A 55137-nucleotide genomic window follows, 5' to 3' on the forward strand; every position below is an offset into this window, starting at 1 on the left:
CGCCTGCACAGCACTTTGGGTTACCAAACCCCAGAGGAGTTTGAGAAGGTAGCTGCTTAACCCGGTGTCCACGATTGCTGGGTCAGATCAGTCTGTGGGCATCGACTAGCGGATCCACTCCTGGGAGAGGCGGGTGAGCCGCTCGGCGACGGTCGCCAGTTCGCGCAGCTGCTCGCGCTGGAAGGTCAGCCCCTCGTCTGCCAGGGTGCTGCGTCCCAACTGGGTCAACAGGGGGGTGGCCGCGGCGGCAAAGTGGCGCATCTCGCCGGCAAAGCCCGCTACCTCCTGCAAGGTGGTGGCCGCATGGGCCGCGATCATGCTGCGGTGAACGGCCGTATCCTGATCCGAGCCAAACTTCACGACCGGGCGAATGCTATCGAAACGCTGCAGCGCCTGACGGGCGTCGCCGGCCCAGGCGGTGGCAGCACGCATCAGGGTAGACAGCTCGCCGTGCGCCCTCTGCTGCTGCCCCTTGAGGTCATCGAGCCGTGCGCCGAGAGAGCCCTTGACCTCGGCCACCCGGTTGAGGAAGTCATACGCCTCGGGCGACACCTTCTCCTGGGGGGAAGAGGGGACCAGCACCGTCAGCAGGGTCTCCAGATGGTGGTGGGAGCGCTCCAGGGTGGCGATATCAACGAGGCCGTGGCGCTGGGCCAACTGCCCCTGGATCTGCTTGAGCGTGGGCTCGGCAACCGACTTCATGATATTGCCGCGCAGCTGGGGCGAAGGCTCCCCCTGAGGGGTCTTGCTCTCACCCAGCTCCCCTTTCACATAGCGGGCGATCACCCCGTATCCCTTCAGAATGAGGCTGTTGAAACTCTTGAGCTGACCCTGATCGGCAAACTCCTGACGCTCGGCCTTGTCGAGCACCGCCGACATGGCGGCGAGATCCGACAGGGCCATGCCCACATTGAGCTGCCGGGTCGAGGCGCTGCTCAGATGTAGCCGCAGGGTGTCGGAGAGCTCGCGGATCTTCCTCGGCGTCACCCGCCGCGCATCGGCAGGAGAGGCGGCCAGCTCGCCCGAGAGGGTCTCTTTGAGGATCTGCCTGGCCCGCCCCTCGTCAATGGCGCCGTCGCTCAGGAACTCGTGCAGCCTGGCCTCTGCGGAGTCGGGTCGCAGCTCGGCCGGGGCACCGATAATCTGGTCGACGAAGCGGGTGTAGGCGGTCTCGACGCCGGCCACACCGGGCCGATGCACCGGATTGCCCCGCTCATCGAGCCCATAAGCCGCCCCCCTGGTGAGACTCAACCCCTGGTTGGGCTTTCTCTCCAGATCCCGCTCGAAGCCTTCGATGCCGTGCAGCAGGGTCGAGACCACGAGGAAGACGTCGCTCTTCTCTGACGCCGAGGGGCTGCCGACCGCCAGCTCCGGCGCCTTGAAGGAGTCGGTAAACCCCTTGGGCTGCTCCCCGGGGCGTGAGTGCAGCCCCAGATCGATGACCACAGGCTCGCCGCTGTGCTTGTCGAAGACCACGTTACCCGGCTTGATGTCGTTGTGGACTATCCCGGCCTTGGCGAGGTGGCCGGTCACATCGAGCAGCCGGTGGGCGATAAACTTGACCGTTCCCCAATACTCCTCGCTGCTCACCTTCCCCTGCTTCCAGTTGTCGGTGAGGGTCCGCATGGTGTCGGAGCCGCGCCAGCCATCCACCTCGTCCATCAGCAGCGCCTCCTCCTTGCGGCTGCCATAGGGCACCACGGCCATGCCGTGCACGTTGCCGAGGTTGGGATGCTTGCCCGCACTCTGGTAGATGTGCTGATAGGCCTCCAGCTCCCCCTGCAGGTGCCCCTCGGCGACCGAGCGTTCAATCTTGGCCACCAGCCGCTGCTTGTCGCGGGTCTCCACTATGCTGATGTGGCTCTCCCCTTCGGCAAACTTGTCGGTCTCGGCCACCCGCATCCCCTCCAGACTCGGGGCCCCGGGCAGGGGCTCCCCCTTCCAGCCGAGCGGCAACCTGGTCTGCGGCTTGAGGCCAAACAGGCCGCCGATCCCCTGGGGGGCCTCCCCCCCCGGGCTCTTTGACGCTGCCTTGCGGGCGGCATGGAGCGTCTCGGTGAGGGCGCGAGCATACGAGGTGTCCGGTGCCAGCCCCGAGAAGAGCTTGCCCACCCCCTCCCGAAAGCGGGCGATGCCGCCGTGGGGATTGAGGCGCAGCACCTGGTTATCGACGATCCTGTATCGCTTTCCCTCTATGTTGAGCTCGCCGACGGGATGCTGGCCGTGGTTGGCCACTCGCTCGTGAGCCTGGGAGAGGGTGATGGAGGGGGTGGCGGTTCCGATGATCTTCATGATGAATTACACCCAGCTTGCCGATGTTACCTGGGCTTGTTGCCCATCCAGTGCGCGCTCCTCGCCGGCAGCCTGACTCAGCCACTCGAACAGGCCGGCCAGGGCCTGGCAGACCCGTTCGGCATTGAGGCCGTGAAGCGCAAGGTGGCAAAAGGCGATCAGCCCCTGCTCCTCACTCCAGGCGAGATGGGGGGCGTCATGGGTCAGGGCGGCGATGCTGTGACCCATCCACAGACGGCAGGCGGCCTCTTTCGCCTCGGGACCGCTCATTCCCGAGACAGGCCCGAGCAGCGTCAGCCGCTGCAATGACTCATCCGCCCTTAGCATGATGACGATGCGATCGTTGAGGATCAGCTCGCACAGGCCGTGCTCATCCTGGCTTAGCGCCTCCAGCCCCAGCTGGTGCGCTATCTCTTGAAACAGGCCGGTGACGGCGGTAGTGGTCATGCAGGGTCCCTTCAATCTGGTGGTCGGTTGGGTGATTAACGCCGCCCATGATTGATGAAATCCGGCGCCGCATATATCACTGAGAGCCGCGAATTTTGGGACCAGGGGTCGCCGGGGCGGCCGTGCCCGGCCAGCGTGGCACCCGGCGTCGCCCCCACCTGCCCCAGCACTGCCCTCTCGCCAGAGGTCGCAGAGCCCCTTGGCCCGCTCCCGCCACGGGGGTAGCATAGCCGCGCCACCACAGAGGAGAAGAAGATGGAGTACCCAAGAGTCGGGGTCGGGGTGATCCTGGAGAGCCCGTCCGGGCAGATCCTGATGGGGCGGCGCAAGGGAAGCCACGCCCCCTACTGGTCGATTCCCGGCGGTCATCTGGAGTGCGGCGAGACCTTCGAGACGGCGGCAGCGCGCGAAATAGAAGAAGAGACCGGGTTGCGCATCGAGGCCCCCCGGGTGGTGGCGCTGACCAACAACCTGGATACCTGGCGCGAGAGCGGCCTGCACTATATCTCGGTGATCCTGCATGCCAGGGTGGACGGTGAGCCCGAGCTGCGCGAGCCGGACAAGTGCGAGGGGTGGTGCTGGTGCGATCCGCGCGCCCTGCCCGAGCCCCTGTTCGACGCCTGCCGTCAGGGGGTGGCCGCCTGGCTGGCCGGAGCCCACTACCTGCCGGGGGCGTAATCGAACTGTCATCGAACTGTCATAGGATGGGCCCCCATCCTCAGGAGGCCCCATGCTGACCCTCTTTATCCGTTTTCTCACCCTGGGCTGTCTCGGCTTCGGCGGGCCGGCCGCCCACATCGGCCTGTTTCGCCAGACCTTCGTCGAGCGCCTGGGCTGGCTGAGCCAGGGCGAGTTTGCCGAGCGCCTGGCCCTGTGCCAATTCCTGCCCGGCCCGGCCTCGAGCCAGCTTGGCTTTGCCATCGGCTACCACAGGGCGGGACTGCCGGGGGCCCTGGCCGCCTTTGTCGGCTTCACCCTCCCCTCGTTTGCCCTGATGACGGCCCTGGCCCTGCTCGGTGGCCACCTGCTGGATCGGGCCTGGTTTCCACTCTTGCTGCAGGGGCTCAAGCTGCTGGCCCTGGTGGTGGTGGCCGACGCCGTGCTCGCCATGGGACGCCAGTTCTGCACCACGACCCTGCGTCAGGGGCTGATGGTGGGCAGTGCCGCCGCCCTCTGGCTGCTGCCCCATCTGGCCACCCAGTTCGCCGTGCTGCTGCTGGCCGCCGCCATCGCCGCCTGGCGCGAGGAGCCGACTCAAGGGCGCGCCCCCCTGGCCCGGCCGGGCTGGGGCTGGCTGACCGCCTTCTTGCTGCTGCTGATCGCCCCTCCCCTGCTCGGCATGCAACACTTCGCCGACTTCTATCTGGCCGGATCCCTGGTGTTTGGTGGCGGTCATGTGGTGCTGCCCCTGCTGCAACAGACGGTGGGGGCGAGCCTGGGGGAGAGCCAGTTCCTCGGCGGCTATGCCCTGGCCCAGCTGGTACCCGGCCCCATGTTTACCCTGGCCAGCTATCTCGGCGCGTTAAGCATGCCCGAGGCGCCGCTGCCGGGAGCCCTGCTCGCCACCCTGGGCATCTTCCTGCCCGGCTTCTTGCTGCTGCTGGCCCTCACCCCCCTGTGGCAGGCCCTGCTGGCCCGCCCCCGCTGGCAGGCGGCCGCGGCCGGCCTCAACGCCGCCGTGGTGGGACTGCTGCTGGCGGCCCTCTACCAGCCGGTCTTCACCAGCGCGGTGCAGGGGCTGGCCCAGCTCGCCCTGGCCACCATGGGACTGTTTGCCCTGCGGGTGCTCAAGTTGCCCATCTTGCCGCTGGCGACCCTGATGGTAGGGCTCAACGCCCTGATTTAGCCTTGCTGTCGGGAGGCGCTCGGCCAGGCTCCTTGCCTATGGCTGGCACTTTGATGCGGCGCAGCCATATGAGACGCGAGGGCGCGGCCCTCGAAGGGGGTCTCCGCTTGGCCAAGCGCCGAGCCTGCTGTGACGGCGATGTTGATGCGGCTAAGCCGCATAGGGGTTTCGCCCGCCCACTTGGGGGAGCTCAGCCCAGCTCCTTCACCTGTGTCAGGCATCTTGATGCGGCTACGCCGCATAGGGGTTTCGCCCGCCCACTTGGGGGAGCTCAGCCAAGCTCCTTCACCTGTGTCAGGCATCTTGATGCGGCGCTGCCGCATAAGGGTTTCGTCCGCCCACTTGGGGGAGCTCAGCCAAGCGCCTTGCCTATGCCTGGCATCTTGATGCGGCTGCGCCGCATAGGGGTTTCGCCCGCCCACTTGGGGGAGCTCAGCCAAGCTCCTTCGCCTGTGTCAGGCATCTTGATGCGGCTGCGCCGCATAGGGGTTTCGCCCGCCCACTTGGGGGAGCTCAGCCAAGCTCCTTGCCTATGGCAAGCTCTTTGATGCGGCTGCGCCGCATAGGGGTTTCGCCCGCCCTGCGGGCTGTGGCGAGTGACTTCTTGCTGGCCCAAGAAGTCACCAAGAAGGCCTTCCCCCGCCAATCCGACCGCGATGCGGTTTCCCTCGGCTCAGTCGCAAGGTCGGACGGAGCGCCGCAGATGGGGCATCCATGCCCCGCTGCGGCTGCGCCATCATCCCTGATGGCGCTCCTGACCTTGCACCCTCCCCTCGGCGGATTGAAGGGGGAGCCAATACCCTGCCCCTCTGATGCTTTTGCCGAACTTGCTGCATTCGTAGGCTCGAATAGCGCAACGTATTCGAGCGTTCGCGGTCCGAGTCGACCGATAAAACTTGTAGCAAGGGTGAATTGAAGAGGAGCCAATACCCTGCCCCTCTGATGATCTATCGATGTTGTGCTACCCCACACTATGCGTTGGCGATTAATTTATTGATCTTGCTCAGGAAACCATCATCCTCCTCTTCCCTCCCCAGCCCCACTCGCTAACATAGCCGTTTGGCAACCGTCTCGTCGGAGTCACCCATGGGCCAAGCCAGTGCAACCTCGCCGGTAAAAAGCAGCAGACTGGAGGCTGAAATTCAGGGGCGGTAGCCATGCCGGATGGCATGGATAAGCAAGTGGAGTAATCACTCAACATGGTGACGGCCTCATTTTAATTTCTGACCTGTTCACGCAGGCGTGCTTTGGCGACTCTTTCCAAGAGTGACTGCGCACTGTTTTCTCACACAGTAGTAACAGTGGCGCAAAAAGAGGACGTCAAGCGAATACGCTCGGACACCTGATGTAATCTGTAATGTTATGATTTCATAGTAATTTTTACTTGACGGCGATTGAAATGTTACGGAGTTAGATGGAATTCTCTGCTAACGGATTAGTACCGCCTTCCATCTAATCACTGTTAGCTACCTATAACTAAACCATGGAGGATAAAATGTCAGAATTAGTAGAAATTGATGGTTATGAAGATGATGGAGAAAAGCTTGTCGTTGTTGGCGACGAAAGAGCTACTAATAAAATAAGCTTCCAACTAGCGCAAGATTTTTACAATGAAATAACAGGAAAGTCAGAACGGCTTAGAGAGTTAAATAGCGATCCTTTCATATTAAAGTTGAATGATATTGAGCAACTGTATCATAGGCTCATACAATCAACCGAGCAGTACAACATTGTATCATTCCATGAAACATATACTGTAAATTATGTTGATGATTCTTCAGAAAGACACAGTAGTTTAGAGCGCTTAAAGCTACACAATGGCGCTAAAGGAGCTGCGGTAGAAGAGTTTATTGCTTCATACAATATTTTGATAATTCTACCAAAAACAAACCGACCACAAGAATATAAAATAACGATTAAGCTCGCATCTCGGGTTGCAAAAATTGAAGAAATGAGAAAGCAATTTGGTTCAATGCCATTTGAAATACCATTATTTCAAATGGAAAATGCTAATGCAGCTTCATTCTCAATAGACTATGTAGATAGCACTGTGGCAAATGCATTAATGAGTGTTTTGAAAAGCTGGTTTAATACGGTAGAAAAAAATTCAATTTCTTCTTCCGTAAAAACAATTAGAAAGTTTTCTCACTTTGTGCCAAAGCTTACAAAATATGGTCTTTTATCTCTAATTTGCTACTTAACCTGGAAGTTATCCGACGTTTACCTTGTTGCAAATGTAGACGCCAAAACTACCACTCTATTCGCACTGCTTTCTGTTCTATGTACATACTTATCAATGCGTTTTGGAATGTTTGCAGGTAGAAAAGTGGAAGTGGCGCTTGATAGTATTTATGAGCAATCTTATATCAACTTTTCTGGTGCAGATGATAATTTCGTGAAAAATTCATCAAGTAAGATTAGAACAAGTAAAATTAAAGCTTTGCTTAGTTTAGGTGGAACAGTAGTCGTTGGCGTTGGTTGTTCTTTGTTCGCAAACTGGCTAGGTAGCTAACAAATTGCTCAAGTAGGACGTAAAAAAGCTTGGCTTACGCTCCTGCGTCGCTAATTATAGCCAAGCATTTTACGCCTCTTAGCAAGGCGTTATACGACTTGATGAACACTAAAACCAAATTCAGCGATTTATACAGCGCATTCAGTGGTTACCCTCTTAAATCGAAAATTGAAGGGTGCCCCCACTGTGAGCTGCAAAGTGCAGAAGATTTATTGCAAAAAAATGATTTGACCCAGCTAGCATGGGATGATCTTCAGCTCTTCATTGCTAAGACCATGACAACATTTGGTGACGTAGACGATTTCAAACACTTTTTACCCCGTATCTTTGAGCTTTACATCACGGATTATTGGAATGCGCCATATGATTTTGGATTGTTTCTCTCAAAGCTAGAGTATGGTGGTTGGACTACATGGCCTCAGAGTGAAAGAGAATCTGTGTTAAGACTGTATGACTGTTGGGTAATGGGACTAAAGGAATCTAGCCTAGAGGAAGATAGAGAGTTGCTAGAGGATATTGTTGCAGACATAAAATGCTATGAGGTTAAGTTTGTCGTATAACCAAGCCAGCCAGCACCGCTCCCTTCGGTCGCTGGACCTCGTTTCACTCGGCCGCTGCTGGCGGCGTTAGCCTAGGCGTTTATCCGCTATGAAAAACTGGATAGCCAATACAAAACTCAATGCTCTACTAGATGATGATTCTCATAATTTGGATTACGCGCAAGCCAGACGAGTCTTAATAGAGTACTGCGAAAAGTATCAAGAAACTTATCCTTTTGAAATTTTAGAAAAACCGCTTGCGTATTTAGTCCAGCACAAAAAATCAGAAACCAACCATGAGATGGCCCACGCAGAACTAAGCATTGCCGCCGCAGAATATTGCTTCAGTCTTAATGAAATTGCCGAAGCTCTTCTTGAATTAATCGATACAGAGCATCTTACTTTGGAGCAGGTAAAAAACGTCATTAACCATATTTTCGAAGCATATTCTTGCAATGAAAGCCCTGAGGAGTTCATCGAAAGAGAAGTTGCGTATTTATGCGAAAAGCTACCCTTCATCATCACCGGCTAACAACTGGTTCAAATTGCTCGCTTCGCTCACTGGGACGGGCTAAAGCCCGCCCCTTAACCAAACGTTATAGGAGGGAAGGATGATTCCTACGAATGTTGAATCAACGCAAGAAAGAAAAAGGATAGTAATAGCTAAGGAAACGTCAGTCGAGGCGTACAAAGCGTATACTTGGGGGGATTACTATCCCAAGCGTTGGAAGTCGCTAATGAAAAATGAGAGCAGCAATGCAGGTTTCAACTTCTACGCATTCTTGCTTACGTATAAATGGTTCTTTTTCAGGAAAATGCCTGTGTTTGGTGTTGTTCTTATGTTGTTAGAAATTGCTGCGACAGTTGGCGGCAATTTAGCAGTGAGCCACTTTAGAGTTAGTCATGAATATGCTTTAATCATTGTAGCAGGAAGCCTTGTAATATTAATGCTTTTTAGCGGTTTGGTTGCAAATCGAGTTTATTTCAATCAAGCAAGAAAGGTTATAGAAAGCTACATCTCTTCAAGAGTTCCGGATGAATACTTTGGAGAGGCCTTGCGGTCTGATGGTGGCACTAGTTTAGGTAACTTTCTGCTCTCAGTCTTTGTTAGTGGTGTAGTTTACTCAATGTTGAACGCTGGCTAGTTATCCTATAACAATCGCATTAAACATCGCCCCCAGTGGGGGCTGGACTCGCAAAAATCGCTCTCCATTTATGCGGGACGTTAAGTTTCTTGGAGAGATCATGCCTTTACAGATAACAACGCAGAAAGTTGATACTTGGAAAAAGAGAATCCAAAAAACAGGATTGAAGGGATCAACATACTTTTGCCAGCAATCTGGCAAAGTTTGGGTATCAGCATCTCAAGACCATCAGGCTATCTGTCAAAATGTCCTTGGCCAAGATTCTGGAACTAGTTCACTATCAAGTTACCTGCGCTGGGATGATGTAAAATCAGTAGATCTAGTCGAGTTATTGTATCAAATAGAAAAGTCCTAATATTATGCAAAGCGCAAAATTAGGACACCCACCATTTCGAGCACTGCGTAGCGAGCCCACTTAGCCACTGCCGGGCACGGTATTGTTGACCCCCTGCAAGCCGCCGAGGTGAGTGGAGCGGGTCAGTAGCGCCGTCAGGGAGGACGGCGCAGCCGCAGCGGGGCATGGGCCAAATCGGATTAGGGCGAGCACTGCTCGACCCCGATTTGGCGCGAGAACAAGGATGTTCGAAGCGGGCTTTGGCCGAAGCCATGGATGGCGTAGACCAAAGTGCCGTGTGCCAAAATGGTGGGCGTCCCAATATCTCTCTCAAGACGCTGAAACGAACCTATCGGCGCGCCAAGAGCATCACGCTGATTTTAGACAACTACATCATCCACAAGAGCAAGAAAGCGCAGCGCTGGCTGGCAAGCAATCCGAAGTTCATCGTGCTGTTCCAGCCGGTATATTCACCATGGGTAAACCGGATTGAGCGCTTGTGGCATGCCCTCCATGAAACCATCACCCGAAACCACCAATACCGAACATTGGATGAGCTGTTACATCGCGTGCGCTACTTTCTGGATAATGCCGCGCCGTTCCCTGGCAACGGACATGGGCTTATGCAACTGGATCGGAATTAGGATCAGTTATTTAACAAAGTGCGATCCCGCCCTGCAGTTTTACTTGACCACTGCATTCATCCCTTTGAATGAAATGGAGACAGGATCATGCTCCACCACTTTTTGTGCTTGGTGCTTATATTCAACTCACCATTATATTCGTCATCAAAAACAACGAAGCTATCAACATCGGAGGTAAATTCTTCCCCAGGAAATCGATATGGAACATCTCGCCATTCCCCATAGCATACAAAGGGAGATGATTGGCCTACATAATCTCCCTTGGCATCATACAATTCAAAAAATATTGGCGATTCTGTAGTGAACTGACAATATATGCCAATTGGATTTACTGGATATACTGCTTTTAAGAACACTTTGTACTTGCCATCTTTTGACACCACACTAACAGATGGAGTCTTGTCAAAGATGTCCCATGATACGTGTGCAAGCAGCAACCAATATGCCACGAACAGCACCGCTAAAAACATAGCCAGCTTCTTCATAAATATATAATCCTCTGATTTGGCAGAGGATGTAACCAAAGCACATCTGAAAACACTATAAAATCTCCTCCCGAATTATGTTTATCTTGCCAATCGCGGAAGTCACGATTAAAAACAGGAACAAACCCACTCCACTTTCGAGCTAACACCCCATATAAACCTGCACCATATGATGATATGTAAGTAGCACTTTCTGCTTTAGTTAACACACGATTTTGACTCCATATCCCCAATGGCTCAGTTGTTATCTTATTGCCATCGACAAAATCATATGTATCTTTAAGAGCAAAATTGGGACACCCACCATTTTGAGCGCCGCGTAGCGAGCCCACTTAGCCACCGATGGGCACGGTATTGTTGTGCCCCCTCTGATTCGCCGAGACGAAGCCACAGCACCAGGTCGCGAGACAGGGATGTCGAGCGAGTGGCGGCGGGCCAGGGAAGGCCCGTCGGCACGTGCCGTCGGTGCGGTGGCGGAGGCGAGGGAACTCGACGAAGGAGAGCGAATCGGCGGGGGGTGGCCGCTCGATGGGTGACTTTTCTTTGGCCACGCAAAGAAAAGTCACTCGCCACAGCCCGCAGGGCGGGCGAAACCCCGCATAGCGGCAATCCCGCAGGGATTGTGACGCTTGCCATAGGCCAAGGAGCTTGGCTGAGCGCCCTCGGAAGGGCGGACGAAACCACGCATAGCGGCAATCCCGCAGGGATTGTGATGCTTGCCATAGGCCAGGAGCTTGGCTGAGCTCCCCCAGAATGGTGGGCCTTCGAGGACAAAGTCCTCGCTGCCCCCCCTCGTTGCCCGTCACGGGTCAACGCACATCGCCCCCAAACCAGACATAAAAAAACCGGAACCCAAGGGTTCCGGTTTTCGTCACGCCAGTCTGGCTGGCAGAACGAGGCGATTAGGCCTGGTTCTTCACTTCTTTCAGACCGCGGAACGGAGCCTTCTCACCCAGCGCTTCCTCGATACGGATCAGCTGGTTGTACTTGGCAACACGGTCAGAACGGCTCATGGAGCCGGTCTTGATCTGGCCAGCGGCGGTACCCACGGCCAGGTCGGCGATGGTCGCGTCTTCGGTCTCACCGGAGCGGTGGGAGATGACGGCGGTGTAGCCGGCGTCTTTGGCCATCTTGATGGCAGCCAGGGTCTCGGTCAGGGAACCGATCTGGTTGAACTTGATCAGGATGGAGTTGGCGATGCCGTTGTCGATACCGCGCTTGAGGATCTTGGTGTTGGTTACGAACAGGTCGTCACCCACGATCTGGATCTTCTTGCCCAGCTTCTGGGTCTGGTAGGCGAAGCCTTCCCAGTCAGATTCGTCCAGGCCATCTTCGATGGAGACGATCGGGAACTTCTCGGTCAGCTCTTCCAGGAAGTCGGAGAAACCGTTGGAGGAGAAGATACGACCTTCGCCCTTCAGGTTGTACTCTTTCTTCTCGGCGTCGTAGAACTCGGAAGCGGCGCAGTCCATGGCCAGGGTGATGTCGGTGCCCAGCTTGTAACCGGCAGCGGCAACGGCCTCGGCGATCACTTCCAGCGCTTCGGCATTGGACTTCAGGTTCGGAGCGAAACCACCTTCGTCACCCACGGCGGTGTTGTAGCCCTTGGACTTCAGCACCTTGGCCAGGTTGTGGAACACTTCGGCGCCCATGCGGACGGCTTCTTTCAGGGTCTTGGCGCCAACCGGCTGGATCATGAACTCCTGGATGTCGACGTTGTTGTCGGCGTGCTCACCACCGTTGATGATGTTCATCATGGGCAGCGGCATGGAGTAGACACCGGCGGTGCCGTTCAGCTCGGCGATGTGAGCGTACAGGGGCATGCCCTTGGCAGCAGCGGCAGCCTTGGCGTTGGCCAGGGAAACAGCCAGGATGGCGTTGGCGCCGAACTTGGACTTGTTCTCGGTACCGTCCAGATCGATCATGATCTGGTCAACGGTGGCCTGGTCCTTGGCGTCTTTGCCCAGCAGAGCTTGAGCGATCGGGCCGTTAACGGCTTCCAGCGCCTTCAGCACACCCTTGCCCAGGAAACGGCTCTTGTCGCCGTCACGCAGTTCCAGGGCTTCGCGGGAGCCGGTGGAGGCGCCGGACGGAGCGGCAGCCATACCCACAAAACCACCTTCCAGATGAACTTCGGCCTCAACGGTCGGGTTACCACGGGAGTCGATGATTTCACGACCGATCACTTTAACGATCTTGGACATGTTTCTTTCCTCAGGTTTCGTAAAAAAACAACAGAAATTATTAAGGAAAAGCGGCTGAGGCACAATGCCCCAACCGCTACCGATTTACTTCAAATTACGCTTCTGGTACTCACCCGCCGCCTTGACAAAGCCGGCAAACAGGGCGTGCCCGTCACGGGGAGTCGAGGTGAACTCCGGGTGGAACTGGGCGGCCACAAACCAGGGGTGATCCGGGATCTCGATGATTTCCACCAGCTTCTTGTCGGCGGAGAGACCGGTCACCTTCAGACCCGCCGCCTCGATCTTCGGCAGCAGGGTGTTGTTCACTTCATAGCGGTGGCGGTGACGCTCATAGATGGTAGCAGAGCCGTACAGCTCACGGACCTTGGAGCCGTCGATCAGGTGGCAGAGCTGGGAGCCCAGACGCATGGTGCCGCCGAGATCAGATTTCTCGGTACGGGTCTCGACCTTGCCCTCTTCGTCGACCCATTCGGTGATGAGACCGACCACGGGGAACGGGCTGTCTTTCTTGAACTCGGAGGAGTGCGCCCCTTCCATGCCCGCCACGTTACGGGCGTACTCGATCAGGGCGACCTGCATGCCGAGGCAGATACCCAGATAGGGGATCTTCTGCTCACGGGCATACTTGGCGGCCAGGATCTTGCCTTCCACGCCGCGCTCGCCGAAGCCGCCCGGCACCAGGATGGCGTCCAGACCTTCCAGCATCTCGATGCCGCGGGTCTCGATGTCCTGAGAGTCGATGTACTTGATGTGTACGGAGAGACGGTTCTTCAGGCCGCCGTGCTTGAGCGCCTCGTTGACGGACTTGTAGGCGTCCGGCAGGGAGACGTACTTGCCCACCATGCCGATGGTCACTTCGGCGGTCGGGTTGGCCTCTTCATAGATCACCTGCTCCCACTCGGAGAGGTCGGCGTCCTTGCACTCGATGCCGAAGCGCTCGGTGATGTAGCCGTCGAGGCCCTGGGATTTGAGCAGTGCCGGGATCTTGTAGATGGAGTCGACGTCCTTCATGGAGATGACGGCGCGCTCGGGAACGTTACAGAACAGGGCGATCTTGGCACGCTCGTTGGCCGGAATGGCGCGGTCGGAGCGGCAGATCAGCACATCCGGCTGAATACCGATGGAGAGCAGCTCCTTGACGGAGTGCTGGGTCGGCTTGGTCTTCACTTCGCCGGCGGCAGCCAGGTAAGGCACCAGGGTCAGGTGCATGAACATGGCGTTGTTGCGGCCAACGATGGCGGCCAGCTGGCGGATCGCCTCGAGGAACGGCAGGGATTCGATATCGCCCACGGTGCCACCGATCTCGACGATGGCGACCTGGTGGCCTTCGCCGCCGGCGATGACGCGCTCCTTGATGGCGTTGGTGATGTGCGGGATCACCTGGATGGTGGCACCCAGGTAGTCACCACGGCGCTCTTTGCGCAGCACGTCGGCATAGATACGGCCGGTGGTGAAGTTGTTGCGGCGGGTCATCTTGGTGCGGATGAAGCGCTCGTAGTGGCCCAGGTCCAGATCGGTCTCAGCCCCGTCCTCGGTGACGAACACTTCACCGTGCTGAGTCGGGCTCATGGTACCCGGGTCGACGTTGATGTACGGGTCCAGTTTCATGATGGTCACATCCAGACCACGGGCTTCCAGAATGGCTGCCAGGGAAGCTGCGGCAATGCCTTTGCCGAGGGATGAAACAACACCACCAGTAACAAAAATATATTTGGTCGTCATGCTGAACCTGAAAGAAAGTTTAGGGAATGTTTAAGGGTGCTTCGGGGAGATGAAGCAGGACGGGGACACAGTATACCAAACCCCCCACTCCCAAACAATGCGCAAAAATCTAACAGCCTGTGGAAGAGGCTGTCTTGCGCCAAATCAACTTTCGTAAGTTTCTTTCACTCGGTTCCAGGCGGCATCGAGTTTTTCCAGGGTGCAATCCTTCACCGCCAGCCCCTCTTGCTCGATCAGATCCTCGACTTTGCGAAAGCGTCGCTCGAACTTGGCATTGGCACCGCGCAGCACCTGCTCGGGATCGTGCCCCAGATGGCGCACCAGATTGACGGTGGCAAACAGCAGATCGCCGAGCTCGTCGGCCACCCGCTCCGGGTTCACGTCGGCCATCAGGGCCTCTTCCATCACCTCGTCGATCTCCTCGTGTACCTTGTCCACCACCGGGCCCAGGGTCTTCCAGTCGAAGCCGACGCTGGCGCAGCGCTTCTGGATCTTGGCGGCCCGGGTCAGGGCCGGCAGCGAGAGGGGAATGTCGTCGAGCACGCTCGGTTTGTCCTTCTGCGCCCGCTCTTTGGCCTTCTCGGCCTCCCAGTTGGCCTTGACCGCCTGCTCGTCACCGAGAGTGGCGTCGGAGAAGACGTGGGGGTGACGGCGAATCAGCTTCTCGCACACCGTATCGACGATGGCATCGAAGTCGAACAGCGCCTGCTCCTTGCCCATCTGGGCGTAGAAGATCACCTGGAACAGCAGATCCCCGAGCTCCCCTTGCAGCCCCTGCCAATCCCGGGTCTCGATGGCATCGGCCACCTCGTAGGCCTCCTCCAGGGTGTAGGGCACTATGGTGGCGAAGCTCTGCTGCCTGTCCCAGGGGCAACCCAGTTCCGGGTCGCGCAGGCGGGCCATGATGGCGAGCAGGTCGGCAAGTTGGTAAGGCGGTTTCATGGGATCCTCGACGGCTATCCGATAGAGAGTGACCGGCGCTTGGCCGGTCACTGGGGGTTACAGGCGCTTGACGCTGATCATGTCCGGTAGCTGGCTCAGCTTGGCCAGGGCCCGGTTGAAGGCGTCGATGTTGTAGATCTCCAGCTCCATGTCGATCTGGGCGGTCTGCAGCTTGACGTTGGAGCGCGAGCGCACCCCCATCACGTTGATCTTCTCGTTGGCCAGCACTGTGGTGATGTCGCGCAGCAGGCCGGAGCGATCGTTGGACTCGATGCGGATGGTGAGCCCGTAGCCGCCCGAGTAGTTCTCGCCCCAGATGGCGTCGATGATCCGCTCCGGGTTGCGCCGCGACAGCTCCTTGAGCTGCTCGCAATCCTCCCGGTGGATGGAGACGCCGCGCCCCTGGGTGATGAAGCCGACGATGCTGTCCCCCGGTATGGGCTGGCAGCAGCGGGCGATATGGGTCATCAGGTTGCCGACCCCTTCCACCACTATGTGGTCACGCGCCTTGGGCCGGAACGGGGTGTTGGCCTTCTGCTCGAGCTTCTCGAGCAGGCGCCGCTCCTCCTCCTCGACGCTGGGCTTGTTGTAGCGGGTATCGAGGTAGTTGAGCAGCTGGTTGATGCGCACGTCACCGCTGCCCACCCCCGCCAGCAGATCGTCGAGCTCTTCGGCATTGAAGCGCTCCAGGGTCACCTTGTCGATCTTGGAGAGGGTGAGGTTGTGGCGGTCGAGCTCCTTGTCGAGCAGCTCGCGGCCGGCGGCGATGTTCTTGTCGCGATCCAGCTTTCTAAACCAGGTGGCGACCTTGGCCCGGGCCCGGCTCGAGCGCAGGAAACCGGCGTTGGGGTTCATCCAGTCGCGGCTCGGGTTGGGCTCTTTTTGGGTGATCACCTCCACCTGATCCCCGGTCTGCAGGGCATAGGTGAAGGGGACGATACGCCCGTCGATCTTGGCCCCGATGCAGCGGTGGCCGATCATGCTGTGGACGTGATAGGCAAAGTCGAGCGGCGTGGCCCCGGCCGGCAGGTCGATGACATCCCCCTTGGGGGTGAAGACGTAGACCCTGTCCTCGAACACCTGGCTGCGCAGATCCTCGAGCAGGGAGCCGCTCTCGGACATGTCCTCCTGCCAGGCGAGCAGCTTGCGCAGCCACTCGATCTTGTCTTCGAAGTTGTTGGTCTTGCCCCCCGCCTGGGCCCCTTCCTTGTAGCGCCAGTGGGCGGCGACCCCGAGTTCGGCATCCTGGTGCATCTGATCGGTGCGGATCTGGATCTCCACCGTCTTGCCCTCTGGCCCCACCACCACGGTGTGGATGGATTGATAGCCGTTGGGCTTGGGATTGGCCACGTAGTCGTCGAACTCGCGGGGAATGTGGTGGAAGTGGGTATGCACTATGCCCAGCGCCGCATAGCAATCCTGCAGTCGCTTGGTCACCACCCGTACCGCACGCACGTCGAACAGCTCGGTGAAGTCCAGGTGTTTTTTTTGCATCTTGCGCCAGATGCTGTAGATGTGTTTCGGGCGACCGTACACCTCGGCATCGATCCCCGCCTCTTGCAGGGAGGTGCGCAGCCTGGTCACAAACTCGCGAATATAGCGCTCCCGATCGAGACGCTTCTCGTCGAGCTGCTTGGCAATCTGCTTGTAGGTCTCCGGATGGAGGTAGCGAAAGGCGAGATCCTCGAGCTCCCACTTGAGCTGGCCGATGCCGAGACGGTTGGCGAGCGGCGCATAAATGTTGGAGATCTCCTGGGCCATCAGCACCCGGGTCTCCTCGTCCGCCTTCTTCGCCTCGCGCAGGCAGGCGATGCGCTCGGCCAGCTTGATGACCACGGCGCGCACATCCTCGACCATGGCGAGCAGCATGCGACGCACGTTGTCCACCTGCTCCGGCGAGGTCTCGGTGCGTTGGGCAGTCTGCAGGGAGCGGATGGCCTCCATCTCCAGCACCCCTTCCACCAGGCGGGCTATCTTGGGGCCAAACTCCTCGTCGAGCTTGTTGCGCGCCAGCAGCCCGGCCTCGGCGAAGGGATAGAGGATGGCCGCCTTGAGGGTGGCGATGTCCATGCTGAGCATCATCAGGATGCCCACCATCTCGACCCCGCGCACCAGCAGGCGTTCGCTCACCGCCTCATCGCCCAGCCCCAGACAGTATTGGTAGAGGGTTCGCAACTGGTCACGCTCGGGCTCCTTCAGGGAGAGGGAGGAGAGCCACTCTTCCAGAGTGAAGTTCTCTTTGAGGTGTATATCGCGAACCGAAACCATCTTTTGCATCCTTCTTGAGGGGGCCTGAGCGACCCCTTTCTAACGACACTCCCCTCTCTGGGGACGAGGTGGCCCTGTTTCAAGGCTTGCCTTGCGGCATCAGGGCCGCCCCCGCTACTCCCTGACGAACAGGGCAATCGACTCCAGGTGGCCGGTATGGGGGAACATGTCCAGCATACCGAGCCGCTCCAGTCGATAGCCGGCCTGGGTCAACACCTTGCTGTCCCGGGCCAGGGAGACGGGGTTACAGGAGACATAGACAACGCGGCGGGGCGCAAGTTTCGCCACATGAGGCATCACCTCGAGGGCGCCCGGACGCGCCGGGTCGAGCAGCACCAGGTCGAAACCTTCGCGGGCCCAGGGGAGATCCGTGATATCCGCCGCCAGATCCGCCTTGAAGATTCGCACATTGTCGATGCCATTGCCCGTTGCATTGTGCTGGGCACGCTGCACCATGGCCATCTCCCCTTCCACCCCCACGACCTCGCGGGCCAGGGCAGCCAGTGGCAGGGTAAAGTTACCCACACCGCAGAAGAGATCCAGCACCTTCTCTGTGGGCCGCACATCGAGCCACTCCATGGCCCGCGCCACCATGGCGTCGTTGATGGTGCGGTTGACCTGGATGAAGTCCCCCGGAGCAAAGGTCAACGAGAGCTCACCCAGGCGGTAGCCCGGGGTCATGGTCTGACGCAGGGGCTCGCACCGGTCGCTACCGTCTTGCAAATAGAGATCCAGCTTGTGCTGCTCGGCAAATGCCATCAGCAGGGTGCGATCCTGCTCATTGGGCTTGCCGGTGTGGCGCAGCAGCATCAGCAGGCCATCGTCGGCCTGCAGCAGCTCCACGTGCCCCAGCTCCCTTTGGTTTTTGAGGCGACCAAACAGCTCGCGCAAGGGGGCGATAAGGGCCGAGAGCGGCGCCTCCAGCACGGGGCAAGCGCTGATCTCGACCAACTCACTGGACTGGCGACGACGAAAACCCAAGCGCAGGCGGCGGGCGTTCTTGTCAAACTTGATGGCCAGCCGGCAGACCCGGCGATAGGCGCGATCCGGCCCGGTCATCACGGGCTCGAGATCCGGGATGGCGATCCCGCCCAACCGGCTGAAGAGGGAGCGCAGCCCCTGCTGCTTGGTCTCGTGCTGCCGGGCCAGGCTCATGTGCTGGGTACTGCAGCCGCCACACTCCCGATAGTGGGGGCAGAAGGGCTCGATCCGCTCGGGGGCCGGGGTGATCAGCTTTTGCAACTGACCGTGGGCGTACTGCTTCTTCTGCTCGGTCAGCAGCACCTTGACCCGCTCACCGGGCAGGGTGCCCTCGACAAACACGGCCTTGCCCTCATGACGGCCCACCCCCACGCAGTGGTGGTCGAGCGTATCTATAGTGCATTCAATGTGTTGGGGTTGCTTGTGGGTCTTCTTGGGGGTGAAAAACTGGGCCATAAAACTTGGTGCCTATAGGTGGCTATGTCATCATGTGGGAACCTGCAGCCGGGCATTGTCCCACAAGTACCATTGTATGACCAAATACGGCCTGAGAGCGCGCGTTCTGGCATTCACCATCCTGCCTACCCTGCTGATCGGGGGCATGATGGCCGGTTATTTCTCCTTCCACCGCTACCAGCAGCTGGAGAACAACCTCATCAATCAGGGCATCAACATCATCGAGCCCCTGGCCATCGCCAGCGAATATGGCATGACCCAGCACAGCCGCGAATCCCTCAAGCGGCTGATCGGGCTGACCCATCGCAAGAACTCTCCCCTCATCAAGTCCATCGCCGTCTTCACCCAGGACAACCAGCTGTTCGTCACCTCCAATTACCACAGAGACTTCGCCCTGCTGCGCCTGCCCAAGGGAGAGGCGATTCCGTCACTGGCCAGCGTGGAGCGACAAGGGGATGACATCATATTGCGCGCCCCAATCCAGGCCGAAACCAGTCTCGATGGCTTCCCCCTGCCGAGCGAGAGCGATCCCCCGGTCATCGGCTATATCGCCATGCAGATCACCACCGACGGCGCCCTGGTGCTCCAGTATCGGGATACCTTCTTCGCCGTCATGATGCTGGTCTGCGGCCTAGCGGTGAGCGTGCTGTTTGGCTTTCGGCTGGTCAAGAGTGTGACCCAACCCATCACCGAGATGGTGCAGGCGGTGCACCGGATCCGGGAGGGACGCCTCGACACCCGGGTCAGTGGCCAGCTCACCGGCGAGCTGGAGATGCTGAAAAACGGCATCAACGCCATGGCCAAGGCGCTCTCCGAATACCATGAGGAGATGCAGCAGAACATCGATCAGGCCACCTCTGACCTGCGCGAAACCCTGGAGCAGATCGAGATCCAGAACGTCGAGCTCGACATGGCCAAGAAGCGGGCCCAGGAGGCGGCGCGGGTCAAGTCCGAGTTCCTCGCCAACATGTCCCACGAGCTGCGCACCCCCCTCAACGGTGTCATCGGCTTCACCCGCCAACTGCTCAAGACCAGCCTGACCCCGAACCAGACCGACTACATGCAGACCATCGAGAAGTCGGCCCGCAACCTGCTTGGTATCATCAACGACATCCTCGACTTCTCGAAGCTCGAGGCGGGCAAGCTGCAACTCGAGCACATACCCTTCAGCCTGCGCGACACCGTGGCCGAGGTGATGCACCTGCTCGGCCCCAGCGCCCACGACAAGGGGCTCGAGCTCTCCCTGCTGGTCGCCCCCGAGGTACCGGACCATCTCACCGGCGACCCATTGCGCCTGCAGCAGGTGATCACCAACCTGACCGGCAACGCCATCAAGTTCACCGAGCGGGGCAACGTGGACGTGCGCATCGAGCCCCAGCCCCACCACCGCAGCGGTGTGGTGCGCCTGCAGGTGCGTATCCGCGACACCGGCATCGGCATCTCCCCCGAACAGCAGCGCCAGCTGTTCCAGGCCTTCAATCAGGCCGACTCCTCCATCTCTCGCCGCTACGGCGGCACCGGATTGGGTCTGGTCATCACCCAGAAGCTGGTGCAGCAGATGGGGGGGCAGATCCAGATCGAGTCGCGCCAGGGCGAGGGCTCCACCTTCTCCTTCAGCATGGAGCTTGAGGTGTCGCCGCTCCCGTTCGACGACAGCCTGCCCCTGGAGAGCCTGCGCCAGCAGCGCATCTGGCTGCTCGAGCCAGACCCCTGTGCCCTGGCCGCCCTCAGCGCCCAGCTCACCACCTGGGGCATAACGAGCCAGCCCCTGCAGGAGGACGAGACGGTCCCGCCCCAGGAGCTGGTCATCATCGGCAGCGGCAGTCAGCTCCCCCCCGAGCAGGTGTTGCTGCGCCTCGACCAGTTGGCGGCCACTCACCCCGTGATCGTGCTGCTGGGGAGCCACGACCCCGCCCTCTACGAGCTGATGCAGGAGCACGGCGCCCTGCACTGCCTCTCCAAGCCGGTGCACCACCGCAAGCTGCTGCACGCCCTGCTCAGCGGCGATGCCACCGAGGCCGGAGCCCCCCTGCTGCTGCAACCGCCGCGCCGGCGCCACGAGATCAGGGTGCTGGCGGTGGACGACAACCCGGCCAACCTCAAGCTCATCGCCGCCATGCTCGAGGAGATGGTGCAGGAGGTGGTGGTGTGCCACAACGGCAAGGAGGCGGTGAAGCTGGCCCAGGAGCACCCCTTCGACATCATCTTCATGGATATCCAGATGCCGATCATGGACGGGATCAGCGCCACCCAGGAGATCCGTCGCCAGTCACGCAACCTCGACACCCCCATAGTGGCGGTCACGGCCCATGCCATCGCCGGGGAGCGCGAACGCCTGATCCGTCAGGGGATGGACGACTACCTGGCCAAACCCATCGACGAGGAGGTGCTCGAGCAGCTCATCACCACTTTCTCGAGCCAGCGACATCAACGCACCCAGAGCCATCTCATCGACTGGCCCCTGGCCCTGCGCCAGGCCGCCAACCGGCCCGATCTGGCCCGGGAGATGCTCGGCATGCTGCTCACCAGCTTCGACGAGACGGCCCCGGTGCTCGATCAGGCCCTGGAGGGGGAGAGTGATCCACAGGAGCTGATGGGTCGGCTGCACAAGCTGCACGGGGGGAGCGCCTACTGCGGCGTGCCGGCCCTGCAGCGGCTGCTGGCCCAGCTTGAGCAGCAACTGCGCGACGGCGTCGGGGTCGACGAGCTGGAACCCGAACTGCTGGAGCTGCAGGATGCGATGGATCAGGTTCGCCAGGAGGCCCCCCGCTACCTGGCCTGATCCCGCTTTTTCTGACGCGAGCCCCGGCAGATGGTAGAGTTGCGCCCTATTCACAGGAGTCGACCTTGACCAACAACGATATTTTGCGCCGCCTGCGCTACGCCCTCAGCCTTGGCAACGACCAGATGGTCGAGATGTTTGCCAAGGGTAATCTGGCCATCGACCATGCCCAACTGCACGGCTGGCTGATGAAAGAGGCCGAAGAGGGAGCCGCGCAGGAGGCCGGCTATGCCCCCTGCCCCGACTCGGCACTGAGCCAGTTCCTCGACGGCTTCATCGCCGTGCGCCGCGGGATGCGTGAAGATGCACCGCCCCAGGAGATCCCCAACCGGATCAACAACAACCTGATCCTGCGCAAGCTGCGCATCGGCCTCAACTTCAAGGAAGAAGAGATGCTCGCCACCCTCAAGCTGGCCGACTTCAACCTCTCCAAGTCGGAGCTGAGCGCCCTGTTCCGCGCCCGTCACCACAAGCACTACCAGGATTGCGGGGATCAGATCCTGCGCAACTTCCTCATCGGTCTCACCGCCAAGTATCGCGGCTGAACCATGGTGCGGCCCCCTCCTGCCCCCTTGTCCCGCCTGCCGGAGGGCTTCGGGTGGTGCCGTAAAATGGTCGCCGGTCTCATTCTGCTGCTGGGCGGCTGCGACGAGGGGAGTTACCGCCTCGAGCAACACCCCAGTGCCAGCCAGGACGAGCGCATCCAGTTTATCGTCCTCCACTACACGGACGAGGACGACGATGCCTCGCTTCGCCTGCTCACCGAACCTGGCCATCAGGTGAGCGCTCACTACCTGCTCCCCTCTTCGAAGCCGGGTGTTCCCTATCGCATCTTGCAGCTGGTGGCCGATGAAAGGCGCGCCTGGCATGCGGGCAAGAGCCGTTGGCAAACCCAGGCCGGCCTCAACGCCAGCTCCCTCGGCATCGAGATAGTCAACCTCGGCTACCCGCCCGAGCAGGCCAGCCTCCCCCTCGACCAGCGCGACTGGCCTCCCTTCGAGGAGGCACAGATCCAGGCCCTGGCGGCCCTGCTGGCGGAGAAGGTGAAACGCTATGGCATAGCCCCGACCCGACTGCTGGGCCACAGCGACGTGGCGCCGGAGCGCAAGGTCGACCCCGGTCCCCGCTTCCCCTGGCAGCGGCTGCACGAGGAGTTCGGGCTCGGCGCCTGGCCCGACGAGCGGCGAGTCGCCGAGCGACTCAAGGAGCCCTTCCCGAGCGACGCCCTCCCCTGGCAGCAGGCCCTGGCGCGCTACGGTTACGGGGTACCCCGGAGCGGCGAGTGGGACGAGATGACCCATCTGGTGCTGCGCGCCTTCCAGCTCCACTTCCGCCCGGCCCGCCCCGACGGGCTGCCCGATGCGCAGAGTTGGGCCCGCCTGACGGTGCTGCTGGAGCAGTACGCCCTGTAAGCACAAAAAAAGAGAGAGGCCCATGGCCTCTCTCAATCGGATATCAATTCTGTCGCCGGCTCTGCACCAACCGGTGCACACCTTCCGCCAGCCAGCCCAGCAACTGCACCAGGCCGAGGGGAATGGTCAGCAGCACCAGCCAGCGCTGCGGCTCATGCAGCTGGGTCAGCCCCACCGACTGATAGAGCAGCGGGGTCAGCAGGGCCGCCAGCAGGATCACCCCGAGACGCCACTTCGATTCCATGACTCGCATCTTGAACCTCAAAAGAAACTCATACGAGGCTCATGGTGTCAGGGCGTCACAGGGTAAACCCTGTGCAGACTCACAGACCGGCGCGCGCCTCTTGCATCAGGGCTCGCATGTCGCTGACCGCCTTGGCCAGGCCGTCGAAGGCGGCGCGGCCGATGATGGCGTGACCGATGTTGAGCTCGATCATCTCGGGGATGGCGGCGATCGGCTTGACGTTGTGGTAGTGCAGGCCGTGGCCGGCGTTGACCTTGAGCCCCTTGCCCGCCGCATAGGAGGCCCCCGCCTTGATGCGCTTGAGTTCGGCGTTCTGCTCGGCCTCACTCAGCGCATCGGCATAGCGGCCGGTGTGGATCTCGATGAAAGGGGCACCGCTCTCGGCGGCGGCATCGATCTGCACCGGGTCGGCGTCGATAAACAGCGACACCTGGCTGCCGACGGCGGCCAGACGCGCCACGGCGTCCTTGATCTTGTCGAGCTGGCCGGCCACATCCAGCCCCCCCTCGGTGGTCACCTCGGTGCGCTTCTCCGGCACCAGGCAGACAAAGTGGGGCTTCAGGCGGCAGGCGATGCCGAGCATCTCCTCGGTGACCGCCATCTCCAGGTTCATCCTGGTCTGGATGGTCTGGCGCAGGATCTCTACGTCACGGTCGGTGATGTGGCGGCGATCCTCGCGCAGGTGCACGGTGATCCCGTCGGCACCGGCCTGCTCGGCCACGAAGGCGGCCTGTACCGGATCCGGATACTGGGTACCGCGGGCGTTGCGCAGGGTGGCGATGTGGTCGATGTTGACCCCCAGATAGATCTCGCTCATTGACTACTCCTTGGATGAAACCTTGCGTTTGAGAAACAACTCCCGGCTCCTGAGGCGGCGATGCCCCAGATAGGGTTGCAGGGCCAACCGGCTGAAACGCTTGGCGGCCTGCAAGATGGCCGGAGTATCGAAACGGTGCTCGGCAAAGGCGTGCAGATGAGCACCGAGAAAGAGGTTGGCGGGATCGGGTGTGCGCTCGCGGGCGACAAAGCCCAGCTCGCGCTCGAACCCGTAGAGGCAATCCGGCAGGATCGGTGACTCCTCGTCGGCGGTGATCTCGAAGTCCACCGCGTAGCCGAGCGCCTCCAGCAGCAGGAACTCGAAGCGGCGCAGAGGCAGCTCGGGGACCGGGGTATCGGCCAGCAGGGTGAGGGCCTCGGCGTAGGCCTCGAACACCTCGGGAAAGGGGGTGCCCGATTCCAGCAGGTAGTAGACCAGCTCGTTGAGATAGAGGCCGTAGAAGAGTCGATCCCCGCTCAGGCGGGTCGGCAAGAGCAGCAGCTCGGCACGGGTGAGGGTCTTGAGATCGCCACGTCCACGCCAGCTCAATGCGAGGCGGGCGAAGGGCTGCAACACCCCCTTGAGGGGGGAGCGCTGGGTGCGGGAGCCCTTGGCCACCAGGGTGAGTCGCCCCAGCTCGGCACTGAACACCTCGACCAGCTGGCTGGTCTCCCGATAGGGACGGGTGTGGATGACGAAGGCGGCGACCTGGTCGCCGCCATCACGGCTGCGGGGCTGCATGGGCGTCCCGCCGCGGATCAGTCGTCACCGTAGCCGAGACTGCGCAGGGCGCGCTCGTCGTCGGCCCAGCCGGCCTTCACCTTGACCCACAGCTCCAGGTGCACCTGGTTTTGGAACAGCCGCTCCATGTCCATGCGCGCCTCGATGCCGATGGTCTTGATCTTCTCACCCTTGTTACCGATCACCATCTTCTTCTGCCCTTCCCGCTCGACCAGGATCAGGCCGTTGATGTGGAAGATGCCGTTCTCTTCGACCTTGAAGCGTTCGATCTCCACGGTCACGGAGTAGGGCAACTCCTCACCGGTGAAGCGCATCAGCTTCTCGCGGATGATCTCGGCGGCCATGAAGCGCGACGAGCGATCCGTGATGTAGTCTTCCGGGAAGAAGTGATCGTTCTCGGGCAACCACTCCTTGGCCCACTCGCGGATCTTCTCCACGTTGTCACCCTTGCGGGCGGAGATGGGCAGGACGTGGGTGAACTTCATCTGGCTGCCGAGGAACTCCAGGTGCGGCAGCAGCGCCTCCTTGTCCTTGATCTGGTCCACCTTGTTGATGGCCAGCACGATGGGGCACTTGAGGCCGCGCAGCTTGCCCAGCACCATCTCGTCATCCTTGGTCCAGTGGGTGCCGTCCACCACGAACACCACCATGGCCACGTCGCCCAGGGAGCTGGTGGCGGCGCGGTTCATCAGGCGGTTGATGGCCCGCTTCTCCTCGATGTGCAGACCCGGGGTATCCACGTAGACGGTCTGATAGGCCCCCTCGGTGTCGATACCCAGGATGCGGTGCCGGGTGGTCTGGGGTTTCTTCGAGGTGATGCTCACCTTCTGCCCGAGCAGCTGGTTGAGCAGGGTCGACTTGCCCACGTTGGGGCGACCGACGATAGCGACGAAGCCGCAGTAGGTCATCTCGTGTTCGCTCATAGCAACTGCTCCAGGGCTTGTTGGGCGGCGGCCTGCTCCGCCTTGCGGCGGCTCGAGCCGATACCGACCAGGGGGGTGCCCAGGCCGTCTACGTCACACTGGACGGTAAACTCCTGGTTGTGGGCCTCACCCTTGACGTTGATGACGGTGTAGGTGGGCAGCGGCTTGCGGTTGCCCTGCAGGATCTCCTGCAGACGGGTCTTGGGATCCTTTTGCTCGACGCCGGGCTTGATCTCCTCCAGACGGCTGGCGTACCAGCCCAGCAGCAGGGTACGGGTGGTATCCATGCCGCTGTCCAGATAGATGGCACCGATGAGCGCCTCGACCGTGTCGGCCAGGATCGACTCACGACGGAAGCCGCCGCTCTTGAGCTCGCCCGGCCCCAGGATCAGGTGATCGCCGAGTTCGAACTCACGGGCCAGCTCGGCCAGGGTCTTCTCGCGCACCAGGGTGGCCCGCATGCGGCTCATGTCCCCTTCCGCCACCTGGGGGAAGCGGTGGAACAGCTCCTCCGCGATCACCAGGCTGAGGATAGAGTCGCCCAGAAATTCCAGGCGCTCGTTATGACGGGAGCCGGCGCTGCGGTGGGTCAGGGCCCGGGTCAGCAGCTCGCCGTCGTTGAAGCTGTAGCCCAGTCGGGACTGCAGCCGGTTACGCTTGATGGTCATCACTTGATTGCGCCAATACGGTTGAAGCGGACGCCGGTCGGGATCCAACCCGGCAGCAGTGACCCTTCTTCCCGTTCAAATTCAAAACTGATCCAGATGGCGACCGCCTTGCCGACCAGGTTCTGCTCGGGCACGAAGCCCCAGAAACGGCTGTCGGTACTGTTGTCACGGTTGTCACCCATCACGAAGTAGTGCCCCTCCGGCACTACCCACTCGTCCGGATAGGTCCCGCTCTGGCGGTAATAACGGTCCACCAGATCGGGCATCACGGGGTTACGCAGGGTCTCATGGCTCACCGCTCCCAGCTGCTCGGTGTAGCGATCGAGCGGGATCCCCATCTGGGTAAACTCGCCGCGCTGCTCGAACTTCACATCCAGCTTCTTGAAGCCGCCGCAGCTCTGCCCCTCGTCGCAACGGGGGCGGATCATCAGCTCCTTGTTGCGATAGAGGATGCGATCCCCGGGCAGCCCCACCACCCGCTTGATGTAGTCGACACGGGTATCCAGCGGATACTTGAAGACCACCACATCACCGCGCTTGGGCTCCCCGGTCTCGAGGAACTTGGTGTTGGTCACCGGATCGCGCAGACCATAGGCGAACTTCTCCACCAGGATGAAGTCGCCCACCAGCAGGGTCGGCATCATGGAGCCGGACGGGATCTGAAACGGCTCATAGACGAAGGAGCGCAGGATCAGCACCAGGGCGATCACCGGGAAGACGCCACCGGTCTGCTCGACCCAGACCGGCCGCTCGGCCAGCTTGGCCAAGCTCTTGGCATCCTCGGCGCCGTTGGCGCGGGCCACGGCCACCTTGGCGGCGCGCTGCTTGGCCCAGACCAGCTTGTCAACGGTCCAGATGATGCCCGTCAGTATGGTGACGACGACCAGGATCAGGGAAAAGGTGCTCGCCATGGGAGATTAGTCCTTACCTACGTGGAGAATGGCCAGGAAAGCCTCCTGGGGCACGTCGACGCGACCCAGGGACTTCATCCGTTTCTTACCCTCTTTCTGCTTCTGCAGCAGCTTTTTCTTACGGCTCACGTCACCGCCGTAGCACTTGGCCGTCACGTCCTTACGCAGGGCCTTGACGGTGCTGCGGGCGATGACGTGGTTGCCGATGGCGGCCTGGATGGCGATGTCGAACATCTGGCGCGGGATCAGCTCGCGCATCTTCTCCACCACCTGGCGACCCCGGTACTGGGAGTTCTCCTTGTGGGTGATGATGGCCAGGGCGTCGACCCGCTCACCATTGATGAGGATGTCCAGACGCACCATGTCGGAGGTCTCGAAGCGCTTGAAGCCGTAGTCCAGGGAGGCGTAGCCGCGGCTGGTGGACTTGAGGCGGTCGAAGAAGTCGAGCACCACCTCCGCCATGGGGATCTCATAGGTCAGCGCCACCTGCTTGCCGTGGTAGACCATGTTGGTCTGCACGCCGCGCTTCTCGATACAGAGGGTGATGACGTTGCCCATGTACTCCTGGGGCAGCAGGATGTTGCACTCGGCGATGGGCTCGCGCACCTCTTGAATGCTGGTCACCGCCGGCAGTTGGGCCGGGCTGTCGATGTAGACGGTCTCGCCATCGGTGGTGAGCACCTCATAGACTACGGTCGGCGCCGTGGTGATGAGATCCAGATCGTATTCACGCTCCAGACGCTCCTGGATGATCTCCATGTGCAGCATGCCGAGGAAGCCACAGCGGAAGCCAAAGCCCAGGGCGGTGGAGTTCTCCGGCTCATAGAAGAGGGAGGCGTCGTTGAGAGAGAGCTTCTCGAGGGCATCGCGGAACGCCTCGTAGTCATCGCTGGAGATGGGGAACAGGCCCGCATAGACCTGGGGCTTGACCTTCTTGAAGCCCGCCAGCGGCTTGTCGGCGCCGTGCTTGGCCAGGGTCAGGGTATCGCCCACCGGCGCACCGTGGATGTCCTTGATGCCGCAGACAACCCAACCTACCTCGCCACAGCCCAGGCCGTCGGTGTCCACCTGCTTCGGCGTGAAGATACCGATGCGATCGACGCCCCAGGTCTGGCCGGTGCTCATCACTTTGATCTTCTCGCCCTTCTTGAGGGAGCCGTTCTTGATGCGCACCAGGGAGACGACGCCCAGATAGGAGTCGAACCAGGAGTCGATGATCAGCGCCTGCAGCGGTGCATCGGGATCCCCTTCCGGTGAGGGGATCTTGGCCACTATCTCTTCCAGCACCAGATCGACGCCGAGGCCGGTCTTGGCGGAACAGCGCACCGCGTCGATCGCATCGATGCCGACGATGTCCTCAATCTCCTCGGCCACACGCTCGGGCTCTGCCGCCGGCAGGTCGATCTTGTTGAGCACCGGCACCACTTCCAGGTCCATTTCCATGGCGGTATAGCAGTTAGCCAGAGTCTGTGCCTCAACCCCCTGACCGGCATCCACCACCAGCAGCGCCCCTTCACAGGCAGCCAGGGAACGGGATACCTCGTAGGAGAAGTCCACGTGGCCCGGGGTGTCGATAAAGTTCAGCTGATAGGTGTTACCGTCTTTGGCCTGGTAGTTCAGGGTCACACTCTGTGCCTTGATGGTAATGCCGCGCTCACGCTCCAGTTCCATGGAGTCGAGAACCTGGGCCTGCATCTCGCGGTCGGAGAGGCCGCCGCAGGTCTGGATCAGGCGGTCGGACAGCGTCGACTTACCGTGGTCAATGTGGGCGATAATGGAAAAGTTACGAATGTGTTTCATCGAGCAATAATCACTCAAAAAGTTGTGGTATCCGGATATGGAGGCAGGATTTTACTGGATAAGCGCACGCTCGGCCATTCTTTAGTCGGCCACCCCAGTAAAATCGCCTTCTGCGGGGGTTAAGGATGGAAACGGGTCGGGATCACGCGCCCCAGCATACGGGGGGCATACTCCCCCTCACCGAGGCGGTGGGAAAGGTAACGAACCAGTAAAAAACCGAGTCCGCCCCCCAGCGCCGTGGCGAGGATACTGACCCCCTCTCCTCCCTGCAGCAGGGGGCGCAGCCAGAGCTGGCCAACCAGACCGCCCCCCACCAGACAGAGCAGGGGCAGCAGATAGACCAGCAAAGCCCCCTGGATCAGGCTGCGCTGGGGAATGCCGATGCGGATCTGCTGACCCACCCGCACCTCCTCGCACAGGCGCACCCGCACCCGCTGGGCACGGTTGGCCAGGGCCTTGGCGACGGTACCAGTGCCACAGTCGCTCTGCTGCTGGCAGCCGCTGCAGGCACTGCGCCGCTCGCAGCTGACCCAGGCGTGATCGCCGTCGAGCTCGACCACGGTGGCCAGCTCCTCACTCATGGGGCTCATTGCACCGCCTCGTTGCGAGAGAGGGGCTTGATCGACTCGGCAATGCGCTTGGCGGTCTCGGCAGGCACCTCGCCCACCACGGTGATCTCCACCCCGACGTCATTGACGAAGCTCACCAACGTGGTCGCCCCCTGACGGATCAGCTGCTGGCGCACGCTCTGCTGGGGATCGGCCCGGGAGACATAGACCGAGAGATCCACCAGACCGTCCGAAGCCATCATGTAATCGACCGGCTGATTGGTGGCCACCAGACGGTGGCGATCCCGCGACTTGAGGATAAAGCCATCCGGCAGCCAGGTGATGCGCCATGCCAGCTCCTGCTGGGGCGCCTGATAGGCCTCTTCCAGCGCCAGGGCCGGCGGCTGGGATTCCGCAGCCAGCTTGGCGAGCCAGGCCGGCGCCGCCGTCAGCAGATCGAGATCGACCCCCAGCACCTGCTCCACCAGGTTACCTTCCCGATCGATCATGTCGACCCGCAGCAAGAGGTGGCTCTCCTCATCGAGCCAGAGCACGAAGCCGTACTTCTCTCCGTCCCGGGGCACCAGACGCACCACCTGGGAGACCTGACCGGCCACCCGGCTGCGGCCGGCCATCACCACGTCATAAGAGCGGGTCAACTGGTCGAGGGGCACCCGTTGCAAAGCGCTCCAGATGCCGGGGAAGCGGGCCCCCTTGAGGGTATAGGGAGAGTGGCCTGCTTCGAAGAAGGTGTAATCGTCGGCCCGTTGCAGAAACTCGATATTCTGACCATCCAGATGGGTCAGGTGGGCCACCTGCTGCCCCTTGATGATCGTATGGCTGTAACGAAGTGATTCGATGCGTCCCTGACGAACCTTGACCATGGAGAGTTCGAAGTGACGATGGTGAGAGGCACTCTGCATCTGTTGCAGCAAGGCCTCGGCCGACGCAGGGTCGGCCGAGGCCTGGGAGCAAATCAGGAGCAGAGCGGCCGATACTGCGAGGCGACTCTTGCGCACGAAGACTATTCCTGAACCTGTTGTGCCTGATGGAGACGTTGCTGCAGCTGGTGATCGCGCAAGAAGGCGTTGATGCGATCCCGCTGCTCATTCATCTGCTGCTCGGTCAGTGCCTGCTGGCGGGCCCGGCTGTCGTCCTTGGGATAGTGAACGCTCACCGGCGCCGCATTGCCGCCGATCGGGATGGTGTTGAGCACAGGATTGACCGGAGTCACCGAATCCTGACCCTGGTAATGCTGCACCCCGAAGATGACGGCGGCGGCCACGGAGGCGGCGATGGCATATTGACCCATTTGCTGGCCGAAGCGGCGCACCAGCGGGATCACCTTGCCACCATGAAGCGGCGCGGTCGGTGCCGGCTGGGGAGCCAGCACGGTGGGCTCCTCATCCAGCGCCATGGCAATCTTGTCACACAGATCGAACTGCATGGTGTCAGGCAGCTCGCCCCGCATGGCATCACCGATGAGGTGATAGCGTGACCAGCTGGCTTGCAGCTCGGCATCGCTCATGACCTCATCAATCGCCTGCCGACCCTGCTCACCGTCCAGCACCCCATCCATCAGGGCGGAAAGTTGCTCTTTGTTCGCCATAAGAAAACCTGTATCCCCAAGTTAATGTGCAATCAGAGGCTGCAGCTTCTTGTCGATCGCTTCCCGCGCTCGAAAGATTCTGGAACGCACGGTACCCACCGGACACTCCATAATCTCTGCAATCTCCTCATAACTCAGCCCTTCCAGTTCTCGAAGGGTGATTGCCGTCCGTAAATCTTCGGGCAGAGCCTCTATGGTGGCGAAGACGGTACGCTTGATCTCGTCGGTCAGCGCCAGATTTTCCGGAGTCGAGGTCTCGGTCAAGGCCTCGCCGCCGTCGTAGTACTCTGCCTCGTCTGCCTCCACATCACTGCTGGGGGGACGGCGCCCCTGGGAGGTCAGGTAGTTCTTGGCCGTGTTCACGGCAATACGATACAACCAGGTATAAAAGGCACTCTCGCCGCGAAACGTTCCGATGGAGCGGTAGGCCTTGATGAAGGCCTCCTGTGCCACATCGGGCACGTCACCGGGGTTGCTGACATAGCGTGATACCAGGTTGACCACCTTGTGCTGATACTTGCGTACCAGCAGGTTGAACGCGTTCTTGTCACCGCGTTGAACTCGCTCAACCAATTGTTCGTCCAGTAGATTCTGGTCGCTCATTGGAGCCGTAAAACCCCCATCAGGTTATCGTTCTTCTCATCCGGCCCTTCCTAAGCGCACTAGTTCAGACAGGGTTCAGCAAGGAAAGTTCGCTCGGGCGCAAAAAAATGTGATGCAGGCTGCATCCTCGCGGCCCCTTGGGCTACCATAGGGCCAGTTTTAACTCAGGCCAATGATACTTATGAAAGCAAGCGTTGAATACCTTTGCGACGTGCTCATCATTGGTAGCGGTGCCGCCGGTCTCTCCCTCGCCCTGCGCCTGGCAGACTCGGCAAAAGTCCTCGTACTGAGCAAGGGGCCCATCAGTGAAGGGGCCACTTTCTATGCGCAAGGAGGCATCGCTGCCGTGTTCGACGAGACCGACAGCATCGAATCCCATGTCAGCGACACCCTCAATGCCGGCGCCGGATTGTGCGACGCGCGAGCGGTCGAGTTTACCGCTCGCCACGCCCGCGACTCGATCCAGTGGCTGATCGGCCAAGGGGTACCGTTTGACAAGGAAGAGGGAGAGGAGGGAGAGGAGCACTATCACCTCACCCGCGAGGGGGGGCACAGCCACCGCCGCATCTTCCATGCCGCCGACGCCACCGGCAAGGCGGTCCAGACCACCCTGGTCGATCAGGTGCGCCAGCACCCCAATATTCAGTTGATGGAGCGATTCAACGCGGTCGATCTCATCACCACCCGCAAACTCGGCCTGCCCGGCAATCGGGTGCTTGGCGCCTATGTCTGGAACCGGGACAGCGAAGAGGTAGAGATGGTGCGCGCCCGCTTCGTGGCCCTGGCCACCGGCGGCGCCTCCAAGGTCTATCAGTACACCTCCAACCCGGACGTGAGCTCGGGCGATGGCATCGCCATGGCGTGGCGCGCCGGCTGCCGGGTGGCGAATCTGGAGTTCAACCAGTTCCACCCCACCAGCCTGTTCCACCCGGACGATCGCAACTTCCTGCTGACCGAGGCCCTGCGCGGTGAGGGGGCCTACCTGCGCCGCCCCGATGGCAGCCGCTTCATGCCCGATTTTGACGAGCGCGCCGAGCTGGCACCGCGGGACATCGTCGCCCGCGCCATCGACCACGAGATGAAGCGCCTCGGGGTGGACTGCATGTATCTGGACATCAGCCACAAGCCGTCGGATTTCATCATCAAGCACTTCCCGACCATCTATGAGCGCTGCATGGCGGTGGGCATCGACATCACCAAGGAGCCCATGCCCGTGGTGCCGGCCGCCCACTACACCTGTGGCGGCGTCATGGTCGACAAGCACGGCCAGACCGATGTGCCGGGTCTCTACGCCATCGGTGAGGTGACCTACACCGGGCTGCACGGCGCCAACCGCATGGCCTCCAACTCCCTGCTCGAGTGCGTGGTCTACGCCCGCTTCGCCGCCGAGGATATTCTGGCCAAGCTGCCGGCGAGCGAAGAGCCCCCCTCCCTGCCCGCCTGGGACGAGAGCCAGGTGGACGACTCGGACGAGCGGGTGGTGATCCAGCACAACTGGCACGAGCTGCGCCTGATGATGTGGGACTATGTGGGGATCGTTCGCACCAACAAGCGCCTCGAGCGGGCCAAGCGCCGCATCGAGCTGCTCAAGCAGGAGGTGCAGGAGTATTACGCCAACTTCCGTGTCTCCAACAACCTGCTGGAGCTGCGCAACCTGTTGCAGGTGGCCGAGCTTATCGTCGAGTGCGCCATCCGCCGCAAGGAGTCCCGTGGCCTGCACTATAACCTCGACTACCCGGATCAACTGCCCAATCCCAAGCCAACCATACTCACTCCCAAGCCGGAGTAACCAGGGGGCCCATCATGGGCCCTTTTCGTTTTACTCTTTTGGTTGTGAATGGCCTCACACTTCCCCCATTCCACCCCGTTCGAAGCCGAACAACTCTCTATAATGCCAGCGCTCCACCGGAGCATCATCTGTCTACGCTACGGAACACAACAATGAAAACAATGATGAAACATGCACTGGCGGCCTCAGTGTCGCTGGCCCTGCTCGCCGGTTGCGAATTTTCCTTTAATAGCGACGATAACGACGCTGCGGCCAGCACGGTTCGCTTTGCCACCTTCAACCTCTCCTTCGATCGCACCGCCGCAGGCATGCTCTCCGGCGAGCTGGCCCTGACCCGTGCCGAGCAGGATGCCCTGCTGGCTCAACTGGCCGAAGGGAGCCTCTCCGGCGCCACTGAAACCAAGGCCAAAAATGTCCAGCAGATCCGCAACGTGGCCGAGATCATCCAGCGCACCCGCCCGGATGTCTTCGTGCTCGACGAGTTCGACAACGACGGCAAAGGTGGAGACACCCGGGATCTGAAGGCCTTCAACGACAACTATCTGGCCCATGCCCAGCACGCCGAGGTCAAGGCCATCACCTATCCGGTCATGGAGAGCTTCGCCACCAACACCGGCCTGATGAGCGGCTTCGATCTCAACAACGATGGCAAGGTGAACTCGGGCCCGGACGATGCCTGGGGCTTTGGCAACTACCACGGCCAGTACGCCTTCGCCCTGCTCTCCAAGTATCCGGTGGATAGCAAGCAGATCCGCACCTTCCAGAAGTTCAAGTGGAAGGATATGCCGGGTGAGCAGAACCCCGTCATCGATGACTGCAATAACGCCAAGGCCCCGATCCCGGCCAATCGCCAGTGCGGCGATCGCTGGTACAGCGACGCGGCCTGGAATGACTTCCCCCTCTCCTCCAAGAACCATGTGGATGTGCCGGTACGGGTGAAGACGGGTAACGGCGAGACGGTGATCCACTTCCTGCTCTCCCACCCGACGCCCCCCATCTTCGGCAACGCGGCGCGCCACAACCTCAAACACAACCGCGCCGAGGTGGATTTCTGGAACGACTATGTGGCCGGCGAGAGCTACATGATCGATGACCAGGGCAAGGCGGGCGGGCTCGCCAGCGGGGCGCGCTTCGTCATCGCCGGGGATCTCAACGCCGACCCCCAGATCGGCGACGGGGATCTCACCGCCATCCAGGATCTGCACAACAACGCCCTGGTCAATCAGGCGGTGAGCAACGGCCATCTCATCCCCACCAGCGAGGGGGGCCCCGAGTGCCTGGCAAGCAAGGTGTGCCAACGCAACAACAACCGCCCCACCCCGGAGCGCATCACCAGCAGCAGCGGTCTGCAGCTGGATCATGTACTCCCCTCGGCCAATCTGGAGGCAAGCGCCGCCGGCGTGTTCTGGCCCTCGAGCAGCCAGAGTGGCTACCACCTGGTCTACGGGGTGTTCGACGGCAAACCGGACATCGCCAAGAAGGTCTCCTCGGATCACCGCCTGGTGTGGGTCGACCTCAAGGTGAAATGACCAGAATCAGGCTCGATTGGCGAGCTCGATAAGGTTGCCGTCCGGATCGCGGACATAGAGTGACAGCAGGGGGCCGGTGGCACCGGTACGGTGCACCGGCCCCGCTTCGACGGGGATCCCCGCCGCCTCCAGCTCGGCGGCAACCCGCTCGAGTGCTGTGGTCACGATAAAACAGAGATCCCCGCTCCCCACCATGACACGGGCCGCCTTGGGCTCGAACTCCTGTCCACTCCGGTGCAGGTTGATCTTCTGGCTACCGAAGGCGAGGGCCACCCTCCCCTCCCCAAAGCGCACCTCCTCCATCCCCAGCACATCCCGATAAAACTCAAGGGTGCGATCGAGGTCGGTCACGGTGAGCACCAGATGATCGAGCGACGCTATCTTCATATGATTTCCCTCAGTGCGTCGCCCTATGACCCCTCGATCACAGTTTTTGTACGCCGCACGCGCTATGGTCTGCACTCCCTTTTCGCCCCAGGGGGCGCGTCTTCTATCGAGGAGTCCATCATGGATCTGCTACTGCTTAGCAACGGAAAAACCGACGAACAACCCGGCCTGCTCGGCTGGGCCCGGGAGCGGGTAAGAGCCCTGCTGGCTCGCCACAATGTACAACGCATCCTGCTGATCCCCTATGCCGTCATTCGGGGAGACTGGGATCAGAGGGCGGCGGAGCTGGCCGAGAGCCTGGGCGTCGAGGTGCAGAGCATCCACCACGCCGCCGATCCGGTGGCCGCGGTGCAGCAGGCCCAGGCCATCTTCGTCAGCGGAGGCAATAGCTGGCGCCTCAATCAGCAACTCCACGAGCGGGGACTGGTGGTCCCCATCCAGCGGGCCGTGCGCGAGCGGGGCGTCCCCTATGTAGGCTGGAGCGCAGGCACAAATGTAGCCACGCCCTCCATTCGCACCACCAACGACATGCCGGTCTGCAGCGCCGCCGTGCTGCCGGCCCTGGGCCTGTTCCCCCTGCAGATCAATCCTCACTATCTGGATACGGTCATCAACGGCCACAAGGGGGAGACCCGGGACGAGCGTCTGGCCGAGTTCTGCGCCATCAACCCGAGCGAGTACGTAGTGGCACTGCGTGAGGCGAGCCTGCTGCAGGTGAGCGGGAATACCATCGAGTACTGGAGTGCGCGGGGAGAAGACTTCAAGATCTTTAAACAGGATCAGGCGCCGCAGGCTTTTATGGAGGCGGCCCCGCTGGCCGGGCTGACCCCCTTCGCAGCGCGCTAGCGCGCCTTCGGGGAAAAACCAAAACGAAGAGGGATGGCGCAATGCCATCCCTCTTTGTTCGTGACGGTCCCGGCTTACTCGCCCTGCAGGGTCACCACTATCTTGCGGGCCCCGCCGTCCAGGCGGTGCTCGCCGAGCCAGATCCCCTGCCAGGTGCCGAGGGCCAGGCGTCCCTCCCGAATGGGCAATTGCAGGCTCACACCAAGCAGGGAGGACTTGATATGGGCGGGCATGTCATCCGGCCCTTCATCGGTGTGGCGATAGTAGGGGGCCTCTTGCGGCGCCAAACGGTGCAGGTGCGCCTCCATGTCGGCGCGCACGCTCGGGTCGCAGTTCTCGTTGAGGGTGAGCGAGGCGGAGGTGTGTTGCAGCAGCAGGTGCACCAGGCCCACCCGGTAGCCGGCAAGCTCGGGCAGTTGGGCCAGCAGCTCGTCGGTCACCAGGTGAAAGCCCCGCGAGCGGGGCCTCAGGGTGATCAGGCGCTGATGCCACATCAGACGTACTCCATAAAGACCCGGGAGGTGAGCTTGGTGATGAGCTCATAGGGAATGGTACCGATGGCCTCGGCCACCCGCTCTACCGGCAACCCGTCACCCCACAGCACCACCTCGTCCCCTGCCTTGTCGCAGGCACCAGGCCCCAGATCGACCGTGGTCATGTCCATGGAGACGCGGCCGACCAGCGGCACGATGCGACCGTTGATCAGCACGGGCGTGCCGTTGGGAGCCATGCGCGGATAACCGTCGCCGTAGCCGATGGCCACCACCCCGAGGCGGGTGTCTCGCTCCGACACCCAGTTGGCCCCGTAGCCGACGGGCTCGCCCGCCTTGTGGTCGCGCACCGCGATAAGCTGGGTCTTGAGCGTCATCACGGGTTTGAGGTCGTAATCCGCCGCCACCGTGTCCGGGAACGGTGAAACACCGTAGAGGATGACGCCGGGGCGCACCCAGTCGCAGTGGGAGTCCGGCCAGGCCAGGATGCCGGCCGAGTTGGCCATGGCGCGCTCGCCGGCCAGGGGAGCCGTCAGCTGGCTGAAGAGATCGATCTGCTCGCGGGTGGTGGGTTGGTCCAGCTCGTCGGAGCGGCTGAAGTGGGTCATGACGTTAAACGGCTGCACCACGTTCTTGCACTTGCCGAGGCGCTCGATGAAGGCGGGCATCTCTTCGGCACGCACCCCGAGGCGGTGCATGCCGGTATCGAGCTTGAGCCAGGCCACGACGGGGGCGGGAAGCTCGGCCTGCTCCAGCGCCTCGAGCTGCTCCCAGGTGTGCACCGCAGTCTGCAGATTATTGGCCGCCAGCACCGGCAGATCGTCGGGGGAGAAGAAGCCTTCCAGCAGCACGATGGGCTTGACCACGGCGCAGGAGCGCAGCATCAGCGCCTCCTCGATGCGGGCCACCGCATAGGCATCCGCCGCCGCCAGGGTACGGGCGACCGGCAGCAGGCCGTGGCCATAGGCGTTGGCCTTGACCACGGCGATGATCTTGCATTCGGGGGCGTGGCGCTTGACCACGGAGAGATTGTGGCGCAGGGCCTCGGTATTGATTTGGGCAGTTGCCGCTTTCATGGTTTTCCCTTACGAGAGCACAAATGGCGCAGCCCCCCGACGGGAGGCCGGAGGCCGCCGCTCAGTTGTCATGGCCGGACCGGCAGAATTGTCGAACCGGGAAAACAGGCCCCGGGAGGGTACAGACCCAAGCCGGGGCTATGGTGGCGAGCGTTAGCGGATGCTCGCCTTAATAGTCATCATCAAACGCCGGACCCGCGTAGTTGTCAAAGCGCGAGAATTGGCCCTGGAAGGTCAACCGCACTCTTCCTATCGGGCCGTTACGCTGTTTGCCGATGATGATCTCGGCGATCCCCTTGTCGGGGCTGTCGTCGTGATAGACCTCGTCGCGGTAGATGAACATGATGAGGTCCGCATCCTGTTCGATGGAGCCGGATTCACGAAGGTCCGAGTTAACCGGGCGCTTGTCGGCCCGCTGCTCCAGGCTTCGGTTAAGCTGGGAGAGGGCCACCACGGGACACTGCAGCTCTTTCGCCAGGGCCTTGAGGGAGCGGGAGATTTCACCGATCTCCAGGGTCCGGTTGTCGGAGAGACTGGGCACCCGCATCAGCTGCAGGTAGTCCACCATGATCATGCTGATGCCGCCGTTGTCCCGCGCCACCCGACGGGCACGCGAGCGCACTTCGGTCGGGGTAAGGCCGGAGGAGTCGTCGATGTACATCTTCCCTTTCTCGAGCAGCAGCCCCATGGTCGAGGAGAGGCGAGCCCAATCCTCGTCGTCGAGCTGACCGGTCCGCACCTTGGTCTGGTCGATGCGCCCCACCGAGGCGAGCATACGCATGATGATCTGTTCCGAGGGCATCTCGAGGGAGAAGATAAGCACCGGCTTGTCGGCGGTGAGCGCCGCGTGCTCGCACAGGTTCATGGCAAAGGTGGTCTTGCCCATGGAGGGACGGGCCGCGACGATGACCAGATCCGAGCGCTGCAGGCCGGCAGTCATCTTGTCCAGATCGTGATAACCCGACGAGACCCCGGTTACCCCGTTGTGGGGGGTCTTGAACAGCTCCTCAATCTTGTCGACGGTCTGCTCGAGGATCAGCTTGAGGGGCTGGGGACCTTCACTGGCGCTGGTACGCTGCTCGGCGATCTGGAACACCTTGCTCTCGGCCAGATCGAGCAGATCCCCGGAGTTGCGCCCCTGGGGCTCATAGCCGGCCTCGACGATCTCGTTGGCCACGGCGATCATCTCGCGCACCACGGCCCGCTCGCGCACGATTTCGGCGTAGGCACCAATGTTGGCGGCACTGGGGGTATTCTTGGCGATCTCCACCAGGTAGGCGAAACCGCCCACCTCCTCGAGCTGCTCGGAGCGCTCGAGATCCTCTTGCACCGTGATGAGATCGATGGGGCTGCCCGCATTGGAGAGGCGGGTCATGGCCTGGAAGATAAGGCGGTGGGGACGGCTGTAGAAGTCCTTGTCGATGACCCGTTCGGCCACCCGATCCCAGGCGTCGTTGTCGAGCATGAGACCGCCCAGCACGGACTGCTCGGCCTCGAACGAGTGGGGGGGAACCTTCAGCTGTTGTGTCTTGGCGTCTTTCTTCGCCGCCGCTTGCTCTGCCATAGGGGATCTGAATTGCTCGAAAGGAGGGAGAATTCTACAAAATATCCCCCTCCACCGCGAGGCCCAATCAGATCGGACAGATTAACCAGATGGCAGGCAGGGACTCCTGACGCAACTTCTGCTTGCTACGCTGCTTGCGCTCGCGGCGGCTGGCTCGACGAATCTTCATGGTTTGCTTCCCTCTTTGTTATCACGACACGCCTCTCCATTCATGAATAATTCATGCCAGAGCAGTTATCAATGGGGCACGCTGGCGATTCATGGGATGATTCGCAGCCTGCGATGCAAGGCGCATCGCTCCTTTGAACGAACGAGAGTGAAAAAGAGCCGACATGAAAAGAGTGTTGACCCTGTTTGCCGTCATCCTGGCCATTGGCCTGGGGGCACCGATCGCCGAAGCCAAGAAGCTGGGCGGAGGCAAGTCCTTTGGCAAGAGCTACAAGACGGCACCGGCCCAACCGGCCGCCAAGCCTGTCGATAGCAAGAACCCGACCCTGGGAGCCCAGACCGCGCCCAAGAAGAGCGGCCTGATGGGCGGCCTGCTCGGTGGCCTGCTGGCCGGTGGTCTGTTTGCCTGGCTGCTCGGCAGCGGCGCCTTCGAGGGGCTGCAGGCGATGGACTTCGTGCTGATCGCCGCCCTGGCGTTCGGGGTCATGTTCCTGCTGCGCACCCTGCGCAAAGGCGGTGCCCCCCAGGCCGCCCGACCGCAAGCGGCCTATGCGGGTTATCAGCCCCAACAGCCGACGCCGCAGGCCTTTCAGGCTGATAGCAGCGCCCCCCAGGCGAGCGGCTTCACCGAGAGCGATGTCCCCTTCCGTCTGCCCCCGGGCTTTGACATGAATGCCTTCCTCTCCGGCGCCCGCGATCACTACCGCACCCTGCAAGAGGCGTGGAACAAGAACGATCTGGAGAAGATTCGTGAATACGTGAGCCCGGAGCTGTTCGACCAGCTCAAGGCTGACCGCGCCGAGCTCGCCGGCGAGCAGCACACCGAAGTGATGTACGTGGATACCCAGCTGGTTCGTGCCGACCACGGCAGCGACTGGGCGCAGGTGAGCGTGCTGTTCACCGGTCGCTACATGGACCGCACCGAAAACGTCGAGGCCGACATCAAGGAGGTGTGGCACCTGGAGCGCGACCTGGCCAAGGCCGGAGCCCCCTGGCACATCGTCGGGATCGAAGAGGCCTAAGCCCCTCTGGAAACAAGAAGGCGACCGCATGGTCGCCTTTTTCATGGGCCACTCTTATGACACTCAGGCTCAGAGGCCAAGGAAGCGCACTATCTGGGCACAGTAACGCTCGAAACCGACGAAGGCGTGGTTCCCCTCACACTCCATGGTGAAGCGGGCGAAGCGATACTCCTGAAGCGCCTGATGGCTGTCGAGCACCTCATCAGCCTCCTGCTGCAACACCCAGAGACGCTCGGGGGCCGTCACCGGCACGGCCAGCGCCTCGAGCTCGGCCATGTGCTCATGAGTCAGGTCGTAGCACTCCCCGGTATAGGGGTTCTGCTGGGGCCCCAGATAGTCGGCCAGCAACGCGTGGGGACGCACCGCAGGATTGACCAGCACGGCGCGGCAACCGTAACGCTCGGCCACCCGGGTGGCCATGAAGCCCCCCAGAGAGCTGCCCACGACGCCGAGCAAGGTTCCCTCGGGCTGGGCGGCAATGGTCTGTTCAATACAGTGCCAGGCGGCCGCCGGTGTACTCGGTTGGGCCGGGATCACCACCCGGATATCGGGTCTGTGAACGGCCACCCACTCGGCCATCTGGGTTGCCTTGAGGGAGGCGGGAGAAGAGTTAAACCCGTGCAGATAGAGCAGAACCGAGGCCACCTAGTACCCCCGGGCCTGGGAGTCCGGCACGAAGCTGCCGGCGGGCAGTCGCCACACCTGGGTGTCGATGCGGCCGTCCGGATGCAGGGTCAGATAACGCCAGCCCGGCCCCGACTCATCGAGGGTAAAGTCGTCGCACAGGGGCTTGAACTGAATGCAGGTGGAGGGGGTGGCGATGAGACGAACTCCTCTGTGCACCTCGTCAAATTCCTGATGCACATGGCCAAAGAGGATGGCACTGGCCTGGGGATAGCGGGCCAGGACGGCAAACAGATCGTCGGCATTCTTGAGATTGTGCTGATCGAGCCAGGCACAACCGACCGGCACCCCCTGATGGTGCAAGGCGATCAGGGCATGCTTGTCCGGATGGGTGCGCAGGGCGCGATCGAGAGCAGCCAACTGATGATCGGCCAGCACACCATGGGGCTTGGTGCGCACCTGGGTATCGAGCAGGATGATCTGCCAATGCTCGCCAACCAGCCACTTGGCCTCGCTGATCCCCGCCTCAAAGAGGCTCTGGTTCATCAGGGGGCCGTCGTCGTGATTGCCGGGCAACCAGTAGATGGGTTTGCCAAGCGGGGCCATCATCTGCGCGAAGCGCTGGTAAGAGCCGGCGCTGTGATCCTGGGAGAGATCTCCCGTCGCCAGCACCAGATCGAAGGGCTCGTCACTGCCTTGCACACGCTCCAGCACGGCCGCCAGGCTGTCGGCCGTGCGCACCCCGAGCAGTTGCCCCTCGGGGTTGGCAAAGAGATGGGTGTCGGTTATTTGCAGCAGGCGCACACACCCGTCGGGCGCCTGAAGTCGCTCTGTTTCCAAAATCACGCTTCTTCTTATGGATTAGAAAATCTTGGCAAGGGTGGAACCATGCCTGAGACAGAAGTTAAGCCACTCGGCCAGAAACTGGTTGACCTGGGCCTTCTCATCGGGCTGGTGCATGCCTTCATTCGGGTAATCATATCGCGGTTGCAGGCGGGAAATCTGTTGGGCCGCACACACTTCCGCCATGCGCACATCATGATACAAACGAATCTCTGCCTGACTCTGCAACCAGGCCGGCAGATCGGGGTTGCACTGGCTGAAGGCAACCCGGGTGGTGAAGCGACTCTCTTCCAGAACCTCGAGGCGAAAAAAGAGGTCGCCCGCCTGATAGTGGCGTTCGGCCCCGGGTACCAGCTCACCCGGCAGCAACCGCATCAGGGCCATGTAGTTCACCTCACAGGTGCGCTGCATGGTCCGCAGATCCGGCACATATTTTCGCTGTGCCTGTAACACTCAACTTGCTCCTGCCCAACGGGCCTTCAACTGCACATGATGTAACTGCAGCCACTGCAGCGCGATGACCGAGGCGGCGTTGTCGATGCCCCCCGACTCTACCAGAGCATAGGCGCTCTCTCTGCCTAGTACATGCACGCGGATATCCTCGCCCTCTTCGGCCAGGCCATGCAGCCCCTGTGCCGAGCCGGCATCCACCTCGCCCACAAACACCTCGATACGCTCCGAGGTGCCCCCCGGGCTCACCAGGTAGCTGAGAGCATGCTCGATGCGTCCGATGGTGACGCCGGCCTCCTCCTCGGCCTCTCGCCGTGCCACCTCATCGGCGGGCTCGCCCGGCTCTATGATGCCGGCGATCAGCTCCAGCAACCAGGGCGTCTGGCTGGTGGTAAGGGCTCCGATACGGAACTGCTCGACCATCACCACCTGATCCCGGTGCGGATCATAGGCGAGCAGGGCGGCGGCATGGCCGCGCTCGAACAGCTCGCGCACCATGGGTTCGGACCAGCCGCCGGCGAACAGACGGTGACGCAGTCGATAGCTGTTGATCTTGAAGAAACCGTCGTAACCACTGCGCTTCTCCAGCACCTCTACATCGGTTGGACCAAAGGTCGCAACCGGACGCTTGTCTACCATCTTGGCCTCCTGGCTTGACTTGAACCCTGATGAATCTAGAATCACGGGGCCATGAATGAACGCTCATTCATTTTTCTCCCCCCGACATCAGAGGGCGGATTCTAGCAGGATGCCACGGGATGACTAAGTGACAGTTTGTAAATCTCTTCCACAGGAAGCGTCACCTATTGACCTTGCCCCCCGGTTATTCGCTGAAATGGATGAAACGAAAGAATTTTTGCTTATAGTAGGGTCATTAAGCTCAGATAAAGCCCATGGGGGTATGCTTGATCGCCCCTTCCCGTCCGGCAACCGCTCAGGATCTACCAATAAGGTTATGGAATCTATGAAACGAACTCTTCTGTCCGTGCTTGTCATGCTGGGTGTCAGCACCGCGGCCCATGCGGAGAACCTCATCGACATCTACCATCAGGCCCAGGTCAAGGATCCTCAGTTGCTGGAGTCCAAGGCCAAGCGTGATGCCGCCTTCGAGAAGATCAACGAATCCCGTGCCGCCCTGCTGCCCCAGATCAACCTGGCCGGCACCGCCGATTATCAGAACACCACGGATGACGTGGCCACCCGCACCCAGCTGGGCGCCCAGGTGACCCTGGATCAATCCATCTACCGTCGCAGCAACTGGGTCAATCTCAGCCTGACCGAGAAGGGTGCCACCCAGAGCGATGTCAGCTACAACCTCGAGCAGCAGAGCCTGATGCTGCGTACCGCCCAGGCCTACTTCAACGTACTCAAGGCCCAGGATACCCTGGAGTTTGTGCGCGCCAACAAGGCTGCGGTCGAGCGCCAGCTCGAGCAGACCCAGCAGCGTTTCGAGGTGGGCCTGACCGCCATCACCGACGTTAACGAAGCCCAGGCAGAACGCGACCAGGCTCTGGCCGACGAGATCCAGGCCGAGAACACCCTGGCCAACAGCTACGAGACCCTGCGCGAGCTGACCGGTGTCGACTACCGTAGCCTGGACGTGCTCAATACCGATCGTTTCAGCCCGGTCAAGAGCCCCCTCAACTCGGATCAGTGGCTCGAGACGGCCCTCGACAAGAACCTGGCCCTGCACAATGCCCGCATCGGCAAAGACATCGCCAAGGAGCAGATCGATCTGGCCAAGACAGGTCACGAGCCGACCCTGGATCTGGGCGCCGGCCTTGGCACCACCAACAACGACTACAAGCTCGACAATCCCCAGGATGGCACCATGGATCAGGCGAGCGTTGGCCTGACCCTCAAGCTTCCCCTCTACAGCGGCGGTGCAACCACCTCCCGGGTCAAGCAGGCCCAGCACACCTATGTGGCCGCCAGCGAGCAGCTCGAGAAGACCTTCCGCTCGGTACAGAGCACGGTCCGCTCTTCCTATAACAACGTCAACTCCAGCATCGGTGCCGTCCGTGCCTATGCCCAGTACGTGGTCTCCGCCGAGAGCTCCCTCAAGGCGACCGAGGCCGGCTACGAGGTGGGTACCCGAACCATAGTCGACGTACTCGACTCCACCCGCAAGCTCTACCAGGCCAAGCAGAAGCTCTCCGAGGCCCGCTACAACTACATCCTGAGCATACTGCAGCTCAAGCAGGCAGCCGGTACCCTGCAAGAGCAGGACTTGGCCGAGGTCAATCAGGGCCTGATGCCCGCCTCCCAGAAAAAGAGCATCACCTGACCGGTGAAGCGATCCCCAAAAGGCGCCTCAAGGCGCCTTTTTGTTATCCGCCACTCCCCCTCAGCGCCCCTTCTGCCACCTATACTTGGGCGGACTGACCCCACCGAGGAGAGTGCGTTATGAAAGGAACCCTGTTTGCCCTGCTCTGCACCCTGATGTTGGCTGGCTGCAGCTCTCAGTACATCATGAGCACCAAGGATGGACGGCTCATCACCACCGACAGCAAGCCGAAACTGGACGAGAGCACCGGCATGTATCGCTATTACGATGCCGAGGGGAGAGAGGTGATGGTAAAGAAGGATGACATCACCCAGATTATGGAGCGCTGAACGAAGCGGGGCGGCCGACGCCGCCCTCTCTGTTTAGTAGTAACGGGGGCGCCGGTTGCGCCGCCAGCTCAAGAACCAGCAGGCCAGCAACACCAGCAGGATCCAGGGCGCCAGCTTGACGATCATCGCCAACATGCCGCCCACTATGCCAAACAGGACGAACAGCCCCGTCACCACCACCATGGCCAACAGGGTAAACCCCGCCAGCCCCATCCCGATCAGGACCACCAGCAGTACCAGAAACTCGACCATCAGGGTTACCTCCAACGGGCCAAATGGCCCTCACTCAATCGAGCCAGCGCCGCACCTCGGCACGTGGCGACATCAACACCATACCGGCCAGGTAGAGGGCCAGCGCCAGGGGGGGCATCAACACCAGGGTAAAGAGCGCCGCCAGCCGCACGGCCACCCGCGAGACCCCGAGCCCCCGGGCGACGCCGGCGCAGACGCCCCCCAGGCGGGCATGAAGGGGATCCCGGCGCCAGCGGGTCATGCCCGGCTCCCCTGGCGCTCACGCAGACGAGCCAGCTCGCGCTCGATCTCGTCGGCCTGCTCCAGCTCGCGAAACTGGGCGGCGAGAGAGGCATTCTGCCCCCAGGTGGCGGCCTCGAGTTGCGCCTCGAGCTGCTCCACCTTCCCCTGCATGCCATCGAAGCGATCCATCAGGGCCTGCATCCTGCCCGTATCGAGCTGAGCCTGTACCTTGAGGCGGCTGCGTGCCGTCTCCTCACGCAGGGTCAGGCTCTTGCGCTTCTCTCTGGCCTCGGCCAGTTTGGCGGCCAGGCGCTCGCCATCGCTCTCGAGGCGCACCTTCAGCTCCCCAAGGCGCGCCTGCTCTTCACCCAGCAGGCGCAACTTCTCCTGCTCGGCCAACTTCTCGGCCAGGGCGGCGCGGGCCAACTCTTCACGCCCCTTCTCCAGGGCCAGCGCCGCCTTCTCTTCCCATTGGGCGATCTGACGCTCGAGGGCCAGCTGATGACGCTCCATCTGCTTGCCCTCGGCGATGAGGCGGGCAGCCTGGGTGCGCATCTCAATCTGGGCCTCCTCCATCTCCTCGATCACCAGCCCCAGCAGCTTTTCGGGCTCTTCACTCTTGTCGAGCAGGGCGTGCAGGTTGGCATTCAGGACATCGGTCAGTCGGCGAAACAGGCTCATGGTCTTCTCCTCGTTGAATCGTGATGAACCCACTGTCAATTACAAGGAGCGTGCCATAAGTAGTAATTCCAATATTTTCAATTACTTGACTATGAATGGCAGACAACGCGCATCAAAGCATGGCGAAATTCACCAATTATTGATGGTTATTTTCGCCATAAAAAAAGGGAGCCACCGGCTCCCTCTCTCATAGACTCCCGTCAGGCTCGACGCTGGACCCGGCTGTCGAGCTCGGCCAGCTTCTCTTCCATCTTGGCGCGGCACACCTCGGAGAGTTCACGGATCCCGGCGGCACCGTGCTCCTTGGGGCAGACAGGGGGCAGCATCTCAATCAGCACCTCGCCGTTGTCCCAGCGGTTGAGATCGACCTGATCGAAGTAGCTGGAGCAGATGATGGGCACCACGGGCACCTCGGCCTGCACCGCGGTGTGGAAGGCGCCTGCCTTGAACGGCAGCAGGCCACGCCCCTTGGAGCGGGTCCCCTCCGGGAACATCCAGATGGAGGTGCCACGCCCCTTGATGCGATCCACCACCTGGCCGATGGTGCCGATGGCACGGTTGCGGTTGGAGCGATCGATCAAGACGTTACCCGAGAGCCAGAACAGTATGCCAAAGAGGGGTAGCCATACCAGGCTCTTCTTGCCCACCGCCACCACGCCGGGCATCACGGCCCCGGTCACGGTAAAGATGTCGTAGTTGCTCTGGTGGTTGCACACATAGACGGCAGGACCGATCCGCTCGGCCCCCTCCGGGAAGGTGACCCGCACCTTGAGGCCAATCAGGGGGCAGACCGCATGGTACATGCGGGCGAAGACATAGACGTTGTTGGGATGGCGCGGCCGCACCAGGCACAGCAGCAGGCCAAAGATAAACCAGAAGAGCAGCAGCACGCCAAGCAGCAGCACGCGGGCAAGTTTGAGCATCGAACACCTCGAATTAAGACTGGGCGCAGTATACTGGCGTGGATTTTGGCGAACAAGCGTTAGCCAGACAGAAGCGAGCCATTGGCTTGCCTCGGCCAACCTCGCCCATTAGGATGTTTCCCCTATGCCAAGAGCCCTCACCCACCGCCCGCGTCTGGCCCGCCTCTTTATGCTGCTGATCGCCGTGCTGCTGCTTAACTGCACCCTGCAGCCGGTCATGCGGATGCTGGTCCAGTTCGAGCAAGCCCGGCAGCTGAGCCTGCCGCCGGCCGCATCGACCGACACGGAAGCCCCCTCCCGGGAAGAGGGGATGCCGAGTCCCTGCTCTCTGGTCGGCAAACTGCTCTCGGCCACCCAGTGGAGCGCCATCGCCCCTCTGCTGTTTGCCCTCTACCTGCTGGCCCGTCAGATACTGGCGCCCCCCCTCTCCCGGTGCGCCCGGCCACGTCTCATCCCCATCTCGCCCCCCGAGCGGCGATTACACCTGACCTTGTGCAACTTCCGGGAATAGACAGGCAGCCCATCCGGTCTGTTATTGGTCTTTTTCTGGAGAACCCCATGTTTCGATTGTTGACGACCCTGATCCTGGTGATCGGGTCACTCTGGCTGCCCGCACGGGCGGCCGATACCGGCTGGTTGAGCGAAACCCGCCACCCCCATGTGAAGGTGCGCCTCGAGCGCGACGGTGAGCGAGCCCTGCTGCGCGTACAGCTCGCCGAGGGCTGGAAGACCTACTGGAAGAGTCCGGGCGAGGGAGGCATTGCCCCCGCCATCGCCTGGCAGGGCACTCCCCGGGTAACCTGGCACTGGCCCACCCCGACCCGCTTCGAGGTGGCCGGCCTGCCCGCCCAGGGCTACCCGGGGGATGTGACCTTCCCCCTGACGGTAACCAGCCCGGGCGAACTCGGCGGCACCCTGCGCCTGCCCACCTGCAGCAATGTCTGCGTGCTGACCGACTTCCCCTTCACCCTGGACGAGGGCGGCGCCACCGACGCCGACTTCGATCGCCGCTATGCCCAAGCCCTGAGCCAGGTGCCGCGCCCCCTGCCCGAGACGATGCAGGTACAAAGCGGCTACCGCCCCGGTGAACTGCAGGTTGAGGCGACCCGCCCGGGCGGCTGGCAGCGCCCTGCGCTCTTCGTCGACACCGTGAAGGGAGCCCTGTTCGGTGCCCCGCGCTTCACCCTGGAGGGGGATCGCCTGATCGCCGTGTTACCGGTGGAAGACGAGTGGGGCAAGGGGGCGCCGGATCTGCAGGGGCAGCCCCTGCCCCTGGTGCTGGTCAACGACGGCCAGGGCTGGCAGCTCGACAGCCGTCCCGGCCCGCCCCTGAGCGAGGCACCGGCGCCCCCTCTCTCCTTGTGGAGCCTGCTTCTGCTGGCCCTCGCCGGTGGCCTCATCCTCAACCTGATGCCCTGCGTGCTGCCGGTGCTGGCCCTCAAGATCGGCTCTCTCACCCGCCATAGCGAGGATCAGCGTGAGGTGCGCGCCGGCTTTGTCGCCTCGAGTCTCGGCATCCTGGTCTCGTTCTGGTTGCTGGCCCTGATGAGCGCGCTCCTGCGCCTCACCGGCGCGGCGCTCGGCTGGGGCATCCAGTTCCAAAGCCCCTGGTTTATCGCCATCATGGTGCTGGTCACCGGCCTCTTCACCGCCAACCTGCTGGGGCTGTTTGAGCTGCGCCTGCCCAGCGCCCTGGCCACCCGATTGGGGGTGGCCGGCGGTCAGGGGCGCCTCGGCCACTTCCTGCAGGGGATGTTTGCCACCCTGCTCGCCACCCCCTGCTCGGCACCGTTTCTCGGCACCGCCGTGGCCTTTGCCCTCGCCGCCCCCCTGCCGCAACTCTGGCTGGTGTTCACCACCCTGGGGCTTGGCATGGCCCTGCCCTGGCTGCTGCCGGCCCTGAGCCCGACCATGGCGCGTCTGTTGCCCAGACCCGGTCTCTGGCTTAACGGGCTGCGCCCCCTGCTGGGGATCATGATGCTGGGCTCGAGCCTGTGGCTGGTGAGCCTGCTCGAGCATCATCTGCCGAACTATCTGGTGCTGGCCCTCGGGGCGCTGCTGTTGCTGCTGCCCTGCGCGGCCCTGGCCCGAGTCAGCCGCCGCCACGGGGTGTTGGCCCTGCTCGCCCTGGTGCTGATGCTGCCCCCGGCCCTGTTGGCGCTGCGCGGTGCCAGCGCCACTGTACGCACCGATGCCGTGACCTGGCAGCCGCTCAGCGAAGCGGCCATTCAGGCGGCGCTCGGCGACGGCAAGCGGGTCTTCGTGGACGTGACCGCCGACTGGTGCATCACCTGCAAGGCCAACAAGTTCAACGTGCTACTCGATCCTGCCGTGCAGGCGGCCCTCGCTGCCGACGACGTGGTGGCCCTGCGTGGAGACTGGAGCACCCCGAGCGACACCATCAGCGTCTTCCTCAAGGGACGCGGCGTCGCCGCCATCCCCTTCAACCAGATCTACGGACCTGGCCTGCCCCGGGGCAAGGTGCTGCCGCCCCTGCTCGATACCCCATCCACCCTGGCCGCCCTGGCCGAGGCGAGAGGAGAGACCCCATGAAATCCATACTGATGGCCCTGCTGCTGGCCGGCGCCGGCGTCGGCGCCGCCCCCTTCACCCCGGAGCAGGAGGCGCGCATCCGCGAGCTGGTACGCGAGACCCTGGTGCAAAATCCCGCCATCCTCGACGAGGCCGCCGAGAGTTGGCAGCGCCAGCAGGAGGCCGACTACCAGAGCAATCTGGGGCGGCTTATCGAGAGCCAACGCAAGGTGTTGTTCGAGAGCCCTGCCAGCCCGCGGCTGGGGGCCAGGGATCCTGCCCTCACCCTGGTGCTCTTTACCGACTACAACTGCCCCTATTGCAAGCGCTTCGACCCCGAGGTGATGAAGCTGCTCGAACGCAATCCCCGGCTCGGCCTGGTGATCAAGTTTCTCCCCTTCAAGGGGGAGAGCTCGAACAACTCCGCGCGCCTGGCTCTGACCCTGTGGAGCCAGAAACCGGAGGCCTTCCTGCCTCTGCACCAGATCCTGATGGGCAAGCGTGGCATGCTCGATGACAGCGCCATCCGGACGGCCCTCAAGGCCACCGGTCATGAGAGCCTGCGCGCAAGCGACGAGAGCGCCCGGGAGGTGAACATCAACCTGCAGCTGGCCCGGGAGTTTGGCGTACAGGGGACACCGGCCCTGCTGGTCGGCAGGCAACTCATCCCTGGCGCCATCCCCTATGAGCAGCTCGAGCAGATTGTCCAGGCCGAGCTGGGGGCGCCCCGATGAGCCGCCGAGTATGTGCCTGGTTCAAGGAGGGGGCTCTGGCCCTGCTCCTGCTGGTGCTTGTCACCGGGGTGGCTGACTGGCTGCGCGCCCCGGATGCGACGAGCCTGTCGCTTCAGCCCCTCACTACCCTCGCCGGGGAGCGGGTCGATCTCGCGGCACTGAGCCGTGACCGGCCCCTGCTCATCTATGTCTGGGCCAGCTGGTGCGGGGTGTGCCGCTTCACCGGCGACGCGGTGCAGTCCCTGCACGAAGACGGGGTGCCGGTACTCGGCATCGCCCTGCGCTCGGGGGACGATCCGACCCTCAGCCGCTACCTGGCCCGCCAGGGGTATGACGTTGCCAACATCAATGATCAGGATGGCGCCATCGGCGCAAGCCTGGGGGTCTCCGTGACCCCCACCTTCCTGATGGTAAAGGGGGGCAAGGTAGTGGGAAGCACGACGGGGTGGAGTTCAGGCCCCGGGCTGCGGCTGCGCCTGTGGCTGGCTCGATGGATCGATACTGAGGGCGCTTAGAGGTAACGAGCGCTTGCCCGGCGCCGGCACGATTTGTTACAGTGCCGGCGCATTTCTGTTCAACCTCATCGTTTCGAGGCCTGCATGTTGGAGATTGTCATCACCCGATAATCGGCATTGCCCGGTTATCACATTCGCAAGCGAGGCGAGTACCCACAGTACTGAGCCCTGGTTACCTATGGTGAATGACAAGGAATCCACGTGAACCTTTCCAAACCGGAACAACGGACCCTGCACGTCCTGGCCAAGGGCGGGCGCCTGCTGGTGCTGTGCGACGGCCCCCGTATCCTCCACGTCGAGTGCTACACCAAAGAAGGCTATCTGCTGAGCGACTGTACGGTCGTGACCTTTACCCGGCTGCGCAACAAGCGGCTCATCACCTCCCGTGATGGCCAGCCCTATCGCATCAACCGCCATGGCCTGCAGGCCGTGCGCGCCCAGCTCGACAACCGTTAACCCTTGATAACCGGGGAGAGCACTCCCCGGTGGAGCACCTACCATGCTTACCCGAAACGAATGCCCCGACGACATCGCCACCATCGACGCCCTGACCCGCGCCGCCTTTGCCACTCACCCCCACTCCCGCCAGACCGAGCACTGCATTGTGGCCGCCTTGCGGGCCAGTGGCCGCCTGACCCACTCGCTGGTCGCCGAGGAGGGGGGAGAGCTGCTGGGCCATGTGGCCCTCTCGCCCCTCACCCTCTCCTCGGGCCAAACCGGCTGGTTTGGGCTCGGGCCCATCTCGGTGTGGCCGAGCCGACAGGAGGGCGGGGTTGGCAGCGCCCTGATGAGCGCCGCCATCCAAGCCCTGCAGGCCGAGGGCGCCGCCGGCATAGTGCTGGTGGGCGAGCCCGACTACTACGGCCGCTTCGGCTTCGTGGCCGCCCCCACCCTGCAACTGCCCGGGCTCCCCCCCGAGTACCTGCTGGCCCTGCCGCTCGCGGGGGGGACGCCCAATGGAGCGGTGCAGTTCGACCCGGCGTTTGACGCCAGCTGCTAACAAGAAGGGCCATCCCACGGGATGGCCCTTTTTTCGTCGCTACCTCAGGGGGCCACGTCGGCGCGCAGGCGCGCCATCAGGGCAACCACCGCCGGCAGGCGCAGGGCATCGGGGGAATAGCAGAGCCCGAGGCGGCGCTTGAGGGGCGGCGCGGCCAGGGCCACCCGGGCGCAGCCGGGGGCGATGAGCGACGCCGGCAGCCAGGCGATGCCGACCCCGGCGGCCACCATGCGAGCGGCCAGGGCCAGGGTACCGGCGTGCTGGGGCCAGACCGGCGCCTGATTGCCGAGGATGGCGAACAGCCGCTGCTGGGCATAGTGGTGCGGGCACATCACCCAGCACTCTCCGGCCAGCCGCTCGGGGGCGAGCGCCTCCTCCCCGGCCAGAGGGTGGCCGGGCGGCAGGGCCAGCAGGAAGGGCTCTTCGAGCAGGGGTAAAAACAGCTCATCCTCGCAGCGCAGCGACTCGCAGCCCAGGCGCAGATCGCCGCAGCACCCCTCTGCCAGGGTGAAACGCAGCCCCTCGATGGCGGCCAGATGAGCGCTCAGCGCCCCCACCAGCTCCGCCCCCAGCTCCCCCTCGATGCCGACGGTGAGCTCGAGGTGGGGCTCGGCGGCGCGCAATGAGCGCGCCAGCGCCTCGGCATCGCCGATCAGCCGCTTGGCCCCGGGATAGAGGCGGCGCGCCGCCTCGGTCGCCTCGACCCCGCGCGCCTGGCGGGTAAACAGGGCGGTGCCGAGCTCCTCCTCGAGCCCCTTGAGGGTGGCCGACAGGGTGGGCTGGGTGATGAACAGACGCGCCGCGGCGGCGGTGATGTTGCGCTCCTCGAAGACGGCGACGAAGGCGCGCAGGGGACGAATATCCATAGAAAAGACCTATACCAGAGAGTGAAAAAAGCCATTTTTCACCGGGATTTCACCCCTCTATAGTGGCCCCCATCGCAAAAGGCATCAAGCCTTCCTATTCCTGATAGCGTGGAGAACTCAACATGACCCAGCCCCTTATCGTGATCACCGGTGCCAGCTCCGGGTTTGGCGCCGCCTGTGCCCGGCTGTTTGCCGAGCGCGGCTATCCCCTGCTGCTGCTGGCGCGCCGCATCGAGCGCCTGGAGGCACTGGCGCTCCCCAACACCCTGTGCCGCCAGGTGGATGTGACCGATCGCGCCGCCCTGACCGCCGCACTGGCCGAGGCCGAGGCCCGGTTTGGCCCGGCCGACCTTATCGTCAACAATGCCGGCCAGATGCTGCTTGGCAGGCTCGCCGAGCAGGACCCGAGCGAGTGGGACCGCATGCTGGATGTGAACGTGAAGGGGGTGCTCAACGGCATCCACGCCGTGCTGCCGGGCATGCTGGCGCGCCGTCACGGCACCATCATCAACATCAGCTCCATCGCCGGACGCAAGACCTTCCCGAACCACGCCGCCTACTGCGGCACCAAGTTCGCCGTGCACGCCATCTCGGAGAACCTGCGTGAAGAGGTGGCGATGCAGGACGTGCGCGTCATCACCATCGCCCCCGGCGCGGCCGAGACCGAGCTGCTGAGCCACACCAGCAGCGATGAGATCAAGGCCGGTTACGATCAGTGGAAGGAGCATATGGGCGGCGTCATCTCGGCCCAGGATATCGCCGAGGCGGTGCGCTTTGCCTACGAGCAGCCCCAACACCTGTGCATCCGCGAGATAGTGCTGGCCGCCACCCGCCAGGAGCCCTAAGCGCCCCACCCCATCAAGGAGCCTTCACGGCTCCTTCTCTTTGCTGCCCCCGTCCGGGCAGTGGGGGCGAGCCGCCTGGCCGGGTAGAGTGGCGCTCGAGTGATACCAACCCAGGGAGACCCCATGATTCAGAGCCGACAGTGGGCAGAGGAGCTGCTCGCCTGGAACCGCCACCACCTGCGCGCCGAGGCGACGCTGGACGAGGCGGCCATCGGCGAGCGCTTTGCCGAACACTTCACGGTGCGCGCCAACGGTCGGGAGTACCAGACCGACCGGCCCGGCTACCTCGCCTTCTTGCAGGAGTTTCGGGCCAGCATCGCCACCATCGACTATCGGGTGCAGGAGTGGGTCTGCGAGCCGGGCAGCGCCGTGTCGGCGATGCAGGCGAGCGTGACGCGCCTGAGCGGCAAGGCAGAGCGTTTCGAGGCCATCTTGCTGCTGCGTTTTGACGAGCGCGGCCTGATCACCCTGTGGCAGGAGCTCTACCTGCCGAGCCCACAATGAAACAGGGGGCCCAGGCCCCCCGTGTGTCGGCCCATCCCCCGAGCGACTAGGTGAGGTAGTAGCGCCACATCCGCACCGGCTCCGAATAGCCGACCCGGATGCAAAACGGCGAGAGGTCATGGTTGGCCTGATCCAGCGTCAGGCGCTGGTGGGCATCCTCTTCACACCACTGCACAAACTCGTCGCTGTTAAAGCTGTAGTGATCCCCGTGAAAGGCCCCGTGGGCCTCGATAAGCCCGATGGCTTTCTCCGTCTCCATGATTGGCCTCCTGGCACTCGGTTGTTCTCTTCCAGTTTAGGCCCCGAGCCAGCCATTGGCCGCCGGCAAGGCGGCAGGATCAGGGCACAATGCTCCACATGGCACTCTCCATGCCGGTCTCGCGAAAATCCATGACCACCGGATAGCGCTTGCCACACCCCTCGACCTCCCAACGCTCTTTCCAGTACCGGCTGCCGGGCTCCCCCTTGGGCAGTTGCAGCACCACGGGCACAAAGCGCTCCGGCGCATCGCAGCCCAACGCCGCCACCTGGCCTGCCACACCGACCAGGGCATCCCGGATCAGTTGCTGGTTGGCCAGGGTTCCCTCCTGCACGGGCTTGATCGTCTCGGCCTGCAGGGACCAGACGGCGCACAGCAGCAACGGAATCACTCGCATCTTCTCACTCTCCTCCTATCCATGACCTCAGCCATTGATTCGACCGAACCTTATCCATGATCGACCAGTTCAGCCCTGAACAGAACCCCTTATGCCGGTTCCGCCCTCCGCCTCACATCGAAATAAA

General features: G+C 62.0%; 58 protein-coding genes and 1 pseudogene. 24 read left to right on the forward strand and 35 right to left on the reverse strand.

Annotated elements, in window-relative coordinates; all coding sequences use genetic code 11:
- Positions 1-105: 105 nt before the first annotated feature.
- Both aopO and AB5Y48_RS19540 read right to left on the reverse strand, forming a co-directional pair.
- Positions 106-2292, reverse strand: coding sequence for a type III secretion system effector protein kinase AopO (gene aopO / locus AB5Y48_RS19535; protein ID WP_368165514.1), 2187 nt, complete (start codon positions 2290-2292; stop codon positions 106-108).
- Between the two features lie 6 nt (positions 2293-2298).
- The gene (locus tag AB5Y48_RS19540; protein ID WP_050665227.1) at positions 2299-2739 is read right to left on the reverse strand and encodes a CesT family type III secretion system chaperone; all 441 of its coding nucleotides are present in this window, start codon (positions 2737-2739) and stop codon (positions 2299-2301) included.
- Between the two features lie 255 nt (positions 2740-2994).
- Between AB5Y48_RS19540 and AB5Y48_RS19545 the strand changes: the two genes are divergently transcribed.
- From AB5Y48_RS19545 to AB5Y48_RS19575, 7 genes and pseudogenes are all read left to right on the forward strand, one after another.
- The gene (locus AB5Y48_RS19545; protein WP_368165515.1) at positions 2995-3417 is read left to right on the forward strand and encodes an NUDIX hydrolase; all 423 of its coding nucleotides are present in this window, start codon (positions 2995-2997) and stop codon (positions 3415-3417) included.
- 52 nt (positions 3418-3469) lie between these two features.
- Complete coding sequence (chrA, locus tag AB5Y48_RS19550; protein ID WP_368165516.1) at positions 3470-4585, forward strand: chromate efflux transporter; 1116 nt, start codon at positions 3470-3472, stop codon at positions 4583-4585.
- Positions 4586-6080: 1495 nt separating this feature from the next.
- The gene (locus tag AB5Y48_RS19555) at positions 6081-7097 is read left to right on the forward strand and encodes a hypothetical protein (RefSeq protein WP_368165517.1); all 1017 of its coding nucleotides are present in this window, start codon (positions 6081-6083) and stop codon (positions 7095-7097) included.
- A 101-nt stretch (positions 7098-7198) separates the two neighbouring features.
- Positions 7199-7657 (forward strand): hypothetical protein, encoded by a 459-nt coding sequence (locus tag AB5Y48_RS19560; RefSeq protein ID WP_368165518.1) that lies wholly within the window; start codon positions 7199-7201, stop codon positions 7655-7657.
- Positions 7658-7745: 88 nt separating this feature from the next.
- Positions 7746-8168, forward strand: a complete 423-nt coding sequence (locus AB5Y48_RS19565) for a hypothetical protein (RefSeq protein ID WP_136612944.1) — start codon at positions 7746-7748, stop codon at positions 8166-8168.
- A 79-nt stretch (positions 8169-8247) separates the two neighbouring features.
- Positions 8248-8781, forward strand: a complete 534-nt coding sequence (locus tag AB5Y48_RS19570) for a DUF2628 domain-containing protein (RefSeq protein ID WP_005346405.1) — start codon at positions 8248-8250, stop codon at positions 8779-8781.
- Between the two features lie 663 nt (positions 8782-9444).
- Positions 9445-9759, forward strand: a pseudogene (locus AB5Y48_RS19575) (transposase); the annotation flags it as partial.
- 56 nt (positions 9760-9815) lie between these two features.
- On the opposite strand, the gene AB5Y48_RS19580 reads toward AB5Y48_RS19575, so the two are convergent.
- The 7 genes from AB5Y48_RS19580 to rlmD form a co-directional block, all read right to left on the reverse strand.
- The gene (locus tag AB5Y48_RS19580) at positions 9816-10244 is read right to left on the reverse strand and encodes a DUF6201 family protein (RefSeq protein WP_368165519.1); all 429 of its coding nucleotides are present in this window, start codon (positions 10242-10244) and stop codon (positions 9816-9818) included.
- Positions 10241-10576 (reverse strand): DUF6402 family protein, encoded by a 336-nt coding sequence (locus AB5Y48_RS19585; protein WP_368165520.1) that lies wholly within the window; start codon positions 10574-10576, stop codon positions 10241-10243. Before AB5Y48_RS19585 ends, AB5Y48_RS19580 begins: the two co-directional genes overlap by 4 nt.
- Positions 10577-11146: 570 nt before the next feature.
- On the reverse strand, positions 11147-12448 hold the full coding sequence (gene eno, locus AB5Y48_RS19590; protein ID WP_050667461.1) for a phosphopyruvate hydratase: 1302 nt from the start codon (positions 12446-12448) through the stop codon (positions 11147-11149).
- An 84-nt stretch (positions 12449-12532) separates the two neighbouring features.
- Positions 12533-14170, reverse strand: a complete 1638-nt coding sequence (locus AB5Y48_RS19595; protein WP_050667460.1) for a CTP synthase — start codon at positions 14168-14170, stop codon at positions 12533-12535.
- A 144-nt stretch (positions 14171-14314) separates the two neighbouring features.
- The gene (gene mazG / locus AB5Y48_RS19600) at positions 14315-15112 is read right to left on the reverse strand and encodes a nucleoside triphosphate pyrophosphohydrolase (RefSeq protein ID WP_050667459.1); all 798 of its coding nucleotides are present in this window, start codon (positions 15110-15112) and stop codon (positions 14315-14317) included.
- Between the two features lie 57 nt (positions 15113-15169).
- Positions 15170-17380 carry a GTP diphosphokinase gene (gene relA / locus AB5Y48_RS19605; RefSeq protein WP_060584330.1) on the reverse strand — a complete coding sequence of 737 codons (2211 nt, stop codon included), beginning with the start codon at positions 17378-17380 and terminating at the stop codon, positions 15170-15172.
- A gap of 114 nt (positions 17381-17494) precedes the next feature.
- Positions 17495-18817: a 23S rRNA (uracil(1939)-C(5))-methyltransferase RlmD gene (rlmD, locus tag AB5Y48_RS19610; RefSeq protein WP_050667457.1), complete on the reverse strand. Its 1323-nt coding sequence runs from the start codon at positions 18815-18817 to the stop codon at positions 17495-17497.
- Positions 18818-18893: 76 nt separating this feature from the next.
- On the opposite strand from rlmD, the gene barA reads away from it, so the two are divergent.
- The 3 genes from barA to AB5Y48_RS19625 all read left to right on the forward strand — a co-directional run bounded on the left by barA (position 18894) and on the right by AB5Y48_RS19625 (position 23011).
- Entirely contained in the window at positions 18894-21599 is a 2706-nt protein-coding gene (barA, locus tag AB5Y48_RS19615) for a two-component sensor histidine kinase BarA (RefSeq protein WP_050667456.1), read from the forward strand.
- A 65-nt stretch (positions 21600-21664) separates the two neighbouring features.
- On the forward strand, positions 21665-22144 hold the full coding sequence (locus AB5Y48_RS19620) for a DUF1456 family protein (RefSeq protein ID WP_368165521.1): 480 nt from the start codon (positions 21665-21667) through the stop codon (positions 22142-22144).
- A 66-nt stretch (positions 22145-22210) separates the two neighbouring features.
- On the forward strand, positions 22211-23011 hold the full coding sequence (locus tag AB5Y48_RS19625) for an N-acetylmuramoyl-L-alanine amidase (protein WP_368165522.1): 801 nt from the start codon (positions 22211-22213) through the stop codon (positions 23009-23011).
- Between the two features lie 43 nt (positions 23012-23054).
- On the opposite strand, the gene AB5Y48_RS19630 is transcribed toward AB5Y48_RS19625, so the two are convergent.
- The 11 genes from AB5Y48_RS19630 to rpoE all read right to left on the reverse strand — a co-directional run bounded on the left by AB5Y48_RS19630 (position 23055) and on the right by rpoE (position 31875).
- Positions 23055-23255, reverse strand: a complete 201-nt coding sequence (locus tag AB5Y48_RS19630; RefSeq protein WP_050667453.1) for a hypothetical protein — start codon at positions 23253-23255, stop codon at positions 23055-23057.
- Between the two features lie 79 nt (positions 23256-23334).
- Positions 23335-24072 carry a pyridoxine 5'-phosphate synthase gene (gene pdxJ, locus AB5Y48_RS19635; RefSeq protein WP_050667452.1) on the reverse strand — a complete coding sequence of 246 codons (738 nt, stop codon included), beginning with the start codon at positions 24070-24072 and terminating at the stop codon, positions 23335-23337.
- Positions 24073-24075: 3 nt separating this feature from the next.
- Entirely contained in the window at positions 24076-24813 is a 738-nt protein-coding gene (recO, locus tag AB5Y48_RS19640) for a DNA repair protein RecO (protein ID WP_050667451.1), read from the reverse strand.
- A gap of 17 nt (positions 24814-24830) precedes the next feature.
- Positions 24831-25736, reverse strand: coding sequence for a GTPase Era (gene era, locus AB5Y48_RS19645; protein WP_050667450.1), 906 nt, complete (start codon positions 25734-25736; stop codon positions 24831-24833).
- Positions 25733-26404 (reverse strand): ribonuclease III, encoded by a 672-nt coding sequence (rnc, locus tag AB5Y48_RS19650; RefSeq protein ID WP_050667449.1) that lies wholly within the window; start codon positions 26402-26404, stop codon positions 25733-25735. The genes era and rnc overlap by 4 nt, the downstream gene beginning before the upstream one ends.
- A complete protein-coding gene (gene lepB, locus AB5Y48_RS19655) occupies positions 26404-27315 on the reverse strand; it encodes a signal peptidase I (RefSeq protein WP_050667448.1) in 912 nt (303 codons plus the stop codon). Before lepB ends, rnc begins: the two co-directional genes overlap by 1 nt.
- Positions 27316-27321: 6 nt before the next feature.
- Entirely contained in the window at positions 27322-29115 is a 1794-nt protein-coding gene (gene lepA / locus AB5Y48_RS19660; protein ID WP_050667447.1) for a translation elongation factor 4, read from the reverse strand.
- Positions 29116-29234: 119 nt separating this feature from the next.
- Positions 29235-29696 (reverse strand): SoxR reducing system RseC family protein, encoded by a 462-nt coding sequence (locus AB5Y48_RS19665; protein WP_050667469.1) that lies wholly within the window; start codon positions 29694-29696, stop codon positions 29235-29237.
- A gap of 5 nt (positions 29697-29701) precedes the next feature.
- Positions 29702-30682: a MucB/RseB C-terminal domain-containing protein gene (locus AB5Y48_RS19670; protein ID WP_050667446.1), complete on the reverse strand. Its 981-nt coding sequence runs from the start codon at positions 30680-30682 to the stop codon at positions 29702-29704.
- Positions 30683-30687: 5 nt separating this feature from the next.
- A complete protein-coding gene (locus AB5Y48_RS19675; RefSeq protein WP_050667445.1) occupies positions 30688-31272 on the reverse strand; it encodes a sigma-E factor negative regulatory protein in 585 nt (194 codons plus the stop codon).
- 21 nt (positions 31273-31293) lie between these two features.
- On the reverse strand, positions 31294-31875 hold the full coding sequence (gene rpoE, locus AB5Y48_RS19680) for an RNA polymerase sigma factor RpoE (RefSeq protein ID WP_050667444.1): 582 nt from the start codon (positions 31873-31875) through the stop codon (positions 31294-31296).
- Positions 31876-32056: 181 nt separating this feature from the next.
- On the opposite strand from rpoE, the gene nadB reads away from it, so the two are divergent.
- The gene (gene nadB / locus AB5Y48_RS19685; protein WP_050667443.1) at positions 32057-33664 is read left to right on the forward strand and encodes an L-aspartate oxidase; all 1608 of its coding nucleotides are present in this window, start codon (positions 32057-32059) and stop codon (positions 33662-33664) included.
- A gap of 152 nt (positions 33665-33816) precedes the next feature.
- Positions 33817-35193, forward strand: a complete 1377-nt coding sequence (locus tag AB5Y48_RS19690) for an endonuclease/exonuclease/phosphatase family protein (protein ID WP_368165523.1) — start codon at positions 33817-33819, stop codon at positions 35191-35193.
- A gap of 6 nt (positions 35194-35199) precedes the next feature.
- Here the strand turns inward: AB5Y48_RS19690 and AB5Y48_RS19695 are convergent, their stop codons facing one another.
- The gene (locus AB5Y48_RS19695; RefSeq protein ID WP_368165524.1) at positions 35200-35580 is read right to left on the reverse strand and encodes a VOC family protein; all 381 of its coding nucleotides are present in this window, start codon (positions 35578-35580) and stop codon (positions 35200-35202) included.
- Between the two features lie 120 nt (positions 35581-35700).
- Between AB5Y48_RS19695 and pepE the strand changes: the two genes are divergently transcribed.
- A complete protein-coding gene (gene pepE / locus AB5Y48_RS19700) occupies positions 35701-36426 on the forward strand; it encodes a dipeptidase PepE (protein WP_368165525.1) in 726 nt (241 codons plus the stop codon).
- Positions 36427-36500: 74 nt separating this feature from the next.
- Here pepE and AB5Y48_RS19705 read toward each other — a convergent pair whose 3' ends face one another.
- The 3 genes from AB5Y48_RS19705 to dnaB all read right to left on the reverse strand — a co-directional run bounded on the left by AB5Y48_RS19705 (position 36501) and on the right by dnaB (position 39557).
- Positions 36501-36920, reverse strand: a complete 420-nt coding sequence (locus tag AB5Y48_RS19705) for a secondary thiamine-phosphate synthase enzyme YjbQ (RefSeq protein ID WP_050667439.1) — start codon at positions 36918-36920, stop codon at positions 36501-36503.
- Positions 36920-37993 (reverse strand): alanine racemase, encoded by a 1074-nt coding sequence (gene alr, locus AB5Y48_RS19710; RefSeq protein WP_050667438.1) that lies wholly within the window; start codon positions 37991-37993, stop codon positions 36920-36922. The genes AB5Y48_RS19705 and alr overlap by 1 nt, the downstream gene beginning before the upstream one ends.
- A 169-nt stretch (positions 37994-38162) precedes the next feature.
- Complete coding sequence (dnaB, locus tag AB5Y48_RS19715) at positions 38163-39557, reverse strand: replicative DNA helicase (protein WP_050667437.1); 1395 nt, start codon at positions 39555-39557, stop codon at positions 38163-38165.
- Positions 39558-39889: 332 nt separating this feature from the next.
- Here dnaB and AB5Y48_RS19720 point away from each other — a divergent pair, with 332 nt between their 5' ends.
- Positions 39890-40747: a Tim44 domain-containing protein gene (locus AB5Y48_RS19720; protein WP_050667436.1), complete on the forward strand. Its 858-nt coding sequence runs from the start codon at positions 39890-39892 to the stop codon at positions 40745-40747.
- 69 nt (positions 40748-40816) lie between these two features.
- Here the strand turns inward: AB5Y48_RS19720 and AB5Y48_RS19725 are convergent, their stop codons facing one another.
- Genes AB5Y48_RS19725 through nudF form a run of 4 tightly spaced genes read right to left on the reverse strand, consistent with a single transcriptional unit; the run spans position 40817 to position 43303 of the window.
- Positions 40817-41392: a YqiA/YcfP family alpha/beta fold hydrolase gene (locus tag AB5Y48_RS19725; protein WP_368165526.1), complete on the reverse strand. Its 576-nt coding sequence runs from the start codon at positions 41390-41392 to the stop codon at positions 40817-40819.
- Entirely contained in the window at positions 41393-42211 is an 819-nt protein-coding gene (cpdA, locus tag AB5Y48_RS19730) for a 3',5'-cyclic-AMP phosphodiesterase (protein ID WP_050667434.1), read from the reverse strand.
- 21 nt (positions 42212-42232) lie between these two features.
- Positions 42233-42625, reverse strand: a complete 393-nt coding sequence (locus AB5Y48_RS19735; protein ID WP_060588212.1) for a DUF1249 domain-containing protein — start codon at positions 42623-42625, stop codon at positions 42233-42235.
- Positions 42626-42667: 42 nt separating this feature from the next.
- Positions 42668-43303, reverse strand: coding sequence for an ADP-ribose diphosphatase (nudF, locus tag AB5Y48_RS19740; protein ID WP_050667433.1), 636 nt, complete (start codon positions 43301-43303; stop codon positions 42668-42670).
- A gap of 325 nt (positions 43304-43628) precedes the next feature.
- On the opposite strand from nudF, the gene tolC reads away from it, so the two are divergent.
- Positions 43629-44951 carry an outer membrane channel protein TolC gene (gene tolC / locus AB5Y48_RS19745; protein ID WP_050667432.1) on the forward strand — a complete coding sequence of 441 codons (1323 nt, stop codon included), beginning with the start codon at positions 43629-43631 and terminating at the stop codon, positions 44949-44951.
- 119 nt (positions 44952-45070) lie between these two features.
- Entirely contained in the window at positions 45071-45280 is a 210-nt protein-coding gene (locus AB5Y48_RS19750) for a YgdI/YgdR family lipoprotein (protein WP_050667431.1), read from the forward strand.
- Positions 45281-45313: 33 nt separating this feature from the next.
- On the opposite strand, the gene pspG is transcribed toward AB5Y48_RS19750, so the two are convergent.
- The 4 genes from pspG to AB5Y48_RS19770 all read right to left on the reverse strand — a co-directional run bounded on the left by pspG (position 45314) and on the right by AB5Y48_RS19770 (position 47358).
- Positions 45314-45532, reverse strand: a complete 219-nt coding sequence (pspG, locus tag AB5Y48_RS19755) for an envelope stress response protein PspG (RefSeq protein ID WP_050667430.1) — start codon at positions 45530-45532, stop codon at positions 45314-45316.
- A gap of 34 nt (positions 45533-45566) precedes the next feature.
- Positions 45567-45773, reverse strand: coding sequence for a PspC domain-containing protein (locus tag AB5Y48_RS19760; RefSeq protein ID WP_136612928.1), 207 nt, complete (start codon positions 45771-45773; stop codon positions 45567-45569).
- The gene (locus AB5Y48_RS19765; RefSeq protein ID WP_050667429.1) at positions 45770-46435 is read right to left on the reverse strand and encodes a PspA/IM30 family protein; all 666 of its coding nucleotides are present in this window, start codon (positions 46433-46435) and stop codon (positions 45770-45772) included. Before AB5Y48_RS19765 ends, AB5Y48_RS19760 begins: the two co-directional genes overlap by 4 nt.
- A 200-nt stretch (positions 46436-46635) precedes the next feature.
- The gene (locus tag AB5Y48_RS19770; protein ID WP_050667428.1) at positions 46636-47358 is read right to left on the reverse strand and encodes a 1-acylglycerol-3-phosphate O-acyltransferase; all 723 of its coding nucleotides are present in this window, start codon (positions 47356-47358) and stop codon (positions 46636-46638) included.
- Between the two features lie 124 nt (positions 47359-47482).
- On the opposite strand from AB5Y48_RS19770, the gene AB5Y48_RS19775 reads away from it, so the two are divergent.
- From AB5Y48_RS19775 to AB5Y48_RS19800, 6 genes are all read left to right on the forward strand, one after another.
- Positions 47483-47869, forward strand: coding sequence for a hypothetical protein (locus AB5Y48_RS19775; protein WP_060584306.1), 387 nt, complete (start codon positions 47483-47485; stop codon positions 47867-47869).
- A 47-nt stretch (positions 47870-47916) separates the two neighbouring features.
- On the forward strand, positions 47917-49911 hold the full coding sequence (locus AB5Y48_RS19780) for a protein-disulfide reductase DsbD family protein (protein WP_368165527.1): 1995 nt from the start codon (positions 47917-47919) through the stop codon (positions 49909-49911).
- Positions 49908-50624 carry a DsbA family protein gene (locus AB5Y48_RS19785; protein ID WP_368165528.1) on the forward strand — a complete coding sequence of 239 codons (717 nt, stop codon included), beginning with the start codon at positions 49908-49910 and terminating at the stop codon, positions 50622-50624. The genes AB5Y48_RS19780 and AB5Y48_RS19785 overlap by 4 nt, the downstream gene beginning before the upstream one ends.
- Positions 50621-51139: a protein disulfide oxidoreductase gene (locus tag AB5Y48_RS19790; RefSeq protein ID WP_136612923.1), complete on the forward strand. Its 519-nt coding sequence runs from the start codon at positions 50621-50623 to the stop codon at positions 51137-51139. The genes AB5Y48_RS19785 and AB5Y48_RS19790 overlap by 4 nt, the downstream gene beginning before the upstream one ends.
- Positions 51140-51340: 201 nt before the next feature.
- Entirely contained in the window at positions 51341-51595 is a 255-nt protein-coding gene (locus tag AB5Y48_RS19795; RefSeq protein WP_136612922.1) for a YjhX family toxin, read from the forward strand.
- 43 nt (positions 51596-51638) lie between these two features.
- On the forward strand, positions 51639-52139 hold the full coding sequence (locus AB5Y48_RS19800) for a GNAT family N-acetyltransferase (protein WP_368165529.1): 501 nt from the start codon (positions 51639-51641) through the stop codon (positions 52137-52139).
- A gap of 44 nt (positions 52140-52183) precedes the next feature.
- Here AB5Y48_RS19800 and AB5Y48_RS19805 read toward each other — a convergent pair whose 3' ends face one another.
- Positions 52184-53005 carry a LysR family transcriptional regulator gene (locus tag AB5Y48_RS19805; protein WP_368165530.1) on the reverse strand — a complete coding sequence of 274 codons (822 nt, stop codon included), beginning with the start codon at positions 53003-53005 and terminating at the stop codon, positions 52184-52186.
- Positions 53006-53127: 122 nt separating this feature from the next.
- Between AB5Y48_RS19805 and AB5Y48_RS19810 the strand changes: the two genes are divergently transcribed.
- Positions 53128-53850, forward strand: coding sequence for an SDR family oxidoreductase (locus AB5Y48_RS19810; RefSeq protein WP_050667420.1), 723 nt, complete (start codon positions 53128-53130; stop codon positions 53848-53850).
- A gap of 123 nt (positions 53851-53973) precedes the next feature.
- Positions 53974-54354 (forward strand): nuclear transport factor 2 family protein, encoded by a 381-nt coding sequence (locus AB5Y48_RS19815; RefSeq protein ID WP_368165531.1) that lies wholly within the window; start codon positions 53974-53976, stop codon positions 54352-54354.
- Positions 54355-54400: 46 nt separating this feature from the next.
- Here the strand turns inward: AB5Y48_RS19815 and AB5Y48_RS19820 are convergent, their stop codons facing one another.
- Together AB5Y48_RS19820 and AB5Y48_RS19825 are read right to left on the reverse strand one after the other, a co-directional pair.
- Entirely contained in the window at positions 54401-54613 is a 213-nt protein-coding gene (locus AB5Y48_RS19820; protein ID WP_005346554.1) for a hypothetical protein, read from the reverse strand.
- A gap of 79 nt (positions 54614-54692) precedes the next feature.
- The gene (locus tag AB5Y48_RS19825) at positions 54693-55010 is read right to left on the reverse strand and encodes a hypothetical protein (protein WP_050667418.1); all 318 of its coding nucleotides are present in this window, start codon (positions 55008-55010) and stop codon (positions 54693-54695) included.
- Between the last annotated feature and the right edge of the window lie 127 nt (positions 55011-55137).

The organism is Aeromonas sp. R6-2, assembly GCF_040908155.1.
In the GTDB taxonomy this organism is placed as follows: domain Bacteria; phylum Pseudomonadota; class Gammaproteobacteria; order Enterobacterales; family Aeromonadaceae; genus Aeromonas; species Aeromonas schubertii.

Coding starts and splice junctions, on each gene's coding strand:
- recO (WP_050667451.1), bottom strand. CDS start 24,813: ATGCAGCCCCGCAGCCGTGATGGCGGCGACCAGGTCGCCGCCTTCGTC.
- AB5Y48_RS19695 (WP_368165524.1), bottom strand. CDS start 35,580: ATGAAGATAGCGTCGCTCGATCATCTGGTGCTCACCGTGACCGACCTC.
- pepE (WP_368165525.1), top strand. CDS start 35,701: ATGGATCTGCTACTGCTTAGCAACGGAAAAACCGACGAACAACCCGGC.
- AB5Y48_RS19675 (WP_050667445.1), bottom strand. CDS start 31,272: ATGGCGAACAAAGAGCAACTTTCCGCCCTGATGGATGGGGTGCTGGAC.
- era (WP_050667450.1), bottom strand. CDS start 25,736: ATGAGCGAACACGAGATGACCTACTGCGGCTTCGTCGCTATCGTCGGT.
- AB5Y48_RS19780 (WP_368165527.1), top strand. CDS start 47,917: ATGTTTCGATTGTTGACGACCCTGATCCTGGTGATCGGGTCACTCTGG.
- relA (WP_060584330.1), bottom strand. CDS start 17,380: ATGGTTTCGGTTCGCGATATACACCTCAAAGAGAACTTCACTCTGGAA.
- AB5Y48_RS19750 (WP_050667431.1), top strand. CDS start 45,071: ATGAAAGGAACCCTGTTTGCCCTGCTCTGCACCCTGATGTTGGCTGGC.
- AB5Y48_RS19705 (WP_050667439.1), bottom strand. CDS start 36,920: ATGTGGCATCAGCGCCTGATCACCCTGAGGCCCCGCTCGCGGGGCTTT.
- barA (WP_050667456.1), top strand. CDS start 18,894: ATGACCAAATACGGCCTGAGAGCGCGCGTTCTGGCATTCACCATCCTG.
- AB5Y48_RS19825 (WP_050667418.1), bottom strand. CDS start 55,010: ATGCGAGTGATTCCGTTGCTGCTGTGCGCCGTCTGGTCCCTGCAGGCC.
- AB5Y48_RS19765 (WP_050667429.1), bottom strand. CDS start 46,435: ATGAGCCTGTTTCGCCGACTGACCGATGTCCTGAATGCCAACCTGCAC.
- lepA (WP_050667447.1), bottom strand. CDS start 29,115: ATGAAACACATTCGTAACTTTTCCATTATCGCCCACATTGACCACGGT.
- pspG (WP_050667430.1), bottom strand. CDS start 45,532: ATGGTCGAGTTTCTGGTACTGCTGGTGGTCCTGATCGGGATGGGGCTG.
- AB5Y48_RS19570 (WP_005346405.1), top strand. CDS start 8,248: ATGATTCCTACGAATGTTGAATCAACGCAAGAAAGAAAAAGGATAGTA.
- AB5Y48_RS19630 (WP_050667453.1), bottom strand. CDS start 23,255: ATGGAATCGAAGTGGCGTCTCGGGGTGATCCTGCTGGCGGCCCTGCTG.
- dnaB (WP_050667437.1), bottom strand. CDS start 39,557: ATGGCAGAGCAAGCGGCGGCGAAGAAAGACGCCAAGACACAACAGCTG.
- AB5Y48_RS19785 (WP_368165528.1), top strand. CDS start 49,908: ATGAAATCCATACTGATGGCCCTGCTGCTGGCCGGCGCCGGCGTCGGC.
- AB5Y48_RS19540 (WP_050665227.1), bottom strand. CDS start 2,739: ATGACCACTACCGCCGTCACCGGCCTGTTTCAAGAGATAGCGCACCAG.
- AB5Y48_RS19580 (WP_368165519.1), bottom strand. CDS start 10,244: ATGAAGAAGCTGGCTATGTTTTTAGCGGTGCTGTTCGTGGCATATTGG.
- nudF (WP_050667433.1), bottom strand. CDS start 43,303: ATGGTAGACAAGCGTCCGGTTGCGACCTTTGGTCCAACCGATGTAGAG.
- mazG (WP_050667459.1), bottom strand. CDS start 15,112: ATGAAACCGCCTTACCAACTTGCCGACCTGCTCGCCATCATGGCCCGC.
- AB5Y48_RS19565 (WP_136612944.1), top strand. CDS start 7,746: ATGAAAAACTGGATAGCCAATACAAAACTCAATGCTCTACTAGATGAT.
- rlmD (WP_050667457.1), bottom strand. CDS start 18,817: ATGGCCCAGTTTTTCACCCCCAAGAAGACCCACAAGCAACCCCAACAC.
- eno (WP_050667461.1), bottom strand. CDS start 12,448: ATGTCCAAGATCGTTAAAGTGATCGGTCGTGAAATCATCGACTCCCGT.
- tolC (WP_050667432.1), top strand. CDS start 43,629: ATGAAACGAACTCTTCTGTCCGTGCTTGTCATGCTGGGTGTCAGCACC.
- AB5Y48_RS19775 (WP_060584306.1), top strand. CDS start 47,483: ATGCCAAGAGCCCTCACCCACCGCCCGCGTCTGGCCCGCCTCTTTATG.
- AB5Y48_RS19690 (WP_368165523.1), top strand. CDS start 33,817: ATGAAAACAATGATGAAACATGCACTGGCGGCCTCAGTGTCGCTGGCC.
- lepB (WP_050667448.1), bottom strand. CDS start 27,315: ATGGCGAGCACCTTTTCCCTGATCCTGGTCGTCGTCACCATACTGACG.
- aopO (WP_368165514.1), bottom strand. CDS start 2,292: ATGAAGATCATCGGAACCGCCACCCCCTCCATCACCCTCTCCCAGGCT.
- AB5Y48_RS19545 (WP_368165515.1), top strand. CDS start 2,995: ATGGAGTACCCAAGAGTCGGGGTCGGGGTGATCCTGGAGAGCCCGTCC.
- alr (WP_050667438.1), bottom strand. CDS start 37,993: ATGAAAGCGGCAACTGCCCAAATCAATACCGAGGCCCTGCGCCACAAT.
- AB5Y48_RS19810 (WP_050667420.1), top strand. CDS start 53,128: ATGACCCAGCCCCTTATCGTGATCACCGGTGCCAGCTCCGGGTTTGGC.
- nadB (WP_050667443.1), top strand. CDS start 32,057: ATGAAAGCAAGCGTTGAATACCTTTGCGACGTGCTCATCATTGGTAGC.
- chrA (WP_368165516.1), top strand. CDS start 3,470: ATGCTGACCCTCTTTATCCGTTTTCTCACCCTGGGCTGTCTCGGCTTC.
- rnc (WP_050667449.1), bottom strand. CDS start 26,404: ATGACCATCAAGCGTAACCGGCTGCAGTCCCGACTGGGCTACAGCTTC.
- pdxJ (WP_050667452.1), bottom strand. CDS start 24,072: ATGAGCGAGATCTATCTGGGGGTCAACATCGACCACATCGCCACCCTG.
- AB5Y48_RS19720 (WP_050667436.1), top strand. CDS start 39,890: ATGAAAAGAGTGTTGACCCTGTTTGCCGTCATCCTGGCCATTGGCCTG.
- AB5Y48_RS19800 (WP_368165529.1), top strand. CDS start 51,639: ATGCTTACCCGAAACGAATGCCCCGACGACATCGCCACCATCGACGCC.
- AB5Y48_RS19820 (WP_005346554.1), bottom strand. CDS start 54,613: ATGGAGACGGAGAAAGCCATCGGGCTTATCGAGGCCCACGGGGCCTTT.
- AB5Y48_RS19735 (WP_060588212.1), bottom strand. CDS start 42,625: ATGCAGCGCACCTGTGAGGTGAACTACATGGCCCTGATGCGGTTGCTG.
- AB5Y48_RS19770 (WP_050667428.1), bottom strand. CDS start 47,358: ATGCTCAAACTTGCCCGCGTGCTGCTGCTTGGCGTGCTGCTGCTCTTC.
- AB5Y48_RS19595 (WP_050667460.1), bottom strand. CDS start 14,170: ATGACGACCAAATATATTTTTGTTACTGGTGGTGTTGTTTCATCCCTC.
- rpoE (WP_050667444.1), bottom strand. CDS start 31,875: ATGAGCGACCAGAATCTACTGGACGAACAATTGGTTGAGCGAGTTCAA.
- AB5Y48_RS19555 (WP_368165517.1), top strand. CDS start 6,081: ATGTCAGAATTAGTAGAAATTGATGGTTATGAAGATGATGGAGAAAAG.
- AB5Y48_RS19805 (WP_368165530.1), bottom strand. CDS start 53,005: ATGGATATTCGTCCCCTGCGCGCCTTCGTCGCCGTCTTCGAGGAGCGC.
- AB5Y48_RS19760 (WP_136612928.1), bottom strand. CDS start 45,773: ATGACCCGCTGGCGCCGGGATCCCCTTCATGCCCGCCTGGGGGGCGTC.
- AB5Y48_RS19560 (WP_368165518.1), top strand. CDS start 7,199: ATGAACACTAAAACCAAATTCAGCGATTTATACAGCGCATTCAGTGGT.
- AB5Y48_RS19625 (WP_368165522.1), top strand. CDS start 22,211: ATGGTCGCCGGTCTCATTCTGCTGCTGGGCGGCTGCGACGAGGGGAGT.
- AB5Y48_RS19665 (WP_050667469.1), bottom strand. CDS start 29,696: ATGAGTGAGGAGCTGGCCACCGTGGTCGAGCTCGACGGCGATCACGCC.
- AB5Y48_RS19815 (WP_368165531.1), top strand. CDS start 53,974: ATGATTCAGAGCCGACAGTGGGCAGAGGAGCTGCTCGCCTGGAACCGC.
- AB5Y48_RS19790 (WP_136612923.1), top strand. CDS start 50,621: ATGAGCCGCCGAGTATGTGCCTGGTTCAAGGAGGGGGCTCTGGCCCTG.